General features: G+C 56.9%; 55 protein-coding genes and 3 tRNA genes (2 of these 58 only partly in view). 16 read left to right on the top strand and 42 right to left on the bottom strand.

Features of this window, described 5'->3' with window-relative positions:
• Positions 1 to 731: the 3' portion of a galactose-1-epimerase gene (gene galM, locus OXR04_RS16505; RefSeq protein ID WP_267371925.1), read on the top strand. It extends 304 nt beyond the left edge of the window; the window shows 731 of its 1,035 coding nt (coding positions 305-1,035); the start codon falls outside the window, past its left edge; the stop codon is at positions 729 to 731.
• Positions 732 to 882: 151 nt separating this feature from the next.
• Complete coding sequence (gene gpmA, locus OXR04_RS16500; RefSeq protein WP_009091367.1) at positions 883 to 1,635, top strand: 2,3-diphosphoglycerate-dependent phosphoglycerate mutase; 753 nt, start codon at positions 883 to 885, stop codon at positions 1,633 to 1,635.
• Positions 1,636 to 1,986: 351 nt separating this feature from the next.
• Here gpmA and aroG read toward each other — a convergent pair whose 3' ends face one another.
• Positions 1,987 to 3,039 carry a 3-deoxy-7-phosphoheptulonate synthase AroG gene (gene aroG / locus OXR04_RS16495; protein WP_009091369.1) on the bottom strand — a complete coding sequence of 351 codons (1,053 nt, stop codon included), beginning with the start codon at positions 3,037 to 3,039 and terminating at the stop codon, positions 1,987 to 1,989.
• Between the two features lie 287 nt (positions 3,040 to 3,326).
• Between aroG and OXR04_RS16490 the strand changes: the two genes are divergently transcribed.
• The 4 genes from OXR04_RS16490 (at position 3,327) to zitB (ending at position 8,390) form a co-directional block, all read left to right on the top strand.
• Positions 3,327 to 3,689 (top strand): YbgS-like family protein, encoded by a 363-nt coding sequence (locus OXR04_RS16490; RefSeq protein ID WP_033736370.1) that lies wholly within the window; start codon positions 3,327 to 3,329, stop codon positions 3,687 to 3,689.
• 99 nt (positions 3,690 to 3,788) lie between these two features.
• Positions 3,789 to 4,370 carry a response regulator transcription factor gene (locus tag OXR04_RS16485; RefSeq protein ID WP_009091372.1) on the top strand — a complete coding sequence of 194 codons (582 nt, stop codon included), beginning with the start codon at positions 3,789 to 3,791 and terminating at the stop codon, positions 4,368 to 4,370.
• Positions 4,352 to 7,429 carry an ATP-binding protein gene (locus OXR04_RS16480; protein ID WP_267372087.1) on the top strand — a complete coding sequence of 1,026 codons (3,078 nt, stop codon included), beginning with the start codon at positions 4,352 to 4,354 and terminating at the stop codon, positions 7,427 to 7,429. The genes OXR04_RS16485 and OXR04_RS16480 overlap by 19 nt, the downstream gene beginning before the upstream one ends.
• Positions 7,407 to 8,390: a CDF family zinc transporter ZitB gene (zitB, locus tag OXR04_RS16475; protein ID WP_009091376.1), complete on the top strand. Its 984-nt coding sequence runs from the start codon at positions 7,407 to 7,409 to the stop codon at positions 8,388 to 8,390. The genes OXR04_RS16480 and zitB overlap by 23 nt, the downstream gene beginning before the upstream one ends.
• Positions 8,391 to 8,435: 45 nt before the next feature.
• On the opposite strand, the gene pnuC is transcribed toward zitB, so the two are convergent.
• The 3 genes from pnuC to OXR04_RS16460 form a co-directional block, all read right to left on the bottom strand.
• Positions 8,436 to 9,170 (bottom strand): nicotinamide riboside transporter PnuC, encoded by a 735-nt coding sequence (gene pnuC, locus OXR04_RS16470; RefSeq protein WP_009091378.1) that lies wholly within the window; start codon positions 9,168 to 9,170, stop codon positions 8,436 to 8,438.
• Positions 9,171 to 9,194: 24 nt separating this feature from the next.
• On the bottom strand, positions 9,195 to 10,256 hold the full coding sequence (gene nadA, locus OXR04_RS16465) for a quinolinate synthase NadA (protein WP_140028231.1): 1,062 nt from the start codon (positions 10,254 to 10,256) through the stop codon (positions 9,195 to 9,197).
• 127 nt (positions 10,257 to 10,383) lie between these two features.
• Entirely contained in the window at positions 10,384 to 10,929 is a 546-nt protein-coding gene (locus tag OXR04_RS16460) for a methylated-DNA--[protein]-cysteine S-methyltransferase (RefSeq protein WP_140028230.1), read from the bottom strand.
• 158 nt (positions 10,930 to 11,087) lie between these two features.
• On the opposite strand from OXR04_RS16460, the gene OXR04_RS16455 reads away from it, so the two are divergent.
• Positions 11,088 to 12,563, top strand: coding sequence for an AlkA N-terminal domain-containing protein (locus OXR04_RS16455; RefSeq protein WP_267371931.1), 1,476 nt, complete (start codon positions 11,088 to 11,090; stop codon positions 12,561 to 12,563).
• A gap of 138 nt (positions 12,564 to 12,701) precedes the next feature.
• Here the strand turns inward: OXR04_RS16455 and OXR04_RS16450 are convergent.
• The 22 genes from OXR04_RS16450 to sdhC all read right to left on the bottom strand — a co-directional run bounded on the left by OXR04_RS16450 (position 12,702) and on the right by sdhC (position 32,370).
• Positions 12,702 to 12,777: transfer RNA gene (locus tag OXR04_RS16450), tRNA-Lys, on the bottom strand.
• 46 nt (positions 12,778 to 12,823) lie between these two features.
• Positions 12,824 to 12,899: transfer RNA gene (locus OXR04_RS16445), tRNA-Lys, on the bottom strand.
• A 67-nt stretch (positions 12,900 to 12,966) separates the two neighbouring features.
• Positions 12,967 to 13,042, bottom strand: a tRNA-Lys gene (locus tag OXR04_RS16440).
• A 164-nt stretch (positions 13,043 to 13,206) separates the two neighbouring features.
• Entirely contained in the window at positions 13,207 to 14,001 is a 795-nt protein-coding gene (gene cpoB / locus OXR04_RS16435) for a cell division protein CpoB (RefSeq protein WP_267371932.1), read from the bottom strand.
• A gap of 9 nt (positions 14,002 to 14,010) precedes the next feature.
• Positions 14,011 to 14,538, bottom strand: a complete 528-nt coding sequence (pal, locus tag OXR04_RS16430; RefSeq protein WP_009091388.1) for a peptidoglycan-associated lipoprotein Pal — start codon at positions 14,536 to 14,538, stop codon at positions 14,011 to 14,013.
• Between the two features lie 51 nt (positions 14,539 to 14,589).
• Positions 14,590 to 15,885: a Tol-Pal system beta propeller repeat protein TolB gene (tolB, locus tag OXR04_RS16425; RefSeq protein WP_046101431.1), complete on the bottom strand. Its 1,296-nt coding sequence runs from the start codon at positions 15,883 to 15,885 to the stop codon at positions 14,590 to 14,592.
• Positions 15,886 to 16,000: 115 nt separating this feature from the next.
• Positions 16,001 to 17,341 carry a cell envelope integrity protein TolA gene (gene tolA / locus OXR04_RS16420; protein WP_267371934.1) on the bottom strand — a complete coding sequence of 447 codons (1,341 nt, stop codon included), beginning with the start codon at positions 17,339 to 17,341 and terminating at the stop codon, positions 16,001 to 16,003.
• A 27-nt stretch (positions 17,342 to 17,368) separates the two neighbouring features.
• Entirely contained in the window at positions 17,369 to 17,797 is a 429-nt protein-coding gene (tolR, locus tag OXR04_RS16415; RefSeq protein WP_267372088.1) for a colicin uptake protein TolR, read from the bottom strand.
• Between the two features lie 13 nt (positions 17,798 to 17,810).
• Positions 17,811 to 18,497, bottom strand: a complete 687-nt coding sequence (gene tolQ, locus OXR04_RS16410; protein ID WP_009091396.1) for a Tol-Pal system protein TolQ — start codon at positions 18,495 to 18,497, stop codon at positions 17,811 to 17,813.
• Positions 18,494 to 18,898, bottom strand: coding sequence for a tol-pal system-associated acyl-CoA thioesterase (gene ybgC, locus OXR04_RS16405; protein ID WP_009091398.1), 405 nt, complete (start codon positions 18,896 to 18,898; stop codon positions 18,494 to 18,496). The genes tolQ and ybgC overlap by 4 nt, the downstream gene beginning before the upstream one ends.
• Before the next feature lie 177 nt (positions 18,899 to 19,075).
• Positions 19,076 to 19,369, bottom strand: a complete 294-nt coding sequence (gene ybgE / locus OXR04_RS16400; protein WP_167431122.1) for a cyd operon protein YbgE — start codon at positions 19,367 to 19,369, stop codon at positions 19,076 to 19,078.
• Entirely contained in the window at positions 19,369 to 19,473 is a 105-nt protein-coding gene (gene cydX / locus OXR04_RS16395) for a cytochrome bd-I oxidase subunit CydX (RefSeq protein ID WP_009091402.1), read from the bottom strand. Before cydX ends, ybgE begins: the two co-directional genes overlap by 1 nt.
• Positions 19,474 to 19,488: 15 nt before the next feature.
• Positions 19,489 to 20,628: a cytochrome d ubiquinol oxidase subunit II gene (gene cydB, locus OXR04_RS16390; protein WP_267371937.1), complete on the bottom strand. Its 1,140-nt coding sequence runs from the start codon at positions 20,626 to 20,628 to the stop codon at positions 19,489 to 19,491.
• 11 nt (positions 20,629 to 20,639) lie between these two features.
• Positions 20,640 to 22,211, bottom strand: a complete 1,572-nt coding sequence (gene cydA, locus OXR04_RS16385; protein ID WP_267371938.1) for a cytochrome ubiquinol oxidase subunit I — start codon at positions 22,209 to 22,211, stop codon at positions 20,640 to 20,642.
• Positions 22,212 to 22,782: 571 nt separating this feature from the next.
• Complete coding sequence (sucD, locus tag OXR04_RS16380; protein ID WP_009091407.1) at positions 22,783 to 23,658, bottom strand: succinate--CoA ligase subunit alpha; 876 nt, start codon at positions 23,656 to 23,658, stop codon at positions 22,783 to 22,785.
• Positions 23,658 to 24,824: an ADP-forming succinate--CoA ligase subunit beta gene (gene sucC, locus OXR04_RS16375; protein WP_009091408.1), complete on the bottom strand. Its 1,167-nt coding sequence runs from the start codon at positions 24,822 to 24,824 to the stop codon at positions 23,658 to 23,660. The genes sucD and sucC overlap by 1 nt, the downstream gene beginning before the upstream one ends.
• Before the next feature lie 70 nt (positions 24,825 to 24,894).
• Positions 24,895 to 26,118, bottom strand: a complete 1,224-nt coding sequence (gene odhB / locus OXR04_RS16370) for a 2-oxoglutarate dehydrogenase complex dihydrolipoyllysine-residue succinyltransferase (RefSeq protein WP_009091410.1) — start codon at positions 26,116 to 26,118, stop codon at positions 24,895 to 24,897.
• A gap of 15 nt (positions 26,119 to 26,133) precedes the next feature.
• Positions 26,134 to 28,941 (bottom strand): 2-oxoglutarate dehydrogenase E1 component, encoded by a 2,808-nt coding sequence (gene sucA / locus OXR04_RS16365; RefSeq protein ID WP_009091412.1) that lies wholly within the window; start codon positions 28,939 to 28,941, stop codon positions 26,134 to 26,136.
• A gap of 200 nt (positions 28,942 to 29,141) precedes the next feature.
• Positions 29,142 to 29,858, bottom strand: a complete 717-nt coding sequence (locus OXR04_RS16360; RefSeq protein ID WP_009091413.1) for a succinate dehydrogenase iron-sulfur subunit — start codon at positions 29,856 to 29,858, stop codon at positions 29,142 to 29,144.
• Between the two features lie 14 nt (positions 29,859 to 29,872).
• A complete protein-coding gene (gene sdhA, locus OXR04_RS16355; RefSeq protein ID WP_009091415.1) occupies positions 29,873 to 31,639 on the bottom strand; it encodes a succinate dehydrogenase flavoprotein subunit in 1,767 nt (588 codons plus the stop codon).
• Entirely contained in the window at positions 31,640 to 31,987 is a 348-nt protein-coding gene (gene sdhD, locus OXR04_RS16350; RefSeq protein ID WP_009091417.1) for a succinate dehydrogenase membrane anchor subunit, read from the bottom strand.
• Positions 31,981 to 32,370, bottom strand: a complete 390-nt coding sequence (sdhC, locus tag OXR04_RS16345) for a succinate dehydrogenase cytochrome b556 subunit (protein WP_009091418.1) — start codon at positions 32,368 to 32,370, stop codon at positions 31,981 to 31,983. The genes sdhD and sdhC overlap by 7 nt, the downstream gene beginning before the upstream one ends.
• A gap of 633 nt (positions 32,371 to 33,003) precedes the next feature.
• Between sdhC and OXR04_RS16340 the strand changes: the two genes are divergently transcribed.
• Positions 33,004 to 34,287, top strand: coding sequence for a citrate synthase (locus tag OXR04_RS16340; RefSeq protein WP_009091420.1), 1,284 nt, complete (start codon positions 33,004 to 33,006; stop codon positions 34,285 to 34,287).
• Positions 34,288 to 34,545: 258 nt separating this feature from the next.
• Here OXR04_RS16340 and nei read toward each other — a convergent pair whose 3' ends face one another.
• From nei to OXR04_RS16285, 11 genes are all read right to left on the bottom strand, one after another.
• Entirely contained in the window at positions 34,546 to 35,334 is a 789-nt protein-coding gene (gene nei / locus OXR04_RS16335) for an endonuclease VIII (RefSeq protein WP_267371945.1), read from the bottom strand.
• An 11-nt stretch (positions 35,335 to 35,345) separates the two neighbouring features.
• Positions 35,346 to 35,993 (bottom strand): pyroglutamyl-peptidase I, encoded by a 648-nt coding sequence (gene pcp, locus OXR04_RS16330; protein ID WP_009091423.1) that lies wholly within the window; start codon positions 35,991 to 35,993, stop codon positions 35,346 to 35,348.
• A gap of 6 nt (positions 35,994 to 35,999) precedes the next feature.
• On the bottom strand, positions 36,000 to 37,019 hold the full coding sequence (locus OXR04_RS16325; protein WP_111207731.1) for a DUF979 domain-containing protein: 1,020 nt from the start codon (positions 37,017 to 37,019) through the stop codon (positions 36,000 to 36,002).
• Positions 37,016 to 37,744 carry a DUF969 domain-containing protein gene (locus tag OXR04_RS16320; protein WP_150029418.1) on the bottom strand — a complete coding sequence of 243 codons (729 nt, stop codon included), beginning with the start codon at positions 37,742 to 37,744 and terminating at the stop codon, positions 37,016 to 37,018. Before OXR04_RS16320 ends, OXR04_RS16325 begins: the two co-directional genes overlap by 4 nt.
• A gap of 50 nt (positions 37,745 to 37,794) precedes the next feature.
• A complete protein-coding gene (gene pxpA, locus OXR04_RS16315; protein WP_058956306.1) occupies positions 37,795 to 38,532 on the bottom strand; it encodes a 5-oxoprolinase subunit PxpA in 738 nt (245 codons plus the stop codon).
• Complete coding sequence (gene pxpC, locus OXR04_RS16310) at positions 38,522 to 39,451, bottom strand: 5-oxoprolinase subunit PxpC (protein WP_140028224.1); 930 nt, start codon at positions 39,449 to 39,451, stop codon at positions 38,522 to 38,524. Before pxpC ends, pxpA begins: the two co-directional genes overlap by 11 nt.
• On the bottom strand, positions 39,445 to 40,101 hold the full coding sequence (pxpB, locus tag OXR04_RS16305; protein ID WP_111208935.1) for a 5-oxoprolinase subunit PxpB: 657 nt from the start codon (positions 40,099 to 40,101) through the stop codon (positions 39,445 to 39,447). Before pxpB ends, pxpC begins: the two co-directional genes overlap by 7 nt.
• 248 nt (positions 40,102 to 40,349) lie before the next feature.
• Positions 40,350 to 41,093, bottom strand: coding sequence for a type 2 GTP cyclohydrolase I (locus OXR04_RS16300; RefSeq protein ID WP_111208936.1), 744 nt, complete (start codon positions 41,091 to 41,093; stop codon positions 40,350 to 40,352).
• A gap of 18 nt (positions 41,094 to 41,111) precedes the next feature.
• A complete protein-coding gene (gene phrB, locus OXR04_RS16295; RefSeq protein ID WP_267371950.1) occupies positions 41,112 to 42,536 on the bottom strand; it encodes a deoxyribodipyrimidine photo-lyase in 1,425 nt (474 codons plus the stop codon).
• 12 nt (positions 42,537 to 42,548) lie between these two features.
• Complete coding sequence (locus tag OXR04_RS16290) at positions 42,549 to 43,505, bottom strand: 2-thiouracil desulfurase family protein (RefSeq protein WP_140028222.1); 957 nt, start codon at positions 43,503 to 43,505, stop codon at positions 42,549 to 42,551.
• A gap of 153 nt (positions 43,506 to 43,658) precedes the next feature.
• Entirely contained in the window at positions 43,659 to 43,859 is a 201-nt protein-coding gene (locus OXR04_RS16285; RefSeq protein WP_009091439.1) for a YbfA family protein, read from the bottom strand.
• Between the two features lie 258 nt (positions 43,860 to 44,117).
• Between OXR04_RS16285 and kdpE the strand changes: the two genes are divergently transcribed.
• A complete protein-coding gene (gene kdpE / locus OXR04_RS16280; protein ID WP_009091441.1) occupies positions 44,118 to 44,792 on the top strand; it encodes a two-component system response regulator KdpE in 675 nt (224 codons plus the stop codon).
• A gap of 268 nt (positions 44,793 to 45,060) precedes the next feature.
• Here the strand turns inward: kdpE and pgm are convergent, their stop codons facing one another.
• Both pgm and seqA read right to left on the bottom strand, forming a co-directional pair.
• The gene (gene pgm / locus OXR04_RS16275) at positions 45,061 to 46,701 is read right to left on the bottom strand and encodes a phosphoglucomutase (alpha-D-glucose-1,6-bisphosphate-dependent) (RefSeq protein WP_009091443.1); all 1,641 of its coding nucleotides are present in this window, start codon (positions 46,699 to 46,701) and stop codon (positions 45,061 to 45,063) included.
• A gap of 26 nt (positions 46,702 to 46,727) precedes the next feature.
• On the bottom strand, positions 46,728 to 47,276 hold the full coding sequence (seqA, locus tag OXR04_RS16270; RefSeq protein WP_009091446.1) for a replication initiation negative regulator SeqA: 549 nt from the start codon (positions 47,274 to 47,276) through the stop codon (positions 46,728 to 46,730).
• Positions 47,277 to 47,526: 250 nt separating this feature from the next.
• On the opposite strand from seqA, the gene ybfF reads away from it, so the two are divergent.
• From ybfF to fur, 4 genes are all read left to right on the top strand, one after another.
• Positions 47,527 to 48,291 (top strand): esterase, encoded by a 765-nt coding sequence (gene ybfF, locus OXR04_RS16265; protein ID WP_267371954.1) that lies wholly within the window; start codon positions 47,527 to 47,529, stop codon positions 48,289 to 48,291.
• Positions 48,292 to 48,459: 168 nt separating this feature from the next.
• Positions 48,460 to 48,735: a LexA regulated protein gene (gene ybfE, locus OXR04_RS16260; RefSeq protein WP_009091450.1), complete on the top strand. Its 276-nt coding sequence runs from the start codon at positions 48,460 to 48,462 to the stop codon at positions 48,733 to 48,735.
• A gap of 132 nt (positions 48,736 to 48,867) precedes the next feature.
• Positions 48,868 to 49,398, top strand: coding sequence for a flavodoxin FldA (gene fldA, locus OXR04_RS16255; protein ID WP_009091452.1), 531 nt, complete (start codon positions 48,868 to 48,870; stop codon positions 49,396 to 49,398).
• 345 nt (positions 49,399 to 49,743) lie between these two features.
• Positions 49,744 to 50,187, top strand: coding sequence for a ferric iron uptake transcriptional regulator (gene fur, locus OXR04_RS16250; RefSeq protein WP_009091454.1), 444 nt, complete (start codon positions 49,744 to 49,746; stop codon positions 50,185 to 50,187).
• A 68-nt stretch (positions 50,188 to 50,255) separates the two neighbouring features.
• Here the strand turns inward: fur and OXR04_RS16245 are convergent, their stop codons facing one another.
• From OXR04_RS16245 to nagE, 3 genes are all read right to left on the bottom strand, one after another.
• Positions 50,256 to 50,651: a hypothetical protein gene (locus OXR04_RS16245; protein WP_009091456.1), complete on the bottom strand. Its 396-nt coding sequence runs from the start codon at positions 50,649 to 50,651 to the stop codon at positions 50,256 to 50,258.
• Positions 50,652 to 50,885: 234 nt separating this feature from the next.
• Positions 50,886 to 52,553, bottom strand: a complete 1,668-nt coding sequence (gene glnS / locus OXR04_RS16240) for a glutamine--tRNA ligase (protein WP_009091458.1) — start codon at positions 52,551 to 52,553, stop codon at positions 50,886 to 50,888.
• 152 nt (positions 52,554 to 52,705) lie between these two features.
• Positions 52,706 to 54,736, bottom strand: coding sequence for an N-acetylglucosamine-specific PTS transporter subunit IIBC (gene nagE / locus OXR04_RS16235; protein WP_267371959.1), 2,031 nt, complete (start codon positions 54,734 to 54,736; stop codon positions 52,706 to 52,708).
• Between the two features lie 326 nt (positions 54,737 to 55,062).
• On the opposite strand from nagE, the gene nagB reads away from it, so the two are divergent.
• The 3 genes from nagB to OXR04_RS16220 form a co-directional block, all read left to right on the top strand.
• A complete protein-coding gene (gene nagB / locus OXR04_RS16230) occupies positions 55,063 to 55,863 on the top strand; it encodes a glucosamine-6-phosphate deaminase (RefSeq protein ID WP_267371961.1) in 801 nt (266 codons plus the stop codon).
• Between the two features lie 62 nt (positions 55,864 to 55,925).
• Positions 55,926 to 57,074 carry an N-acetylglucosamine-6-phosphate deacetylase gene (nagA, locus tag OXR04_RS16225; RefSeq protein ID WP_267371963.1) on the top strand — a complete coding sequence of 383 codons (1,149 nt, stop codon included), beginning with the start codon at positions 55,926 to 55,928 and terminating at the stop codon, positions 57,072 to 57,074.
• 7 nt (positions 57,075 to 57,081) lie between these two features.
• Positions 57,082 to 57,671: the start of an N-acetylglucosamine repressor gene (locus OXR04_RS16220; protein WP_267371965.1), read on the top strand. Its footprint extends 631 nt past the window's final position; only the first 590 of its 1,221 coding nucleotides appear in the window; it begins with the start codon at positions 57,082 to 57,084; its stop codon lies beyond the right edge, outside the window.

Below are 57,671 nucleotides of genomic sequence, written 5' to 3'. Positions count from 1 at the left end.
ATGGCGGCCCGGAAGGGTTTGATAAACGTCGCTGGCAGATTGTCAGCCAGTCAGACAGCGACGTGCACTACCGTCTGGATTCGCCGGATGGCGATCAGGGCTATTCCGGTAACCTGATTGCCGACCTGCACTATCATCTGGACGATCAGAACTGCCTGAGCATCCGCTATGAAGCACGCTGCGACCAGCCCTGTCCGGTCAACCTGACCAACCACGCTTACTTTAACCTTGATGCGCATCATGGCGACGCCCGCCAGCATCGCTTACAACTGCACGCAGATCACTATCTGCCGGTCGACAGCGAAGGGATTCCCAATGCGCCGCTGAAAGCCGTGGCCGGCACCAGCTTTGATTTCCGGCAGGCGAAAACGGTCGCGCAGGATTTCCTGACAGACGACGACCAGCGGGCGGTGAAGGGGTATGACCACGCGTTTCTGCTCAACAGCGCAGGCGACGACAGCCAGCCTGCCGCAGAACTCTGGTCAGAAGATGGCAGACTGCAGCTCAGCGTCACCACCTCCGCTCCGGCCCTGCAGTTCTACACTGCCAACTATCTGGCCGGGACCCGTGCCCGTGAGCAGGAGAGCTATACTGCATTTCAGGGCATTGCGCTGGAGAGTGAATTTTTACCGGATTCGCCCAATCATGCTGAGTGGCCTCAGCCCGATTGCTGGCTGCAACCGGGAGATCGCTGGGAATCGGTGACGCGCTATCGCTTCACGCCACGCTGATCTTCTGGCTGAAAAACGCGCAGTGCGTCACACACAGGCTTACGCGCTGCCCGCTTTTCCGCTATGGTATGGCGCAATCCGCTCGCGTGTCAGGCGGGCAGCAGCAGGTTTCCAATCTCACAGAAACATCACAGTATTAAGGAGTTAAGCTATGGCTGTAACTAAGCTGGTTCTGGTGCGACACGGCGAAAGCCAGTGGAACAACGAAAACCGCTTTACCGGTTGGTATGATGTTGACCTTTCTGAGAAAGGTCGTGGCGAAGCCAAATCAGCGGGTCAGTTGCTGAAAAAAGAGGGCTTTGTTTTCGATTTCGCTTACACCTCTGTACTGAAGCGCGCGATTCACACGCTGTGGAATGTGCTGGATGAGCTGGATCAGGCCTGGCTGCCGGTCGAGAAAACCTGGCGTCTGAACGAGCGTCACTACGGTGCGCTGCAGGGCCTGGATAAAGCGGAAACTGCGGCCAAATATGGCGATGAGCAGGTTAAGCAGTGGCGTCGCGGTTTTGCCGTTACCCCACCTGAGCTGGATCGTGCTGATGAGCGCTTCCCTGGCCATGACCCGCGTTACGCGAAACTGACCCCGGAGCAGCTGCCAACCACTGAAAGCCTGGCACTGACCATCGACCGCGTGATCCCTTACTGGAACGACACCATTCTGCCGCGCATCAAAAGCGGTGAGAAAGTGATCATTGCCGCACACGGCAACTCACTGCGCGCACTGGTTAAATATCTGGATAACCTGAGCGAAGATGAGATCCTCGAACTGAACATCCCAACCGGCGTGCCGCTGGTGTATGAGTTCGATGAAAACTTCAAACCGCTGAAACGCTACTACCTGGGCGACCAGGACGAGATTGCCGCGAAAGCCGCAGCCGTTGCGAATCAGGGTAAAGCGAAGTAATTTTTCGCTGAAAGGCAAAAAGGCCAGACAGAAGTCTGGCCTTTTTTGTTGGGCTGCGTCCGGCAATGCTGTGTGTCATCTTTAACTGTCAGAGTAAAAGCCTGAATGTCCGTTCGTCCCGGACGAATCACATCGTCAAAGCCGTCTGAGTATGGCAGCAATAAATCAGCCCAATCTGCAGGGAACATGGTCAGAAGAGGAAAGCGTCCCGCGCCAGGGATGGCGCGGGGAGAGCGTGCCATGGATGGCGGTTGTTGCGTCTTTCCGATCTGACTGTGTTCCCTCAGCAGGCTCACTCTCCACCGCGCATTCAGACAGATCCGGCCAGTTGTCACGCCAGATCGCCAGCACTCAACCGCGGCGCTGTTTAACCGCCGCCGCCAGCTGACGCAGCACCTTGTCGGTATCATCCCAGCCGATGCAGGCATCAGTGACACTCTTGCCATAGACCAGCGGCTCACCGCTCTCCAGGCTCTGATTGCCCTCTACCAGATGACTCTCGATCATCACGCCGACAATCGCCTGTTCACCGTTGATGATCTGCTGCGCGACATCATCCGCCACGACCATCTGACGCTGGAACTGCTTGCTGCTGTTGGCATGGCTGAAATCGATCATAACCTGCTGTGGCAGACCCGCTTTTGCCAGACCCTCTTTGACCTCAGCCACATGCTTCGCGCTGTAGTTCGGCTCTTTGCCGCCGCGCAGAATAATGTGACAGTCGCCATTGCCGCTGGTTTCAACAATCGCGGAGTGGCCATATTTGGTCACTGACAGGAAGCAGTGCGGCGAACCGGCAGCGTTGATGGCATCGATGGCCACCTTGATGGTGCCATCGGTGCCGTTTTTGAAACCGACCGGACAGGAGAGACCGGAGGCCAGCTCACGGTGCACCTGGGATTCGGTAGTGCGTGCGCCAATCGCGCCCCAGCTCATCAAATCCGCCACATACTGCGGGGTGATCATATCCAGAAACTCGCCCGCCGCCGGTAAACCGCTGTCATTGATCTCCAGCAGTAGTTTACGCGCCAGACGCAGACCATCATTGAGCTGGAAGCTGTTATCCATGTAGGGGTCGTTGATCAGCCCTTTCCAGCCTACGGTAGTGCGCGGCTTTTCAAAATAGACCCGCATGACTACTTCCAGTTCGCCTTTCAGCTCATCCCGCAGCGCCAGCAGACGGCCGGCATACTCTTTGGCGGCCTCAGGATCGTGGATTGAGCAGGGACCAATCACCACCAGCAGGCGGTCGTCCTTGCCCTGCAGGATCTGATGAATCGCCTGACGCGCCTGGGAAACGGTCTGTGCAGCACGATCGGTCGCCGGGAATTTTTCGAGCAGCGCAACCGGGGGTAACAGCTCTTTAATCTCTTTGATGCGTAAGTCATCGTTCTGGTAATTCATACTGATTCCATATTATTTCTGGCCCGGCGCCCGCCGGACACAACCTGCCCAATGTAGCCCGAAGCGCCAGGGGTGTAAATTCCCGCTGCGGGTTAAATGTGCGGGTCATATTTGCATTAATCAGGTTAGCGACTAGACTTTTTAATGGTAAGCACTGAGGAACGTCCCGCTTACATGATTAAATCACCCTGTTTAAGCCAACTGGCGAATTTTATTTCGTCCGGGACTTTTTTATCCCCAATTTCACCTCTGGGCTTAAAACGTCTTCATTTATTAATGGGAGTATAATGATGAAAAAGTTTGCCTTACTCTTTTTGACAGCAGCAATGACATTAGGCAGTGGCGCGGCGCTGGCGGAAGGCAGCAACAACGGCACAGCTAATCAGGCAGCCAGTGCAGGTGCGGTCGCACCCGGCGCAAAAGAGAACCTGCCACCGAATAATGTCGATAACAGCAAAATTAATAACACCGGCACCAATACTAATCCGGCCACTTCTGGCAGCACCACCAGCAGCGGAAATATGTCTGCTAACGAAATTGACCAGAACAGCCAGTGTAAAGATGGCAAATGTCCGAACATCAACAAAAAAGTTGAAACGAAAGTGGGCGGCGGTGACGTTAATACTAAAACCGACGGCACGACCCAGTAATTCTGTCTGACCCGGAGAGCATCCGTTCTCCGGGTTTTTCTCCCCTCTGCCCCACTCTTCCGCTATGCTCATCCTGTGAAATTTACAGGGAAACCGTTCATGGCCGTTTTGCTCTTGATTGACGATCATCCGCTGGTGGAAGTGGCACTTGAAGCCGCGCTCAGCCAGTCGCCCATTCCGGTTCAGCTCCTCTCTGCCAGCAGTGAACACGCCGCCCGTCCTTTTCTTCAGCAGCCGCTGGACATTATCGTGCTTGATATCGGGCTGCCGGAGAGCGACGGGCTGGAGATCCTGCGCCGCCTGAAAATCCATCGTCCCGACTGTCCGGTGCTGATCTATTCAGCCCAGCAGACCCGTCACTATATCCGGCGCGCTCAGGCGTTAGGGGCGTCCGGTTATGTGGTGAAAAGCCAGCGCATGACGCAGCTGCTCAGCGCCATTCTGGCCGTGCTCGGCGGACAGACCGCGTTTCCGGAAACCGAAGAGGAGCCTGAGCTGCCGCTAACGCACAAAGAGCGTCAGATTCTGGCGCTGCTCGCCAGCGGCCTCTCTAACCTGCAAATCGCCGCCCAGCTGCACATCAGCAACAAAACGGTCAGCACCCATAAAAAGAACATTCTGGAAAAAACCGGTGCCCGCTCTGTGGTTGAGCTGGCTGACCTCTGGAAGGCGCAGCAGTGAGATATGCGCTACTGATTCTGCTGTGGCTGTGGGGCAGCGCGCTGGCTGAGGTGCGCCCGGTCAGCAGCCTGAATCTGCCGATGATGCTGCCGGTCACGCACGCCGAAACCATGCAGGGAAAGAGCCTGCGCGTCGGGCTGCTGGAAGAGAACCACGCGCCCTGGACGATGCGGATCGGCAACGACCTGTATGGCATCAATGCCGACTATCTTGCTGCGCTGCGACAGCTGACCGGGGCGCAGTTTACCCTGCGCCTCTACAGCGACGCGCCGCAATTGATGCAGGCCCTGAACCACGGAGAGATCGATTTTGCGCTGGGCATGTGGAACACCCCCCTGCCTCAGGGCACGCTGAGCAGTGAAAGCTGGTTCAGCAGTCCGCTGCGGGTCTATCGCAATCAGCAGAACCAGCGTGCCGTGATGTTCAACAGCCAGAATGCGCAGCTTGCGATCAGCGACAGCACCCTGGCGCAGCTGCCACCCGCCCTGGCGGCCCGTCACCACTGGCGACGCTACAGCAGCGATCTGCAGGCGCTCTATACCCTGCTCAATCAGCAGAACGACTATGTGGTGGCGGACGAGACCAGCGCCGGTTTTCTGCTGAGTCAGCTGCAGCAGGGGCAGATTTATCAGATCGCCTCACATATTGAGGCGGGACAGCTCAACCTGCGCGCCCTCTCCCGCGATCCCGCGCTGATTGACTGGATAAACCAGAGCCTGCGTCAGTTACCGGCGGAACTGATGAACAGCCTGCAGGCGCGCTGGAGCAGCACGCTGCCGCGCTATCAGGATACGCAGACCCTGATGCTCAGCCCCGCTGAACGCGCGTGGATTGCCGACCACCCTCGCATTGTGTACACCGCCGAGCCCGACAACTATCCCTGGAGCTATCGCGACGCCAGCGGTACCGCCAGAGGCTATGGCGTGGATTTACTGAAAGCGGTCGCCCAGAGCACGGGCCTGCAGTTTGAACCCGTGTGGGTCAGCAATCCCCATCAGGCCAGTGCGCTGATTCAGCAGCAGCAGGCGATGCTGCAACTGATGCAGCCCCTTAATGGCGATGCGATGCAGAGCACCTCACTGCCGGTGTGGCGGGCGCTGTGGGGGATCTACAGCATTCACTCTGCCCCGCTGTCGCACTGGCAGGATCTGCGCGGCAGGCGGATCGGCGTATTGCAGGATGACCTGGCGCTGCGCCTGCTGCCGGAGGATCTGCATCCCGTGCCGTTTGCCGACCGGAACAGCCTCTATGATGCGCTGGCAAAGGGGCAGATTGATGCGCTGGTCGATAATGTGCTCTCCGCCCGCTGGCGCATCGCCAGCCGTGATGACGCGCGTATCCACCTCGCCTTTGCCGCCAGCGACATCGCCTGGCCGATCGCGCTGGGTGTCACGCCCGATCAGCCCCTGCTGCGCAGCCTGCTGGATCGGGCGCTGCAGCAGATCCCGGCGGATACCCAGGGCAAAATGCGCGACAGCTGGTCAACACCGCCTCAGCCCGGCAGCGTGATGGTGATGCGAACGCTGCCGATGATGGTGCTGGCGGTAGCCGGGGCCGCCATTGTGCTGCTGCTCCTGCTGCTGGCGCGCCGTTACTGGCAGCAGCGCCGCGAGCGTCAGCAGCGCGAACAGGCGGAGCGGGCCAACGCCATGAAGAGCCAGTTTCTGGCTACCGTCAGCCATGAGCTGCGTACGCCGATGCAGGCGATCCTCGGCCTGCTGGAGCTGGAGAAGCAGCAGCACAACAGCCAGAACCTGACCCTGCTGCACAGCAGCGCACACTCCCTGCTGACCCTGCTGAATGACCTGCAGGATCACGCACGTATCGAGAGCAACAGTTTTACTCTGGCGCCCCGCCCGCTGGCGCTGGAGCAGTGGCTCGAACAGCAGCAGCATTTTTATCATCCGTTAATGCGGGCGGACGGCCCGCGTCTGATCGTCGCGGCACAGACGCCGCTGCCTGACACGGTGATGATCGATGCCGACCGCCTGCAGCAGGTGGTCAATAACCTGATGACCAATGCGCTGAAATTTACCCGTCACGGCACCATCCGCCTCACCCTGGCGGCAGAGCAGCAGCAGCTGGTGCTGACGGTGACTGACAGCGGCAGCGGTATTCCGCCTGAGGAGCAGCCGAAGCTGTTTGATCCCTGGTATCAGGCGCCGTCGGGCAAAACCGTGTCGGTGCAGGGCAGCGGTCTGGGCCTGTTTATCTGCCGCGAGATAGTGCTGCGGATGGGGGGCGATATCCGGCTCACCTCGCAGCCCGGCCAGGGAACGCAGGTAACGGTGACCCTGCCTCTGCAGATCGAGGAGCCGGTCAGCAGCACCGATGAGTCTGGCCTGCCCGGCTTTCCCCATCTGCGGGTGGCGATTGTCGATGACCATCCGGCCAATCTGCTGGTGATGCAGCAGCAGCTGGCGCGCTTTGCCATTCAGGCCGACATCTTCGAAGAGGGACGTGCGCTGCTCAAGGCCGATGCGCAGCAGCCTTTTGACCTGCTGTTTATCGACCAGATGATGCCGCGTCCTGACGGCACGCTGCTGCTGCGACTGCTGCGACGCCGTGACCGGCAGCGGGGACGGCAGGCGATGCGGGTGCTCTGCTCCGCAGACGCCCAGCTGCTGTCACGACCGGCTGAGGCGCAGGAGCGGGTTCTGATTAAACCGGTGCAGCTGGCCGATCTCCGCGCACTGCTGGCGGAGTGGCAGCCCGACCCGCTGGCACCGCTGGATGAGAACCTGTGGCAGTTGGCACAGCAGAATGACAAATTTCTCAGCCGGCTGAGCCAGACGCTGCACAGCACGGTGACCCAGGATTTGGCCGTGATGCGTGAGGCGCGCGCACGCGCGGACTGGAACCAGTTTGCCGACGCGGCACACCGGATGAAAGGCAGCTGGTTGCTGGTGGGGCTGGAGCAGGGTGCACAGCTGAGTCAGCAACTCGCAGAGCAGGCAAAACAGCATCAGGACACGTCTGAGACGTGGCAATTACTGATATTATTAGCAAACAGGTTACTGAAAAAACTGGAATCTTATGGCACATACCCACACTCATAGCGGGCAGGATAGTAATCGCACGCGTCTGGCGGCCGCCTTTGGCGTGACCGTCCTCTTCATGGTTGCCGAGGTGATTGGCGGCTGGCTTTCAGGTTCACTGGCGCTGCTGGCAGATGCCGGACATATGCTCACCGATGCCGCCGCCCTGCTGATGGCGCTGCTGGCGGTCCACTTCTCGCGCCGTAAACCCAATGCGCGTCATACCTTTGGCCTGCTGCGCCTGACCACCGTAGCGGCCTTTGTCAATGCCATCGCCCTGCTGGGTATTACCGCGCTGATCGTCTGGGAGGCAGTGCGTCGCTTCAGCGATCCGCAGCCGGTGACCGGCGGCCTGATGCTGGGCATCGCGATTGGCGGCCTGCTGGCCAACCTGCTCTCATTCTGGCTGCTGCACCACGGCAGCGAAGAGAAGAACCTCAACGTGCGGGCAGCGGCACTGCACGTCATGGGTGACCTGCTCGGTTCGGTGGGGGCGATTGTGGCAGCAGCCATCATTATGCTGACCGGCTGGACGCCAATCGATCCGATTCTGTCGCTGCTGGTGTCACTGCTGGTGCTGCGCAGTGCCTGGGCGCTGCTGCGTGAGAGCCTGCAGGAATTACTTGAAGGGGCACCCCACTCCCTGGATGTGAACCGGCTGATGCGGGACCTCACCCTGAACATCGCTGAAGTGCGCAATGTTCATCATGTGCATCTGTGGCAGGTGGGTGAAAAGCCGCTGCTGACGCTGCATGTGCAGGTGATCCCGCCCTATGACCACGATGCGCTGCTGCACCGCATTCATGACTATCTGCGCCAGCACTATCAGATTGACCATGCGACCGTGCAGATGGAGTATCAGCCCTGTGCCGGTGCTGAGTGTGAGCTGAGCTTCAGCAGCGCGGCTGAGGCCGGCCACGGTCACAGCCATTCCCATTCCCACGACCATACTCACGCCAGAGGCGACGAGCACGCTCACTAAACGACAGCGCGCGGTAACCCGGTTACCGCGCGCTGTGACCGCCCCTTACTGGCCTGTCTGCTGCGCCGACAGTGCGCGCGCCCCCTGCTCCCGGGCACTGCGGATCCACATGCGTGAGCCATTAAGCGCAATCAGCGTCAGAATCACATACTCCAGCGACATCGCATAAACCCCCTGACGGGCAAAAATCATCACGCTGATGACGTTAATGATCACCCACAGCAGCCAGTTCTCAACATATTTGCGCGTCATCAGGATCATCGCCGCAATCGACAGCACCATCATGCAGGCGTCCCAGAACGGGAAAGCATCCGGCTGCAATGCCGGCATCGCCACCGACAGGCCAATCGCGTTCATCAGCGTCACCGCCGCGCGGGTCAGCATGGCAAACACCGGGTCAATGTAGAGCGTCATCAGCGCAATCGCGACGACGCAGCTCACCGCCCAGGCGATCGCTTTCGGCAGCGGCAGCCAGCGAATCTTCAGCGCCGCCTGGTGATCGCTGGTCTGCCGGCTCCAGGCGTACCAGCCGTAAATATTGGCGGCAAAAAAGAAGAGCTGCAGCAGCAGGCTGGCGTAGAGCTGAATCTGAAAGAAGATCACCGCAAACAGCGTGACGTTAATCAGGCCGAAGGGGTAGTTGATGATTTTTTCCAGGCTGGCAAACCAGATACAGAGTAAGCCCGCCAGGGTGCCAATAGCCTCAATCCATGAGAGATCGTAGCCGCCTGCACCCAGAGGAATGTGAACCAGAATATTATGCGTGCTGAAAAAGTCCATGCAGAGCACCTGTCAGGAAAACGGCTAGGCGTTTCCCTTCACGTTGAGTTTAAGTTCCGCTGCAAAGGATAGCATGCGATTCAGGGGCAGTAACGCCGCCTCTCGCAGCGTCTCGTCCACCTGAATCTCATGTTCCGCGCCGCCCGTCTCCAGCGCGTCTGCGATGGCTTTGAGACCGTTCATCGCCATCCACGGACAGTGCGCGCAGCTGCGGCAGGTGGCGCCCTCCCCGGCTGTCGGCGCTTCCAGCAGCTCTTTGTCCGGCACCGCCTGCTGCATTTTGTAGAAGATGCCGCGATCGGTCGCCACAATCATCTGCGGATGCGGCAGGGATTTGGCGGCCTGAATCAGCTGGCTGGTCGAACCCACCGCATCGGCCAGATCCACAATCGCCTGCGGCGACTCGGGATGAACCAGCACCGCCGCATCGGGATAGAGCACTTTCATGCGCTGCAGCGCCTGAGTCTTGAACTCATCATGGACAATGCAGGCACCCTGCCAGCACAGCACATCGGCGCCCGATTTCTGGGTGACGTAGCGGCCGAGGTGACGATCCGGTGCCCAGATAATTTTCTCGCCCAGGCTGTCGAGGTGCTCAATCAGCTCAACCGCAATGCTGGAGGTGACGACCCAGTCAGCGCGCGCTTTTACCGCCGCCGAGGTGTTGGCGTAGACCACCACGGTGCGATCGGGATGGGCGTCGCAGAAGGCGTTGAACTCTTCAATCGGACAGCCCAGATCCAGCGAGCACTCCGCCTGCAGTGTCGGCATCAGGACGGTTTTCTCAGGGCTGAGGATTTTGGCGGTCTCCCCCATAAAGCGCACGCCCGCCACCAGCAGCGTGGTTGCCGGATGGTTGCTGCCAAAACGGGCCATCTCCAGTGAGTCGGAGATACAGCCGCCGGTCTCTTCGGCCAGCGCCTGAATTTCCGGGTCGGTGTAGTAGTGCGCGACCATCACGGCATTTCGCGCCTTCAGCAGGGTTTTGATTTTCTCACGATAAAACGCCTTCTCGTCGTCACTCAGGCGGGCGGGCTTGGGGGGAAAGGGGTAAACGGTGCTTTCAGGATCGAACATCACACTCATGACACAGCTCTCGTTTTATCTAATTAACGAAAATCGCCAGAAGAGGCGAAATATGGCGTTGAATCCGCCGTCGTGTTTTATATGCTAAACACGATAGCGGAAAAGCCCGACTGTGTCGTGTGATTTTTTAATCGGCCTGCATGACCGCACCGCCAGCCCGACCCTGTGCGCCTTGTTCGCCCGGCTGCGGCAGGGGTTGTGATGTTTCCAGCGCCAGCAGAAACGCTTTAACCGTCAGCCCGCCGGCAAACCCGGTCAGCTTGCCGTTGGCCCCTATCACCCGGTGACACGGCGCGACAATCGAAAGCGGATTACGACCGTTGGCCGCGCCAACCGCACGCACCGCCAGCGGATGCCCGATCTCGCGGGCAATCTGGCTGTAGCTGCGCGTTTCACCAAACGGGATCGCCACCAGTGCCTGCCAGACTTTTTTCTGAAAGTCAGTGCCGGCAAAATCGAGCGGCAGTTCAAAGCCGCGTCGCGCACCGGCAAAGTACTCGCCGAGCTGACGTGCCGTTTCGACCAGAATGGGATGGTCGTCATCGCGCGTCTGCGGTAAAAAGCGGGTGCGATGAGGATCGTCGTTCTCCCACAAAATACCCGCCAGGCCGCGCTCGCTGGCCACCAGTTTCAGTTCGCCCACCGGGGTAACTGTCAATTTGAAGTAATACATGGTGATTCTCCCGTCACGGTTTCGACACGTATTATCGCACTTTTCCTCAGCCTGACTGGCTGTTTTCGGTCATGGCGATAAACTGATGTGTTGTCCGAAAACAGCCAGTCTGCCGGGAATCACCGGTGTAGGCTCCGCATATTTACCGGAGAAATACCATGCTTAATCCCGACATTGCCTATCAGGCGCTGACCTCCCGTGATACCCGTTTTGACGGCGTATTTTTTGTTGGGGTGACCTCAACCGGTATCTATTGTCGTCCGATCTGCCCGGTCAAAGCGCCGATGCAGAAGAACTGCCTCTTTTTCAGCAGCGCCGAAGCCGCCGAAAAAGCGCGCTTTCGTCCCTGCCTGCGCTGCCGGCCTGAACTGGCGCCGGGCAATGCGCCGGTGGATCAGCCGCACCGCGTGGCGGAACGGCTGATTCAGCGCATCGAAGAGGGAATGCTGGAGGAGCGCGAAGGGCTGGAGGCGATAGCCACTGAGTTCGGTTTAAGCCTGCGTCAGCTGCGGCGTATCGTGCAGCAGGAGCTGGGGGTCTCACCGCTTGAGCTGAGGCAGACGCGACGGATGCTGCTGGCGAAGCAGCTGCTGACGGAGACGCAACTGCCGATTACGGAGATCGCCTATGCCAGCGGTTTTGGCAGCCTGCGCCGCTTCAATGATGTGTTTCAGGCGCGCTATCGCATGACGCCAGGCGCCCTGCGCCGGAACGAGGCGGGTGACGGGCGCACGCAGCCCGGTGACCGCGTGACGCTGCGGCTCGCCTATCGCCCGCCCTACGACTGGGCAGCGATGCTCTGGTTTTTACAGACTCACCTGATGAAAGAGGTCGAAGCGGTGGAGGATGGCACCTGGCGACGCACGGTGGCGATGGGCCGCTATCGGGGCTGGGTCAGTGTCGCGCATCTGCCGCAGAAGAATGCGCTGCAGGTGACGCTCTCCACCTCGCTGACGCCGGTTCTGCCTCTGCTGCTGCGCCGCCTGCGCGACCTGTTCGATCTTGATGCTCAGCCGCAGCGTATCGCCGCCTGTCTGTCACAGGATCCGCTGCTGGCGCCCAGCCTGATCGCCCACCCGGGCCTGCGTGTTCCGGGGGCTTTTGACGCCTTTGAGCTGGGCGTGCGCGCGATCATCGGCCAGCAGGTGACGGTCAAAGCCGCCACCACCGTCAGCAGCCGCTTTGCCGCCGCCTTTGGCGAGCCCTGTGAAACGCCGTTTGCCGACCTGACCCGATACGCTGCGCCGCCGGCACGTATCGCTGGCCTGACGGTCGACGAGGTTGCGCCGATGGGTATTGTCAGCGCCGCGCGCTCACGCGCCATCATCGCCTTCGCTGAAGCCTGCGCCAGCGGGGATCTGCGCCTCAGTGCCGCTCAGCCGCCTGACGAGGTGATCAAAAAGCTGATCAGCCTGCCTGGCATCGGTCCCTGGACCGCCCACTACATCGCGATGCGTGCCCTGCGCTGGCCGGATGCCTTTCCCAAAGAGGATATCGCCATCCGGAATAACCTGGGCGGTATGTCATCCAAAGAAGCAGAGGCACGCTCGCAATCCTGGCGTCCCTGGCGCAGCTATGCGGTGATGCATATCTGGGAGAGCCTGGCAGTGGCGAAAGCGAAGAAAAAGGCGTAACGGCGGAGACAGGCCTGCTCTCCTCATCATGCAGAAGCAGCCCGCGCCAGTAGCGCGTTCAGAGAAGGAAAGCGTCCCGCACCGTAAAGTCCGTGCCCTGGAAACGAAAAAAGCGCCCTGAGGGCGCTTTTTCTTAATTGGTGGGTCGTGCAGGATTCGAACCTGCGACCAATTGATTAAAAGTCAACTGCTCTACCAACTGAGCTAACGACCCGCTGGGGGCTTACAACCGTTCAGCTCGCCAGGCGGCTGAAGTAAGATGGTGGGTCGTGCAGGATTCGAACCTGCGACCAATTGATTAAAAGTCAACTGCTCTACCAACTGAGCTAACGACCCATCTTAGGTTGTGAAGCAATCCTGAACTCTTCTTCGCGCGTCGCACTGATGCGCGACTGAGAGAAGATGGTGGGTCGTGCAGGATTCGAACCTGCGACCAATTGATTAAAAGTCAACTGCTCTACCAACTGAGCTAACGACCCATCTTCAGGCTTGCCAGACACTTTGCATTGTGTCCCGGCAACGGCGGCATATATTACTGATTTAGCGGGGTAGCGCAACTCTTATTTCTGCTAAATGCTTCAGTTGCTTACCTTTCATACGGCAAGACCAGAAATCACACGATATCTGGCCTGAACCGTACCGATTACAGACCTGACAGACGTTTTTGCGCCTGTTTTGCAGATTCGCTATCAGGATAAAGTTTGATCACCTGCTGGAAGACCGCTTTGGCTTTCGCCGTGTCTTTCTTCTCCTGCATGATCATACCCACCTTCAGCAACGCCTCTGCGGCTTTTGGCGACTTCGGATAGTTTTTCACCACCGTGGCGTAATAATAAGCCGCGTCGTCCTTTTTGCCTTTGTTGTAGTTCAGCTGCCCCAGCCAGTAATTGGCGTTGGGCTGATAGGTCGAATCGGGGTAACGCTTGACCCACGCCTGAAGCGCACTGATCGCCTGATCATACTGTTTCTTTTCCAGAATCAGCGCCACAGCCGCATTGTAATCGCTGTTGGCGTCACCGGTCTGCGCAGGTGCGCTCTCCGTTGATGCCGCTGCGCCTGTGCTGGCTGCTGCACCGGTATCGGCTGCGGCATCACCGCCCGCCGCCTGCTGGCCGCCGCTGCTGCTGGCGCTGCTCAGGCTGTCGATCTGCTGGTAGAGCTGCTTCTGGCGCTCAACCACCTGATTCAACTGATACGTATTTTGCTGGATTTGCCCACGCAGCGCGTCGATATCACGCTGATTGTCGCTCATCTGCTGCTGCAATTGCTGCATCAGCTGCGCCTGGGCATTAGAGATTCGTTCGAGAGTGGTGACACGGTCTTCGACCGAGCCGGAGCCAACGCTACTGATTGACGCTTGGGCATTAGCGGCCCAGGGGGCCGCTACGCCAATCAGTAACGACAGACTCAACAGATGACGTCTGAAGTTACTAACCATGTGATTCTCTTAGTAGACCAGTACGGCACGACGGTTTTTAGCATACGCTGCTTCGTCATGACCCAGAACGGCTGGCTTCTCTTTACCGTAAGAAACGATAGACATCTGATCAGCTGACACGCCTTTGCCCTGCAGGTACATTTTAACCGCGTTAGCACGACGTTCGCCCAGGGCGATGTTGTATTCCGGCGTACCGCGCTCATCCGCGTGACCTTCGATGGTCACTTTGTAGGATGGGTTGCTGCGCAGGAAGGAAGCGTGCTGATCCAGCATCTGTGCGTAATCAGACTGAACGTCATACTTGTCCAGACCGAAGTACACGATGTTGTTCTGCTGCAGCTGCTGCATCTGCAGACGCGCCTGCTCGTCAGAAGACATGTTGCCGCCGTTGCCGTTCATGCCAGAGTTTGCACCGTAAGCGCCATCAGCGCCCATGCCAGTCTGGTCATTGTTGTTGTTTTTGTGTGAGCTACAAGCCGCTACTGCCAGAACCGGCAGAGCCAGCATCAAACCCTTCAGCATTTTGTTCAGTTGCATTTCAAAAATCCCATTATTGTTTATTGTTTGCGATGTCTGATCGATCAGACATTACAGATACGGCGACCAGGCAGGAAATTTGACCTGTCCATCGGTTGCCGGAAGACGCGCTTTGAAACGGCCGTCGGTTGAAACCAACTGCAGCACGGAACCCATCCCCTGAGTAGAGCTATAGATTACCATTGTGCCGTTTGGTGCCAGGCTCGGCGTTTCATCCAGGAACGTGTCCGTTAACGTTTGAACGGCTCCCGTTTCCAGATCCTGTTTGGCGACGTGCTGTGATCCACCGCTGGTGCTGATCATCACCATGGATTTGCCATCGGTTGCAACATCCGCATCCTGGTTCTGACCGCCTTCCCAGGTAATACGTTGTGGCGCGCCGCCATTAATGCCTACTTTATAAATCTGAGGTGCACCCGCCTGATCCGAGGTATAAGCCAGCGTCTGGCTGTCCGGGAACCAGGTTGGTTCTGTACTGTTATAACGGCCATCGGTGACCTGACGCGTCTGACCTGAAGCCAGATCCATCACATAGAGGTTCAGGCTGCCGGTTTTAGAGAGCGCGAAAGCCAGCTTAGAGCCATCCGGTGAGAACGCCGGGGCACCGTTGTGGCGCGGGTACGAGGCGACCTGACGGATAGCCCCGTTCGACAGCGTCTGAACCACCAGCGCAGACTTGCCGCTTTCAAAGGTCACGTAAGCCACTTTGCTGCCATCCGGAGACCAGGCTGGCGACATCAGAGGCTGTGGTGAACGATGAACCACAAACTGGTTGTAACCATCATAATCCGCTACGCGCAGCTCATACGGGAACTGGCCGCCGTTGGTCTGCACGACATAGGCGATACGGGTACGGAAAGCGCCCTTGATGCCGGTCAGTTTCTCGAAAGTTTCATCACTGGCGGTGTGACCGGCATAACGCAGCCACTGTTTGGTGACTTTATAGGTATTCTGCGCCAGCACGGTTCCCGGTGCACCACCGGTATCGACCAGCTGATAAGAAACCTGATAGCTGCCATCCGGGTTAGCGGCGACCTGACCGACCACAACTGCGTCGATGCCCAGGGCGCTCCAGGCCGCAGGCTGAACTTCCTGTGCGCTGCCAGGCTGCTGAGGCAGACGTGAGCGATCCAGCGGATTAAATTTGCCGCTGTTGCGCAGGTCAGCGGCCACGATGCCGCCGATATCTTCCGGCGCGGCACCTGCACCCGTCCACTTAAATGGCACAACGCCAATCGGGCGTGCGGTGTTGACGCCCTGGGTAATCTCAATTCGAACTTCTGCATGCAGCATGGCTGCCCACAGCAGGATAAAAAAGCCTAACGTAACGCGAAGAGCTTGCTTCATTTTATCTCCCTTATCTGAACCTCAGTCCACGATAATTGGCACTGTTCCTGGAAACCACGAGTAGAACTTAAGTACGGCAAGCTAAACATAGATCAACTTGCCGCCCGTTACTGCATTATTGCGGTTTAAAACGCATAGGGGCGTTCTTAAACACTTCGTAGACCGCCTGGGAAGGCGGCTTCGGAATACGTGCCTGTCGGGCGGCGGTAATCGCGGCCTGACAGAGCGCGGGGTCCCCACCTTCTGACTTAACATCAATCAACAGGCCATCCGGCGCAAGTTTAATCCGCAAATCACAGGTTTTTCCGCGATACAGATCGGCATCATAGAAGCGGCTTTGAATCGCACTGACCACCTGCCCCATGTAGGAGTTGATTTCCGCGCCTGACGCACCCGCTTTCTTCTGGTTTCCCTGCCCTGCTGCGCCGCCGCCAGCGGCCCCGCTTTTCGGTGCATTTTTACCGGAAGCCAGTCCACCCAGCAGATCGTCGACATCGCTGTCGTTGGCCGCATCGGCGGCGGCTTTCGCTTTCGCGTCGGCTTTGGCCTTCGCGGCGGCATCGGCTTTCGCTTTGGCAGCCGCGTCCGCTTTGGCTTTCGCTGCCGCATCGGCTTTCGCTTTGGCCGCGGCTTCCGCTTTCTCTTTCGCCGCTTCTTTAGCCGCCTCTTTCGCGGCTTCCGCTTTGGCTTTTGCGGCTTCTGCCGCTTTCTCTTTCGCTGCCTCTGCGGCTTTTTCTTTGGCTTCTGCGGCTTTCTCTTTCGCCTCTTCAGCCGCTTTCGCTTTGGCCTCAGCGGCCGCTTTCACTTTAGCTTCCGCTGCCGCTTTGGCCTCCGCATCAGACTTTGCCTTCGCTTCGGCGACGGCTTTCTCTTTTGCCGCCACAGCAGCAGCGGCTTTCGCCTGCTGATCAGCCTGCTTCTTTGCTTCGGCAGCAGCCTGTTTCGCCTGCTCAGCCGCGGCTTTCGCCTGGGCATCCGCCTGCGCTTTAGCTTCAGCCTTCGCTTTTGCGGCTGCCGCTTCAGCGGTTTTCTGTTGCTCAGCCGCCTGTTTAGCGGCCTGTTCGGCCGCTTTCTGCTGCTCAGCCTGCTGTTTAGCCTCTTCTTTTGCCGCTTCCTGCGCTGCTAAGCGCTCTTTTTCCAGCGCTTTCAGACGCTGCTGTTCGGCGGCCTGCTTCTCCTGCAGCTCTTCAGCCTGCTGCTGCGCCTGCTTTTTACGCTGCTGCTCAGCACGCTGGCTGTCGCTCTGCTGGTTCTGCTGACGGTTATACTGGCTGACGACGGCGCCGGGATCGACCATCACCGCATCGATATCACTGCCGCCGCCACCCGCACTGCTGGGGTCAACATGCTCATTAAACGAGCTCCATACCAGCAGCGCGATCAGCACGATATGCAGAATCACCGAAATGATTATCGCGCGCTTTAACTTCTCGTTTTGCTCGGTTGCCTTCGACACACTCGGTTCCCAAAAAACGGTTCGATTTTAAATCGGCTGCGTCATCAAACCGACAGATTTAACACCCGCCTGGTGCAGCAGGTTGAGCGCTTTAATAATTTCATCGTAAGGCACCTCTTTCGCGCCCCCGATCAAAAAGACCGTCTTAGGATTCGCTTCCAGTCGACGCTGCGCTTCGCTGATCACCTGCTCGGGCGGAAGCTGATCCATGCGATCGTGATCCACCACCAGGCTGTACTGACCCACGCCCGCCACCTCAACAATCACCGGCGGATTGTCGTCGCTGGAAACGGTATTGGAGTCGGTCGCATCCGGCAGATCCACTTCCACGCTCTGGGTAATAATGGGTGCGGTTGCCATGAAGATCAGCAACAGCACCAGCAGGACGTCCAGCAGCGGAACGATGTTGATTTCCGACTTCAGGTCGCGGTGTTTGCGACCACGTACTCTGGCCATCATTAACCTCTGTTTACTTAGCGTTATCGCTGGAGAAAGCCTGGCGATGCAGGATGGCCGTGAACTCTTCCATAAAGTTGTCGTAGCCCTGCTCCAGTTTGTTGACGCGCTGGTTCAGGCGGTTGTACGCCATCACCGCCGGAATCGCGGCAAACAGACCGATCGCGGTCGCAATCAGTGCTTCAGCAATACCTGGCGCCACCATCTGCAGCGTCGCCTGCTTCACCGCGCCCAACGCGATAAAGGCGTGCATGATCCCCCAGACGGTGCCGAACAGCCCGATGTAGGGGCTGATGGAACCGACGGTGCCGAGGAAAGGAATGTGGTTTTCCAGCGTTTCCAGCTCGCGGTTCAGCGAGATGCGCATCGCACGGCTGGCGCCATCGATGACCGCTTCCGGCGCATGATTATTGGCGCGATGCAGACGGGCAAACTCTTTAAAGCCGGCGTAGAAAATCTGCTCAGAACCGGCCAGTTCGTCCCGACGCTCCTGACTCTCCTGATAGAGACGCGAAAGTTCGATACCCGACCAGAACTTGTCTTCAAACGCCTCCGCTTCTCTTCCGGCCGCATTCAGAATACGTGTGCGCTGAATAATGATGGCCCAGGAGGCAATAGAAAAGCCGATCAAAATCAACATGATAAGTTTGACCAGAAGGCTCGCCTTCAGGAACAAATCAAGAATGTTCATGTCAGTCACTGCTTGAACTCCGCGACAATAGACTTGGGAAGCGCAATCGGCTTCATCAGATGTGGGTTAATGCAGGCAATCAGGACTTCTGCCTCATTGAGCACTTTGCCTTCAGTATTCACGATACGCTGCGTGAACGTCATCGTGGCCCGTGTCATTGATGTCACTTCACTCTGGATCTCCAGAAGGTCATCAAGACGCGCCGCCGACAGGTAGTCCACCGTCATACGCCGTACCACAAAAGCGACCTGCTGCTCTAACAGCGTCTGCTGATTGAAATGGTGCTGTCGCAACATCTCGGTACGTGCTCGTTCATAAAAAGCGATATAGCTGGCGTGATAAACCACACCACCGGCATCAGTGTCTTCGTAGTAGACCCGAACCGGCCAGCGAAACAGCGTTGTACTCACTCTACATCCCGGCCTCGTTTTAAACGATGCTACTATACGCAAGAGAATTGGGGTTGGGAATGGGTCGCCAGAGCCAGGCGAAAATAATTATCGCTCCGTAACAAACGGAACGATTTCAGGGAGATTTATTGACCGTACGCTGACAAATATTCACTGACAGCGCCGGTAAGGCGGGGGCTAAACGTAAAAACGGTAAAGGGCAATCATTAACACCAGTATGGCGGGTAACGGCGTAAACAGCGCCTGCCATCGGGTTTTTCGTGGCCGGAAACCCACGCCGTGGATCACCCCGCAGCAGACCGCCCAGATCAGCACCAGCGCCTGCAGCGCAGGTAACTCCCCTGCCTGATTGGCAAAGCGTGCAGGATCCCACATCACCCCGCCCGCCGTCAGCAGTGCCAGCAGCAGAGAGAGGGCCCGTAACGGGCCCTTATCCATCAGATCATACAGCATCCGAATCAGCGTTCGCATCAGTGAGACTCATCCTGCGCTTCAATGTGCTCAATCGCCAGCGCGGTGATGATACCAAAGGCACAGGCCAGCAGAGTGCCGAGAATCCAGGCAAAATACCACATGCGACATCTCCTTAATCAGTAGAGTGAGTGACTGTTGCTTTCAATATGCTCTTTGGTGATACGACCAAACATCTTCCAGTAGCACCAGGTGGTGTAGGCGAGAATGATCGGCACAAAGATAACGGCGGCAATGGTCATGGTTTGCAGCGTCAGCAGGCTGGACGTGGCGTCCCACATCGTCAGGCTGGTGCCCGGCACGGTGCTGGACGGCATGATGAACGGGAACATCGCAATACCCGCCGTCATGATGACGCAGGCCAGCGTCAGCGAGGAGAACAGGAACGCCCAGGCCCCCTTCTCCACCCGTGAGCAGAAGATGGTCAGCAGCGGCAGAAGCACACCCAGCAGCGGGAACAGCCACAGCACAGGATGCTGCTGGAAATTCACAAGCCAGGCTCCCGCTTCGCGCACCACGGTTTTACCCAGCGGGTTGGAGGCGGCGAAGTGATCCAGAGGGCTGGTCACTACATAGCCATCAATGCCATATTTCACCCAGACACCCGCCAGGATGAAGCAGACCATCATCACCAGCGCGGCAAGCTGTGCGGCGGTGCGTGAACGCAGATGCAGTTCACCGGTGGTGCGCATCTGCAGATAGGTCGCACCCTGCGCCAGAATCATCGCCACACTGACCACACCCGCCAGCAGACCAAATGGATTCAGCAGCTGGAAGAAGTTACCGGTGTAGAACAGACGCAGATACTCGTCGGCATGGAACGGCACGCCCTGTAACAGGTTGCCAAACGCCACGCCAATCACCAGCGGCGGGACAAAACTGCCAATGAAAATGCCCCAGTCCCAGGCACCGCGCCAGCGGTTGTCTTCAATCTTTGAGCGGTAGTCGAAACCGACCGGACGGAAGAAGAGCGACGCGAGCACGAGGATCATCGCCACATAGAAGCCCGAAAAGGCGGCTGCGTAGACCATCGGCCAGGCGGCAAACAGCGCCCCGCCGGCGGTGATCAGCCAGACCTGGTTGCCGTCCCAGTGCGGGGCGATGGTGTTAATCATGATGCGGCGTTCGGTATCGGAGCGTCCCAGAATGCGTGTCAGCATACCGACGCCCATATCGAAACCATCGGCGACGGCAAAGCCGATCAGCAGCACGCCAATCAACAGCCACCAGACAAAGCGCAGAACTGCGTAATCAAACATGGTCGCTCTCCTTATCCCTGTACCGGCTGAGGGGTTGCCGTGATCTGCTCGTGGTGATAACGCCCGGTTTTCAGACTGCTCGGCCCGAGCCGGGCGAATTTGAACATCAGGTACATTTCAGCCACCAGGAACAGGGTATAGAGGCCACAGATCAGAATCATTGAGAACAGCAGATCGCCTGTGGTCAGGGAGGAGTTAGCCACCGCCGTCGGCAGAATTTCACCGATGGCCCAGGGCTGACGGCCATACTCCGCGACAAACCAGCCTGATTCCACCGCAATCCACGGCAGCGGAATCCCCAGCAGTGCCGCTTTCAGCAACCCACGGTTCTTACCGATGCGATTACGTATCACGCTCCAGAAGGAAAGCGTGATGATGGCCAGCAGCAGCACGCCGCAGAGCACCATGATGCGAAACGCGAAGTAAAGTGGCGCCACACGCGGGATAGAATCCTGCGTCGCCTGCCTGATCTGCGCGTCCGTCGCATCCGCCACGTTGTCGGTATAGCGTTTCAGCAGCAGACCGTAGCCGAGATCCTGTTTGTGACTGTTAAAGGCGTCACGTACTGCCGGATCCTGGCTGCCGCTGCGCAGCTCATTCAGCAGGGTGTAGGCCTTTATGCCGTTGCGGATGCGTACCTCATGCTGTGCCATCAGATCTTTCAGGCCGGTGACGGGCGTATCGGTGGATCGGGTGGCGATCAGGCCCAGCAGCCAGGGGATCTGAATCGCATAGCGGTTCTCCTGAGTCGCCTGATCCGGCAGACCAAACAGCGTAAATGAAGCCGGTGCCGGCTGGGTCTCCCACTCGGCTTCAATCGCGGCGAGTTTGGTTTTCTGCACGTCACCCATTTCATAGCCGGACTCATCGCCCAGCAGGATCACTGACAGCACCGCCGCCATACCAAAGCTGGCGGCAATGGCGAACGAGCGTTTTGCAAAGGCGAGATCACGCCCTTTCAGCATGTACCACGCGCTGATGCCGAGAATAAACATCGCACCGGTGGTATAACCCGCCGCCACGGTGTGTACGAATTTGACCTGCGCGACCGGGTTCAGCACCAGCTGCGAGAAGCTGACCATCTCCATACGCATGGTTTCGAAGTTGAATTCAGAGGCGATCGGGTTCTGCATCCAGCCGTTGGCGACCAGAATCCAGAGCGCCGACATGTTCGATCCCAGCGCCACCAGCCAGGTGACCGCCATGTGCTGCACTTTACCCAGCCGATCCCAGCCAAAGAAGAACAGGCCGACAAAGGTCGATTCCAGGAAGAACGCCATCAGACCTTCAATGGCGAGCGGCGCACCGAAGATATCGCCGACGTAGTGAGAGTAATAGGACCAGTTAGTGCCGAACTGAAATTCCATCGTCAGTCCGGTGGCCACACCCAGCGCAAAGTTAATACCAAATAACTTGCCCCAGAACTTCGTCATATCTTTATAAATCTGTTTGCCGCTCAGCACATAGACCGTTTCCATAATCGCCAGCAGAAACGCCATACCCAGCGTTAAAGGGACGAACAGAAAATGGTACATCGCCGTTAAGGCAAACTGTAATCGCGACAGCTCGACGATATCTAACATAAGGACTCCTTGCTCCTCGCTTTCTCTCAATTGCGCGCGCGAATCGCGAACGTAATCGGGGTCAGGAACGACTGTTTATTGATTCCAGTTTTTTTATTACCCGCAGACCCGGCCTGTAAGCTGCCGGGACAGGTCAGTCACGCATGCAGCAGCTCTGAATTGTCAATCCGCGCTTTCATTAACGCGTGCTTTAACAGGAGAAAAGCGGGTGTCATCCCGGGTTGAGCAGACGTTTGAAAATGTGTGTAAAAGGCTGGATTGATGCAGCGCAATTTACGCCCTTAGCGTTGCGCTTTGCCAGAGAAATAGTTGGATATAAATCGCGATTAATTGATCTGGAATAACGCAATAAGTTTCCAGATATGGTCAGGTAGGATTCTTGTTAATAAGATGTCATTACTTAAATCAGGAGTGAGAAAATAGATCACGTTTGCCATTATTTATTAACCTGGCAGGCGCCCGGACGACATGATCATGCAGCCTCTTTCCCTTCCCGCTGACGGTCCTCTCCCCCGGGTTAATCGCAAAAAAAAAGCCACCCGAAGGTGGCTGAGTCTCAGATGACGCTGGCTTATTTAGCCGGTAATACTGCTTTCACGGCGTCACCGATGTCCGCCAGACTGCGAACGGTCTTCACGCCTGCCGCTTCCAGCGCCGCAAACTTCTCATCAGCGGTGCCTTTACCACCGGCAATGATGGCGCCCGCATGGCCCATACGTTTGCCTTTAGGCGCCGTCACACCCGCGATGTAACCCACGACAGGTTTGGTCACGTGCTCTTTGATGAAGGCTGCCGCTTCTTCTTCTGCGCTGCCGCCGATCTCGCCGATCATCACGATCGCTTCCGTCTGCGGGTCATCCTGGAACAGTTTCAGGATGTCGATGAAGTTAGATCCCGGGATCGGGTCGCCGCCGATACCCACACAGGTCGACTGGCCGTAACCGATATCGGTGGTCTGCTTAACCGCTTCATAGGTCAGCGTACCGGAACGTGAGACGATACCCACGCGGCCCGGCTGGTGAATGTGGCCCGGCATGATGCCGATTTTGCATTCGCCTGGGGTGATGACACCCGGGCAGTTTGGACCGATCATCCGCACGCCCGCTTCATCCAGCTTCACCTTCACGGTCAGCATATCCAGCGTCGGGATACCTTCGGTGATGGTGATGATCAGTTTGATGCCCGCTTCAATCGCTTCCAGGATGCCATCTTTGCAGAACGGTGCCGGAACGTAGATCACGGTTGCCGTTGCGCCGGTCGCTTCTACCGCTTCACGCACGGTGTTGAACACCGGCAGGCCGAGGTGAGTCGTGCCGCCTTTGCCTGGCGTGACGCCGCCAACCAGTTGGGTACCATAGGCCAGTGCCTGTTCAGAATGGAAAGTCCCCTGGCCACCGGTGAAACCCTGGCAAATGACTTTGGTGTTTTTGTCGATCAGAATGGACATTATTTACCCTCCGCGGCAGCAACAACACGCTGTGCGGCGTCTGTCAGGCTGGTTGCTGCAATGATGTTCAGACCGCTGTCCGCCAGTTTCTGGGCGCCCAGCTCGGCGTTGTTACCTTCCAGACGTACCACCACTGGCACGTTCACACCCACTTCAGCGACTGCGCCGATGATGCCGTCGGCAATCAGGTCACAGCGTACGATACCGCCGAAGATGTTAACGAAGACGGCTTTCACCGCATCGTCAGAGAGGATGATTTTGAAGGCTTCGGTTACGCGCTCTTTGGTTGCGCCGCCGCCGACATCAAGGAAGTTTGCTGGCTGGCCGCCGTGGTGCTTAACGATGTCCATGGTGCCCATCGCCAGACCTGCGCCGTTAACCATACAGCCGATGTTGCCTTCCAGCGCAACATAGTTCAGTTCCCACTGTGTCGCGTGCGCTTCACGGGGATCTTCCTGGCTTGGATCGCGCATTTCGCGCAGCTCTGGCTGGCGGAACAGGGCATTGCCATCGGCACCCAGTTTGCCATCCAGGCAGATCAGGTCGCCCTGCTTGGTGATCACCAGCGGGTTGATCTCAACCATCGCCAGATCGCGCTCCAGGAACAGTGTCGCCAGACCCATAAAGATCTTGGTGAACTGGCCGACCAGCTTACCGGTCAGACCGAGTTTGAATGCCAGCTCGCGGCCCTGGTACGGCTGCGGACCGGTCAGCGGATCCAGCGCCATTTTGTGGATCAGATGCGGGGTCTCTTCCGCTACTTTTTCGATTTCCACGCCGCCTTCGGTTGAGGCCATGAAAATCACACGACGGGTAGCACGATCCACCACCGCGCCCAGGTAGAGTTCCTGGTCGATGTCGGTCGCGGCTTCAACCAGAATCTGGTTAACCGGCTGGCCGTTCGCATCTGTCTGATAGGTCACCAGGCGTTTGCCCAGCCAGTTTTCAGCAAAAGCACGGATATCTTCTTTGCTGTTAACCACTTTCACACCGCCCGCTTTACCGCGGCCACCGGCATGAACCTGACATTTAACTACCCACGGGCCTGCGCCAATTTTAGAGGCTGCTTCTTCCGCTTCACGTGGTGTAGTACAGGCGTAACCCGTTGGTGCCGGCATGCCATACCGTGCAAACAGCTGTTTCGCCTGGTATTCGTGTAAGTTCATGATGTTCTATCCATTCAGGTCTGAAAAGAGTAATGAGGTTGGGCGCACGCGAAGGTGCGCCCGGTGAAAATCAGACATCCAGCAGCAGACGTGCTGGATCTTCCAGCATCTCTTTCACTGCAACCAGATAACCCACAGATTCACGGCCATCGATCAGGCGGTGGTCGTAGGAGAGCGCCAGATACATCATTGGCAGCACCACAACCTGACCATTGACCGCCATCGGGCGATCTTTGATAGCGTGCATGCCCAGAATGGCGCTCTGCGGTGGGTTGATGATCGGCGTAGACATGAGTGAACCAAAGACGCCGCCGTTGGTGATGGTAAAGTTACCGCCGGTCAGATCCTCAACCGTCAGCTTACCGTCACGGCCTTTCACAGCCAGCTCTTTAATTTTCTTCTCGATGTCCGCCATGCTCAGCGCATCGACGTCACGCAGCACTGGCGTCACCAGACCGCGCGGCGTGGAGACCGCAATGCTGACGTCGAAGTAGTTGTGGTAAACCACATCTTCGCCATCGATAGAGGCGTTCACTTCCGGATAGCGTTTCAGCGCTTCAACGACCGCTTTCAGGTAGAAGGACATGAAGCCCAGACGCACACCGTGACGCTTCTCAAAAGCCTCACCATACTGCTTGCGCAGATCCATGATGGGCTTCATGTTGATTTCGTTGAAGGTGGTCAGCATCGCGGTGCTGTTTTTCGCTTCCAGCAGACGCTCAGCAACACGCTTACGCAGACGGGTCATCGGCACGCGTTTTTCGCTGCGATTCGCGATCGGCTGCGGCGCGGCAGCGGCTTCAGCGGCCGGTGCGGCAGCTTTGGTATCCTGCGGCTTGCTGGCAAGATGTTTTTCAACATCTTCACGGGTCAGACGTCCGCCCACACCGCTGCCTTTGATCTGCGAGGCATCCAGGTTGTGCTCAGCAATCAGACGGCGGATAGCCGGGCTGAGCGCATCGTTGCTCTCTTCTTCCAGCGACGCGGTCTGACGCTGAGCCGGAGTCGACTCTTTGCTTTCAGACTTCGCGCTGGTCTCTTTACCGGCGCTGTTGCCCTCTTTCAGGCGGCCCAGGATCTGGCGTGAAGTGACGGTGGCGCCCTCTTCTTCCAGCACGGCTTCCAGGATACCGTCAGCCGCCGCAGGCACTTCCAGCACCACTTTGTCGGTTTCGATTTCAACCAGCACTTCATCGCGAGTGACGGCATCGCCTGGTTTTTTGTGCCAGGTTGCCACTGAGGCATCGGCAACCGATTCAGGCAGGTCGGGAACGAGAATATCTACGCTACTCATTATCTTTCCTTTTAATTAATTAACGTTCAGCGCGTCATTAACCAGGTCTTGCTGCTGTTGTTGGTGTACGGACATGTAACCCACGGCCGGTGAGGCGGATGCCGGGCGGCCTGCATAACGTAAGGTCGCGCCAAACGGCACAACTTCACGGAAGTGATGCTGGCTGCAATACCAGGCGCCCTGATTCAGCGGCTCTTCCTGACACCAGACAAAATCCTGCACGTGAGAATACGCTTTTAATGCTTCCTGTACCGCCTGATGCGGGAAAGGATAGAGCTGCTCGATGCGCACGATGGCCACATCGGTCTGCTCGTTTTTACGACGCTGCTCCAGCAGGTCGTAATAGACTTTACCGGAACAGAGCACGACGCGTTTCACGCCCTGCGGATCGAGATCGTCAATTTCACCGATCGCCGGCTGGAAACTGCCGTTTGCCAGTTCATCCAGCGTTGAGATCGCCAGCGGATGACGCAGCAGTGATTTCGGTGACATCACAATCAGCGGACGACGCATACCGCGCAGCGCCTGACGACGCAGCATGTGGTAAACCTGCGCCGGGGTTGAAGGCACGCAGACCTGCATGTTCTGCTCAGCGCAGAGTTGCAGATAACGCTCCAGACGCGCAGAGGAGTGCTCCGGCCCCTGACCTTCATAGCCGTGCGGCAGCAGCATCACCAGACCACACATGCGGCCCCATTTCTGCTCACCGGAGCTGATGAACTGATCGATAACCACCTGTGCGCCGTTGGCGAAGTCACCAAACTGCGCTTCCCAGATGGTCAGGATGCGGGGTTCAGCCGTCGCGTAGCCATATTCAAAGGCCAGCACCGCCTCTTCGGACAGCACGGAGTCCCAGACTTTAAACTGGCCCTGACCACTGTGCACATGGTGCAGCGGGGTGTAGGTGGAGCCGTTCGCCTGGTTATGAATAACAGCGTGACGGTGGAAGAAGGTGCCGCGACCGGTATCTTCGCCCGACAGGCGCACCGGAATGCCTTCATCGACCAGTGTGGCGTAGGCCAGGTTCTCTGCCCCGCCCCAGTCGAAGGCTTTTTCACCTTCGGCCATCAGGCGACGATCGTTGTAGATCTTGGCGACACGCGACTGAACTTCCACCTCTTCAGGCACCTGGCTGATACGCAACGCCAGCTCCTTCAGACGTTTCAGCTCAACCTGCGCCGGATAAGGCTCATCCCACTCATGGTTCAGGTAAGGTGACCAGGTAAAGGAGTGCAGGCTCATCGGACGCCATTCCGGCACCACACACTCGCCCGCATCCAGCGCGTCACGGTAAAGATTGACCATCTCGGTCGCATCTTCCTGCGTGGCAACGGCTTCACCTTCCAGACGGTCGGCGTAGATTTTGCGTGGCGTCGGGTGTTTTTTGATTTTCTGGTACATCAGCGGCTGGGTCGCGCTTGGCTCATCCGCCTCGTTGTGACCATGACGGCGATAGCAGACCAGATCGATAAACACATCACGCTTAAAGGTGTTGCGGTAATCGAGTGCCAGACGGGTAACAAAGGCCACCGCTTCCGGGTCATCAGCGTTGACGTGGAAGATCGGCGCCAGCACCATTTTGCCGATGTCGGTGCAGTATGGCGTAGAGCGCGCATCTTTCGGGTTAGAGGTGGTAAAGCCCACCTGGTTGTTGATCACGATGCGAACCGTGCCACCCACTTCATAACCGCGCGCCTGAGACATGTTCAGGGTTTCCTGAACCACGCCCTGACCAATGACGGCCGCATCACCGTGAATGGTGATCGGTAAAACTTTATTGCTGGCGGGCTCATCGAGACGATCGAGACGGGCGCGAACCGAGCCCATCACCACCGGGCTGACGATCTCCAGATGCGACGGGTTAAACGCCAGCGCCAGATGCACCAGGCCGCCTTCCGTTTCCACGTCAGAGGAGAAGCCCATGTGGTACTTCACGTCACCGGTGCCCAGATGCTCTTTGTGTTTACCGGCGAACTCGTCGAACAGATCCTGCGGCTTTTTACCCAGCACGTTGATCAGCACGTTGAGACGGCCGCGGTGCGCCATACCCAGCACCACTTCACGGGTTCCGCTCTTACCGGCATGACGGATCATTTCGCGCAGCATCGGAATCAGCGCGTCGCCACCTTCCAGCGAGAAGCGTTTCGCACCCGGGAATTTCGCTCCCAGATATTTCTCCAGCCCTTCTGCGGCGGTCAGCTCTTTCAGGAAACCTTTTTTCTCTTCGTTGCTGAAAGCTGCACGGCCCGCCACGGACTCAAGACGCTGCTGGATCCAGCGTTTCTCATCGGTGTTGTTGATGTGCATATATTCCGCACCAATCGAGCCGCAGTAAGTCTGGGTCAGCGCCTCGAAGAGATCGGCCAGCTTCATGGTCTCTTTGCCGATGGCAAAAGAGCCGACGTTAAAGCTTTCCTGAAAATCGGCCTCGGTCAGATCGTGAAAAGCGGGATCAAGATCGGCCACCCGGTCCTGTTTCCACAGGCCAAGCGGATCGAGGTTGGCGTGCTGATGACCGCGAAAACGGAACGCGTTAATCAGCTGCAACACTTTCACTTGCTTGGAGTTGGTTTCCGGATCGGAGAGAGATGAGGTGTAACGAGATGCGTCTTTCGCCAGGCGACGGAAGTACTCACGTGTGGTGGAGTGAAACTGCTCAGGTTTCATTCCGGTGCCCGGTAACTGCTGGAACATCGAGCGCCACACTGCATCGACAGAGTCAGGATCGGTCAGGAAATCCTCATAGAGCTGCTCTATGTAAGACTGATTCGCGCCGGCCAGCCAGGAAGAGTCCAGCCAGGGTTTCATCGCGCTGTTCTGCATTGTGATCCCTTAAGCATTGCTATGCTTTTTTGAGGTTTCATTTGTTGCCGCTTTCGCGGTTTGCCGTAGTGAGTTCAGCGATACGAGCACTCTGCGCAGCGCGCGTGGCCCGTAAGGGAACCTTTGTAAACGTGGTCATCACCGCGCTTACAGAGGCTTCCGTAAAACACCGGGAACCTGAGGTTCCCGGCAAGTACACATCATGCACCGCGCTGCAGCAGCATCGACTTGATATGGCCGATGGCGCGCGTCGGGTTCAGCCCTTTCGGGCATACGCTCACACAGTTCATAATGCTGTGACAGCGGAATACGCTGAAAGCATCATTCAGATTGTCGAGGCGCGACTCGGTTTCGGTGTCGCGGCTGTCAATCAGGAAGCGGTATGCGGCCAGCAGACCGGCTGGACCAATGAACTTCTCCGGATTCCACCAGAATGACGGGCAGGAGGTTGAGCAGCAGGCACAGAGAATACATTCGTACAGGCCATCCAGATGTTCACGCTCATCCGGTGACTGCAGATGTTCACGTGCTGGCGGATTTTCCCCATTATTCAACAGGAAAGGCTTAATTTTCTCATATTGTGCATAAAACTGGCTCATGTCTACTACCAGGTCACGCACGACCGGTAAGCCCGGCAGCGGACGGATAACAATTTTCTGTTTTCCGTTGCCCAGTGCCGATACCGGCGTGATGCAGGCCAGACCGTTTTTACCGTTCATGTTGAGGCCGTCAGAGCCGCAGACACCTTCACGGCAGGAGCGACGGAACGCCAGGGTCGGATCTTTCTCTTTCAGGCGGATCAGCGCATCCAGCAGCATCATGTCACGACCATCTTCCGATTCCAGCGTGTAATCCTGCATACGCGGTTTGTCGTCGACGTCTGGATTGTAGCGATAAATTGAAAACTCGAGTCTCATCGTCGTCTCCGGAATTAGTAGGTGCGCACTTTCGGCGGGAAGGCCGCGCGCAGTTTCGGCTGCATGTTCACCTCACGGCGCGTCATGCTTTCGGTTTCCGGGACATAAAGACTGTGGCACAGCCAGTTTTCATCATCACGATCCGGGAAGTCGAAGCGACTGTGCGCACCGCGGCTCTCGGTGCGGTAGTTAGCCGCGACCGCCGTGGCAAAGGCCGTCTCCATCAGGTTATCCAGCTCCAGGCACTCAATACGCTGGGTGTTGAAATCGGGTGAGCGGTCATCCAGACGCGCTGACTTCAGGCGCTGGCGAATCTCTTTCAGCTCTTCCAGACCCTGCGCCATCGCATCACCTTCACGGAAGACCGAGAAGTTGTTCTGCATGCAGCGTTGCAGCGCTTTGCGAATCTCAACCGGGTCTTCTCCGGTGGTGTTGTTTTCCCAGCGGTTGAAACGCTCCATCGCCACGGCGATTTCATCTTCGGTCGCATCACGCAGGTCGCCCTGCTCCTGGATGCTCTCCAGCAGATGCAGACCCGCCGCGCGGCCAAAGACCACCAGGTCCAGCAGGGAGTTACCACCCAGACGGTTGGCTCCGTGCACCGAAACACAGGCGATTTCGCCGACGGCGAACAGGCCAGGAATCACCACATCTTCGCCCTGCTCGTTCACGCGCAGCGCCTGACCGGTTACTTTGGTCGGAATGCCGCCCATCATGTAGTGGCAGGTCGGAATAACCGGGATAGGCTCTTTAATCGGATCGGCGTGAGCAAAGGTGCGCGACAGCTCCAGGATACCCGGCAGACGCGATTCCAGTACCTCTTTACCCAGATGATCGAGTTTCAGTTTGATGTGCGGGCCCCACGGACCGTCACAGCCGCGACCTTCACGGATTTCAATCATCATCGAACGCGCAACCACGTCGCGGCCCGCCAGGTCTTTGGCGTTTGGCGCATAACGCTCCATGAAGCGCTCGCCATGTTTGTTCAGCAGGTAGCCACCTTCACCACGGCAGCCTTCCGTGACCAGCACACCCGCACCCGCGATGCCGGTTGGGTGGAACTGCCACATCTCCATATCCTGCACCGGCACGCCTGCGCGCAGCGCCATACCGACACCGTCACCGGTGTTGATGTGGGCGTTGGTGGTGGACTGATAGATACGGCCTGCACCGCCGGTCGCCAGAATGGTCGCCTTCGCTTTGAAGTAGACGGTTTCGCCGGTTTCGATGCAGATAGCGGTACAACCCACTACCGCGCCATCGGCGTTTTTCACCAGATCCAGCGCGTACCACTCCGAGAAGATGGTGGTTTTGTTTTTCAGGTTCTGCTGATAGAGCGTATGCAGCAGGGCGTGACCGGTACGGTCAGCGGCCGCCGCCGTACGTGCCGCCTGCTCGCCGCCGAAGTTTTTCGACTGACCACCAAACGGACGCTGATAAACACGGCCATCTTCCAGACGGGAGAATGGCAGGCCCATATGCTCCAGCTCCAGAATCGCTTCCGGGCCGGTTTTGCACATATATTCAATCGCGTCCTGGTCACCGATATAGTCGGAACCTTTGACGGTGTCGTACATATGCCATTCCCAGTTATCTTCGTGGGTATTACCCAGCGCAACGGTGATACCGCCCTGCGCAGATACCGTGTGGGAACGGGTCGGGAAAACTTTGGATAACAGGGCACAGCTCTGGCCGCCCTGGGAGATTTGCAGTGCGGCGCGCATTCCTGCGCCACCTGCGCCGATCACCACGGCATCAAATTCTCTGATTGGCAAACTCATTTACACACCCCACACCACAACAAAGCCATAAATCGCATACCACAACAGCGCCACGACAATCACAAACTGCAGCAACAAACGGGTTGGCAGCGATTTAACGTAGTCTGTTAACACCTGCCACATCCCGATCCAGCCGTGGATCAGAATGGAGAAGAGCGTCAGCAGCGTGAACACTTTGGTGAAGGCGGAGGCGAAGAAGCCACGCCACAGGTCATACGTCAGCGTGTCTGTCATCACCACGAAACCGAGGATGTAGACGATGTAGAGCGTAATGAGAATTGCAGTTGCGCGCAGCAGCAGCCAGTCCTGAATGCCGTTGCGACCCAATGCGGATGCATTGCTTACCATACGAGGACTCCCGCCAGAATTGCCAGCACGACAGTGATCACAAAAGTTATATGTGCTGAGCGCTTACCGACCTGCAGCGTTTCAGCCAGATAACCAAAATCCATCAACATATGACGAATCCCGCTCACCGCGTGATAGGCCAGCGCCGTTAAGATGCCCCACATGATGAACTTCGCGAAGAAGCCATCCATAATGGACGCAGCGTGCTGGAAACCTTCAGGAGAGGAGAGAGAGAGACCGAGTAGCCACAGCAGGATGCCAATGGCAACCAGGGTGATTACGCCGGAGACGCGGTGAAGAATGGATGATATTGCAGTAACGGGAAACCGGATCGTCGAGAGATCCAAGTTGACAGGTCTTTGTTTTTTCACGGTTTTGCCCACACAGCTCTTTTTTATTTTGCTTCCTCCGGACCTGAGGCGGAGTCTAATCACAACGCGTGGCAGACTTTAACCGTCACCAAACAAGCAACATCCAGTGTTAATTGACGCGGTAGTAAACGCTGGGTGGCTCCTGGTGTCAGGGTGTTCCGGAGACCTGCCTGGAGTATAGGAGGATCACATTCTGATTACAATTCCCCTACAAACTCTTTGGTATATTTTAGGTAGAACAGTGATCATACTCACGATTTTCACAATTGATACAATTTTAATTATCTGATTTGACAATAGTTCAACAATTCAGTTACAAACTAAGCCTGTAAATTCCTATGATGCACAAAAGTTATGGGGATACACTTTCCCCTAAGCGCAAGTTATGTAACATTGCGATAATGAGCATTAAAAAGCATCAGGTTATTGGTTACCAAGAAGTTATGTCCTGACCGGATCTTTAACAACCGCGATATGCAGCATGTCCATGGCTCACAGGTTCCCGCTGGGAACGCGCCGCTCACTCTGTACCCTGCACCGGCCTGATCGCCGCAGAGTGATACTGTGTTGTTTTGCCAACCGCAACATGAACGCGTTTCAGGTGTCTAAAGATCCTTACCTACATAAGGCGCTATGGAGACGAAAATGACAGATAAAAAAGTAACGCTAACCCTGCAAGATGGAACATCTATTGAACTGGACGTGCTGAAAGGCTCGCTGGGCCAGGATGTGGTTGATGTCCGCTCTCTGGGTGCAAGTGGCCTGTTCACCTTCGATCCCGGTTTCACTTCTACAGCGTCCTGCGAATCGCAAATCACCTTTATTGATGGTGACGAAGGTATCCTGCTGCACCGTGGTTTCCCTATTTCTGAGCTGGCGACCCACTCTAACTATCTGGAAGTGTGCTACATCCTGCTGAATGGCGAAGCGCCGGATCAGAAGCAGTTTGATGAGTTCCGCACCACCGTTACCCGTCATACGATGATTCATGAGCAGATTACCCGTCTGTTCCACGGCTTCCGTCGTGACTCGCATCCGATGGCGGTGATGTGCGGTGTGACCGGTGCACTGGCGGCGTTTTACCACGATTCGCTGGATGTAAACATTGAGCGCCACCGCGAAATCGCAGCATTCCGTCTGCTCTCCAAGATGCCGACCATGGCAGCGATGTGTTACAAATATTCCATCGGCCAGCCATTTGTTTATCCGCGCAACGACCTCTCTTATGCCGGTAACTTCCTGCACATGATGTTCGCTACGCCATGCGAAGAGTACAAAGTTAACCCGGTGCTGGAACGCGCCATGGACCGTATTCTGATTCTGCATGCTGACCATGAGCAGAACGCCTCTACCTCAACAGTGCGTACCGCCGGTTCAAGTGGTGCGAACCCGTTTGCCTGTATCGCCGCCGGGATCGCCTCCCTGTGGGGACCGGCGCACGGCGGTGCAAACGAAGCGACACTGCGTATGCTGGAAGAGATCAGCAGCGTTGAGCACATTCCTGAGTTCGTTAAACGTGCCAAGGATAAGAATGACTCCTTCCGCTTGATGGGCTTTGGTCATCGCGTTTACAAAAACTACGATCCACGCGCGACCGTGATGCGTGATACCTGCCATGAAGTCCTGAATGAGCTGGGTATGAAAGATGACCTGCTGGAAGTGGCGATGGAGCTGGAACACATCGCGCTGAACGACCCGTACTTCATCGAGCGTAAGCTCTATCCTAACGTCGACTTCTACTCCGGTATTATTCTGAAAGCGATGGGGATTCCTTCCTCCATGTTTACGGTGATCTTCGCGATGGCCCGTACCGTTGGCTGGATTGCACACTGGAAAGAGATGCACGACGAAGGCATGAAGATTGCCCGTCCGCGTCAGCTCTACACCGGTTACACTGAGCGTGAATTCAGCTCTAAGCTGGAGAAGTAAGTTCGTGATGGCGGGGAGCGATCCCCGCCCCGGCCAGTTGAGAAGCCTGAATAGAGGTGAGTCTGGCCGCCACGAATAAGTTCAATGCGCAGGTAACACGGTCAGAAGAGGAAAGCGTCCCGCGCCAGGGATGGCGCGGGCCGAGCATGTCAGGGATGACGGCTTTTGCGTCTTTCCGATCTGACCGTGTTTCCTGAGCAGGCTCGATCTTATAGCAGCCTGTTTCTGCCCTCGCCTGCTTTTCACTTGCTCCTCTCTCTACCTCTGACAGCCCGGACACCAGTAAAAAGGCCGCGATGAGAGCGTGCCCTTCTCAATGGTTGTGCCACAGCGCCGGCACGTCTTGCCCTGCCGGTGAAACACCTCAAACTGAAAGGCCGCTTCCTCATGATATTTCTTCATGGTTCCGCGCATCCGGTAGGCGTGACGCGGTACTGACAGCAGTGCTTCGCTGAAAGCAGTCAGCTGATTGTCGCTCAGCTCCTGAGCCTTATGGTGAGGCAGCAGCTGTGCCAGCCAGAGAATTTCAGCGCGCAGGTAGTTGCCCAGCCCGGCCAGAAACGCCTGATCCAGCAGCAGACCGCTGAACTGGCGTCGCCGGAAGCGGGGTGAGAGCAACCGTTCCCTGACCTCATCCACCGTCACACCGCTACTCAGCACATCCGGCCCGATACGATTCAGGAACGGGTGGGCCGCCAGCGTATCCGCGTTGAGCAGTTCAATGTCGGAGGCGCTGTAGAGCAGAATCGCTTTGCCCGCCGTCGCCAGCCGTACCCGCAGCTGACGTGTGGTGTTAAGTTCGGTGTCGGGTTTGACGATGCGCCAGACGCCGTAGAGCTGGTTGTGGCTGTAGAGCGTCAGGCCATTGCTGAAGTGCGTCAGCAACGCCTTTCCGCGCGTCTCAATCGCCTGCACCTGCTCGCCAATCAGGGCCGGTTCGTAGGTTTTCAGCTGAGGAAATGCAAACCACGCCTCTGTCAGCGGCTGCCCCACAATCGCGACTTCAAGTTTATCCGCCACACGGCGGATTTCCGGTCCTTCAGGCATCCTTCATCCTCTTAATGGGTGGCTCCGCCCACCTGTTTTATGTCGTCGCCGGTTTCCAGCGTCACCTGCACTGCAATTTCCAGCGCCCTGATAATCGTTGCGACCGCCATGCTTGGCACACCGGGATGCTGCGCCGCCTGCTCGGGCAGATAAGGGATATGGATAAAACCACCCCGCGCCGGGCGCTCCTGCTGCGCCAGCCAGTGCAGCAGGCCATACATCACCCGGTTGCAGGTAAAGGTGCCGGCGGTTTGTGAAACCGAGGCGGGAATGCCCGCTTCGCGCACGGCCGCAACGATCGCTTTGATTGGCAGACGGGAAAAGTAGGCTGCCGGGCCGCCCGCGACCACGGGCTCATCCACCGGCTGATGACCGGCGTTGTCCGGGATACGGGCGTCATCCACATTAATGCCGATGCGTTCAACACTGATATCGCTGCGGCCCCCTGCCTGCCCCACGGACAGAATGAGATCCGGTTTAACCTCATCCAGTGCCTGATAGAGCACCGTCAGCACATCGCGGAAGACGACAGGTAACTGGCGGATAACGATGGTGGCGTCACCGATCTGTTTGCCCTCCAGTGCGCGGACCGCTTCCCATGACGGGTTAATCGTTTCACCGCCAAAGGGTTCAAAGGCGGTCATCAGAACAGTTTTCATGCGGCCTCACAGAAACATCAGGAAATAGAGCAGGAAAATGTTAACAATTAACAGTAGCACACCGGTTGGAATCTGAGCCCTGATCACCGCGTTACGGTCCGGCAGTTCCAGCAGCGCGGCCGGGACGATATTGAAGTTCGCCGCCATCGGCGTCATCAGGGTGCCGCAGTAGCCGGAGAACATGCCAATCGCGGCCATCACCGCCGGATTACCGCCGTGCTGCAGCACTAAGATCGGGATGCCGACGCCTGCGGTAATAATCGGAAACGCGGCAAAAGCGTTACCCATGATCATGGTCAACAGCGCCATTCCGACGGCATAAACGGTGACCGCGACAAAGCGGTTGTCTACCGCCAGCCAGGTCTCAGTCAGATGCGAAATCGCACCGCCCACGCCCGCGCTGGTAAAGAGCAGTCCCAGGGTGGCGAGAATTTGCGGCAGAATAAAGGCCCAGCCAACCGAATCCAGCAGACGGCGGGTCTCCTGCATCGACTGCACCGGTTTTTCATGAGTCAGTTTTAACGCCACCAGCCAGCCGATCAGACAGCCCACCATCATGGAGAAGAGCGTCACCAGCGTGGCGTGGTTGCCGGGTCCGAAAACCGCATCCTGCAGACCGGGAATATGGTTAAACGCCAGCACACCGATCACGGTCACGACCGGGATCGCCAGCGCGGGCAGAAACAGTTTATTGCCCAGACGCCCTGCGCTGGCCTGCTTCTCTTCATCACTGCGCTGATGATAACGACCCAGCCGGACACCCCCGAAACCGGCGATCAATGCCATCACGACCACAATGACACCGATGGTGATGTGCAGCATTCGGGTGCCCGCAGCATCCGAGCCCATCAGGCTGCTCATCATCTGCGTCGTCCAGTCCCCCACCAGAAATACCAGGCCATACAACGCCCAGAAGAGTCCGGTGGTAAAACGGCGCGGATTCGCGCTGTCACGCCAGGAGAGGATCGCGACCACCAGCAGGATAATGCCCGCCAGCCACATCAGATATTGTTGCTGGAACATTATTCACCTCCCCGGGCTTTCAGCGCCTGGTGGTTCAGCTGCTGAAGTTCCCGCGCCAGCTGACGATCCAGACGCATCAGACGCGCCGAGTGGATCAGAAAGGCGGCAAGCGCGGTCGGAATGCCCCATAACGCAATGTGCAGCGGTTCGGTCTGAATCCCGGCTGACTCCTGCATAAAGTTATGCATAAAGATAATCGCGCCAAATGCCACGAAGATATCCTCACCAAAGAAGAGGCCGACATTATCGGTGGCCGCAGACATGGCGCGCAGCCGGTAGCGCAGTTCAGGTGTGATCTCACCATAGCGGTTTTCCGTTGCCCCCTCTGCCATCGGGGCCAGCAACGGACGTACCATCTGCGGATGGCCACCCAGGCTGGTTAATCCCAGCGCGGCGGTGATTTCACGGACAAACAGATAGACGATCAGCAGACGTCCGGCGGTGGCCGTTTTTATCTGTGCGATCCACGCCTGTGCCCGCTCCTTCAGCCCGTGACGCTCCAGCAGGCCAATGACCGCCAGCGGCAGCAGCAGAATCAGCGGCAGATTACGGGTGTTCAGAAAACCCGCGCCGAGCTTTTCCAGAATGTCCGCCAGCGGCATCATCGCCGCCAGACCGGTGACGAATCCGGCGACGATCACGACCAGCACCGGATTGAAACGTAACACGAAGCCGATAACGATGGCGGCAATGCCCAGTAACGGCCAGAGATTGACTGCACTTTCCATGGTTTTCCCTCAGAGTTTAAAAACCCGGCATAAGCCGGGCTAAATGTTATTCAGGCGCTGGTAACCGCAATCTGCTGAGCGGCGAAGGCATCACGCAACCGCCGGGCAAACTGCAGCGCGTGTGCGCCGTCGCCATGTAAGCAGACGGTCTGCGCATTCACCGCGACCCATTCACCACTGATACTCCTGACTTTGCCCTGCCGGACCATCGTCAGCGTCTGATCAATGGCCTGCTGTTCATCCTCAATCAGTGCGCCCGGTTCGCTGCGCGGTACCAGTGCCCCGCTGCTCAGGTAACCCCGGTCAGCAAAAACCTCTTCCCGGGTGCGTAAGCCGTAGTGCGCCGCGGCGCGGATCGATTCGCTGCCAGCCAGCCCTGTCACGATCAGCTGGCTGTCAACCGCCCTGATGGCGCGGGCGATGGTGTCAGCCAGCACCGGATCGGCTGCGGCCTGGTTGTAGAGCATGCCGTGCGGTTTGACATGGACCAGCCGCGCCCCTTCACTTTCCGCCAGGCTTTTCAGCGCGCCAATCTGGTAGATCATCTGGGCGTAAAGCGTCTCCGGCGGCAGCTGCATGGCGCGACGGCCAAAGTTTTCCCGGTCGGGAAACGAGGGATGCGCGCCGATGGCCACGCCCGATGCCTGCGCCCAGCGCACCGACTGCAGCATGGTCTGCGCGTCACCCGCATGGAAGCCACAGGCGATGTTGGCAGAACTGACCAGTTGCAGCAGTGCCTCATCGCTGGCGCAGCCCTCGCCGAGATCGGCATTTAAATCAATCTTCATTAAGCCCCCACATCATCTGATCCAGTGCGCGTTGCTGATGCTGGCGCGCCAGCATCGCCTCCGGCAGGGTGCAGTGAATAAAGTGAACAGGTTCACCCAGACGGATTTGCGCCAGGTGATAGAGATCGGCTTCGATAACCGAGGCGATGCGTGGATAGCCACCGGTGGTCTGGGCATCCGCCATCAGCACGATGGGCTGTCCGCTGGGTGGCACCTGAATCACGCCAGGCATGACGCCGTGTGACAGCAGTTCACGCGGATTTTCACGACTGAGTTGCCGCCCCTCCAGCCGGTAGCCCATCCGGTTACTTTGCGGGCTGAGTTTCCAGGCGGTGCGCCAGAATGCCTGCTGCGCGTCGCGGCTGAATTCGTGGTACTCCGGGCCGGGCAGCGCACGAATCCGGTTGCCCCACAGCAGTTGCCGCACCCCGACTTTGCGGTCGAACGTCCGGGTCGGTTTGCCCAGCGGCAGGCGATCGCCATCCTGCAAGATTCGCCCTTTGAAGCCGCCAAAACCCGCTTTGAGATCGGTGCTGAGCGAGCCGAGCATCTCCGGCAGATCAAAACCGCCCTGCACCGCCAGATAGCTGCGCATGCCGCGCTTCGGCATTGCCAGCGAGAGCACCTGCCCTTTTTTTACTGCGGTGCGCCAGCCTGTCCAGACCGGCTGACCATCCAGCTCCGCCTGACAGCCCGCCCCCGTCAGCGCAAACCAGCCATTACGGGTAAACTCCGCTTTAAACTGGCCCAGCACGATCTCCAGCACCGCGCTGTGGGGCGCATTGCCCACCAGCACGTTGGCGGTAAACATAGCGGGATAGTCGAGCACGCCGCCGGGGCTGATGCCATACTGCCGCCAGCCAGCACGACCGGCATCCTGAATGGTGGTGGCCAGTCCGGCTCGCAGAATGTTTAACATACGCCCTCCTGTTGCGGCACAAAGCGCACGCGGTCGCCGGGACGCAGCAACACAGGCGGTTGCTGGCGCGGATCGAACAGTGCGGTGGATGTATGTCCGATCAGCTGCCAGCCACCGGGCGAGGCCAGCGGATAGATGCCGGTCTGGCTGCCACCGATGCCGACCGATCCGGCGGGCACCGCGACTCTGGGTTCAGCACGGCGAGGCGTGTGCAGACGGGAATCAAGTCCGCCGAGATAGGGGAAACCGGGCTGGAAGCCGATAAAGAACACCACATATTCGCTGCTGCTGTGCAGCTCAACCACCTGACGGGGCGTCAGTCCGGCATGTTCCGCCACTACGGTCAGATCGGGACCAGAGGAGCCGCCATAGATCACCGGGATCGACACCTCCCGCGACGCGGGAAATTCCGCCTCACTCTCCTCCCACCAGCGCTGAAGACGCTCTATCGCATCCAGCGCATTCTGCTGGGGATCGCGCAGGATCAGGGTGATGTTGTTCATGCCGGGGATCACTTCCTGCACGCTCTCGTGATCGCGCAGCCGCTGATTGAGTCCCCAGATGCGTTGCTGGCTCTCCAGTGAAACCGGCGGTTCCAGCTCCAGCACGACAGCGCGTTCCCCTGATAAATAACACCGTGCTCGTTGCAACCGCTACCTCCCGCTCAGTTGAGATCGCGCCTGACCGTGCCGCCAAAAGCAGCGGCTCGGCCAGTGCCTTATCTACATAAAGCAAACAGTTATGCGAAAGTGACAGGAAGATGTCAATCAATAAGCTCCGCTGCAGTCACGCAGCAGCGTGGGTTCTCATCGAGAATAAGGACCTGCGCAGGCGCGCAGCAGCAGGAATAGCGTCAGGAAATAAGGCCCTGCGCAGGTGCGCAGGACCGGGAAGGGCATCAGGCAGGGTTAGGAATATCGATGAAGGTTACGTCGAGATTGTGGTGCTGCGCCAGCCACTCGCCCAGCGCTTTTGCGCCGCCCCGCTCGGTAGCATGGTGCCCTGCGGCAAAGAAGTGCAGCCCCTGCTCACGCGCACTGTGGATGGTCTGTTCAGAAACTTCACCGGTAATATAGGCATCGACGCCTGCGGCCGCAGCCTGGTCGATAAAGCCCTGCCCGCCTCCGCTGCACCAGGCAATGCGGCGAATCAGAGCCGGCGCGTTGTCACCGCAATGCAGCGGCTGACGTCCCAGCCGCTCCCCGATGCGGCTGGCCAGCTGTTCGCCGGAGAGCGGCTCTGCCAGTTCCCCATGGAAAACGAGCGGCATCACTTCACCCCGGATTTCAATATCCAGCAGCTTTGCCAGCTGCGCGTTGTTGCCCAGTTCCGGGTGCGCATCAAGCGGCAGGTGCCAGCCGTAGAGATTGATATCATTCGCCAGCAGGGTCCGCAGACGGCGGCGCTTCATCCCTTTAATCGCGGCCGGTTCGCTTTTCCAGAAATAACCGTGATGGACGATTATCGCATCCGCCTCGCGGGCGACCGCCTCATCCAGCAATGCCTGACAGGCAGTGACACCGGTGATAACCCGCTTAACCTCACTGCGTCCCTCAACCTGTAAACCGTTGGGGGCATAATCGCTGAAGGTGTGGCTGTTGAGATGCTGATTAATCAGCGCCTCCAGTTCGTAATGATTCATTCAGGCTCCTGCGAGGCCTCAGGCGGCGCTTTTGGCGCGCTCAAAGGCGTCTAATGTCTTTTTACGTGCGGCCTTATGATCCACGATTGGTGCCGGATAATCGAGTTTCTTATGATGCTTCTCCGCCCAGCGGTGCGGCTGGTGAATATCGCTGTCGGGGACATCGGCCAGTTCCGGCAGATAGTGGCGGATAAAATCGCCCTGCGGATCGAAGCGCTCGCCCTGGGTCGTCGGGTTAAAGATTCGGAAATAGGGTGCGGCGTCCGTCCCGGTTGATGCGGCCCACTGCCAGCCACCATTGTTTGCCGCCAGATCGCCATCAATCAGCTGCTGCATAAAATAGCGCTCTCCTTCGCGCCAGTCGATCAGCAGATCCTTCACCAGAAAGCTGGCGGTGATCATGCGTAACCGGTTATGCATCCAGCCTATCTCCTTCATCTGCCTCATCGCAGCATCAACGATCGGAAAGCCCGTTTTCCCCGCTTTCCAGGCGTCGAAATGGGCCTCATTGCGCTGCCATTCCACCCGGTGCGTCCAGTCAACAAAAGGCTTATGGCGGCACAGGGAGGGATAGGCGACCAGCAGATGCCGGTAAAATTCACGCCAGATGAGTTCATTCAGCCAGGTAAATGCGCGGCTGTTATCCAGCGCATCGGGATGTTCATGCAGGACACGATGCAGACACTGGCGGGGCGACAGCACGCCTGTTGCCAGATAAACCGACAGACGGCTGGTCGCATCCAGCGCAGGCAGATCGCGTTTGCTGAGATAGTCCAGCACCGGCTGTTTGGCGAAGTGGCGCAGACGCTTCAGCGCCGCGGTTTCGCCTGGCGGAAAAAGATCATGGTCAAACTCGCCTTTGGGGTAGTCAAATGCAGGAATTGCCTGAGTCTTCAGCGGTGCGCCTTCACGCGCTTTTGGCGCAGGGACGCACTCCGGCAATCCCTGCTGGAGACGTCGGACAAAGGCTTTGCTGAAGGGTGTGAACACCTTGTACATGGAGCGGTCGCCGCTCTGTACGCTACCGGGTGCCAGCAGCAGGCTGTCATCAAATCCCTGACAGATAACGCCCGCCTTGTCGAGACGCTTTTCAGCTTCTGCATCACGCTGACGCTCATTGACCTCATACTGATAGTTATAGAAAAGCTGGTCGACCTTCTGCTTTTCACAAAACTCCGCCAGAGCATCAATGCTGTCACTGAAGGTGCTACACGCCTGGTAGTGCAGCCTGATGCCCCGCTCTGCCAGCGCATCCTGCACTTCCAGCAGGCTGGCGTGGATAAAGGCAGCCTGTTTAGGTGACATCTCATGCTGTTGCCACTGTTCCGGCGTCGCCATGAAGAGCGCAATGACGTTCGCCTTGCTGTCGCGACAGGCGGCGTGCAGCGCCAGATTATCGTTGATGCGTAAGTCGTTACGCAGCCAGACCAGATGGGTGGTCATACGCCTCCTGAATTACTGTCCGTAGCGTAAGCACAAGGCTTCGGGATAGGGGTCAAAATAACGTTGCTGAGCCAGCCACGGATGCGGGAACTCCGCCATGTAGTGCTTAAGGATGGTGATTGGCACCAGCAGCGGCTGCGTCCCCTGGCGATAGCGATCAATCAGCGTGGCCAGCTCCTGACGCTGTGGCGAGCTGAGCTGACGGCGGAAATAGCCCTGCACGTGCATCAGGACATTGGTGTGATTGCGGCGTGACGCGGGACGAGACATCAGCGCCATCATGCGGTTGCGGTATTCAAACGCAAAGGCGTCCAGCGAATCCCACTGACTCATGGAAGCGACAAAAGGTCCCAGCTCGCGATATTTCTCCTGCGAGTGCGCCAGCATCATCAGCTTGTAACGGCTGTGGAAGGCGATCAGCCCGTGGCGGGTCAGTCCCTGTTGCCACATCTGATTAAACTCATGCAGTGCACAGATGCGGCCGATGAAGTTTTCACGCAGCGCCGGATCATGCAGGCGACCATCTTCTTCCAGCGGCAGCCAGGGCATTTCGCGCTGCAGAAATTCAGCGAAGATGCCGGTGCCGACTTTGCGGTTGTTGTTGGTGTCAGGTTCATAGACCCGCACACGCTCCATGCCACAGCTGGGGGATTTGGCACACAGGATGTAGCCCGAAAGATGATGCAGCGATTTTACCCGCTCTGCTGACCAGTCACGCATCTGGCGGGTGACTTCTTCCCCGCCATCTTTGCTGAAGCAGAGATGCAGCTCATCATCGCCCTGCTTCACCAGCCGTAATGCCGGACGCGGTGTAGGCAGGCCAATCGCCATTTCAGGACAGATCGGCTCAAAACGGACAAAGGGCGTAAGATCCTGGGTCGCAAAAGTAAGACGCTTATGGCCACCATCAAACCTGACGCTATCGCCGAGCAGGCATGCACTGATTCCAACGGGGATTTTATTGCTCATACTTGTACAACCTCTGAAATCTTGTAGAGGTTTAAGTGTAGCGTAAAATGGTCAGGAAGACAGCGTTAAAGCAACAGGTTGCTCTTATTATTGTAGAAAAAAAGTAAAAAAAAGCCCGGTCTGCTGACCGGGCCTGTTTACTGACAGGAGGCTTTACCAGAAGACACCGCCTGCCGCTTCTGACTGCGCCAGCCAGACCGGTTTGGCGCTGGTTTTACACCAGATGCGGTGCAGATAGCTGTAGAAACGGGCGCGATCCTGGCGAAAAAGCATGACAGGAAGCGCCATAACGCCGAGAAGAACCACCAGCGTGCGGCGTGCAATAATTTTGTAGCGTGGATAAGCCTGATACATGGTTTTTCCTCCCGGCGAGCGAAACGGTGCGAATGTGATCTGTGTCTGACTTTACGCCAGATTGTGTAGTTTTACTACTCGTCTGACCACTTAATTACCGCTATTTTTGCTGTTTAAGAATCAGCCTGTAATTAAGTTACACAAAGGTTATCGCAAGGTTATTGAAGAGTTGAAAGTGGCCGACCGATGAAGCCGCCGGACGGCAGCCAGAAATATTGATAAAGTAGCGCTTCGGCACCCCGTTAAGGCAGGTATTGCGTGACCACGGTTTTGATCGTTGAAGATGAAAAAGAGATCCGTCGCTTTGTCCGGCTCGCACTGGAGAGTGAAGCCCTTAAAGTTTTTGATGCAGATACGCTGCAGCGCGGACTGATTGAGGCGGCGACCCGTAAACCCGATCTGGTTATCCTGGATCTGGGCCTGCCGGATGGGGATGGCACCGATTTTATCCGCGATCTGCGCCAGTGGAGCGCCATGCCGGTGATTGTGTTATCCGCGCGCAGTGATGAGCAGGATAAGATCGCGGCACTGGATGCCGGTGCGGATGACTATCTGACCAAACCCTTTGGCATCGGCGAACTGATGGCGCGCGTGCGGGTTGCGCTGCGCCGTCATAGCAGTCAGCAGCCCGACGCCCGGGTTCATTTTGCCGATGTCAGTGTCGATTTTGCCGCACGACGGGTGCAGCGCGGCGACAGTGAGGTTCACCTCACTCCTATTGAATTTCGCCTGCTGAGTATTCTGCTGAACAATGCCGGGAAGGTGCTGACACAGCGGCAACTGCTGAGCCAGGTCTGGGGACCGAATGCGGTGGAGCACAGCCACTATCTGCGCATCTATATGGGACATCTGCGTCAGAAGCTGGAAGCCAACCCGACACAGCCTGCGCATCTGCTGACAGAAACTGGCATCGGCTACCGTTTTATGCCATGAAAAAAGGCGCCAGAGGCGCCTTCTGATACTGACAGAATCGGGTAGCTATCGCTGTAAGACGGAGCCTGCTCAGGGAACAGGGTCAGATCGGAAAGACGCAAAACCGTCATCCCTGACTGCTCGGCCCGCGCCTTCCCTGGCGCGGGACGCTTTCCTCTTCTGACCCTGTCCCCTGCGCATCAGGCTAATCCGCTGCGGCAGGATATGCCCTGATGCGAGTAAGGGAGCAGTCTGAGGCACCCACGGCGCCTTTTCATTGCCCGACGGATCAGGCGTTTTTCAGCACTTCGCTGACAATCTCTACTGCTTCTTTCTCGATCTGCGCGCGGTGTTCTGCGCCCAGGAAGCTTTCACAGTAAATCTTGTAGGCGTCTTCAGTGCCTGACGGACGGGCCGCAAACCAGCCATTCTCCGTCATCACTTTCAGACCGCCAATGGATGCGCCATTGCCCGGTGCTGCCGTCAGGCGAGCGGTGATCGGGTCACCTGCCAGCGTATCCGCGCTGACCATCTCAGGAGAGAGCTTCGACAGCGCCGCTTTCTGCGCGGAAGTCGCTGATGCCTGCAGACGGTTGTAGCTCGGCGCACCAAAGCGTGCAGCCAGCTCATCGTAATGCTGCTGAGGGTTTTTACCGGTCACGGCAGTAATCTCAGCCGCCAGCAGACACATGATGATGCCATCTTTGTCCGTTGACCACGGCGTACCATCGAAACGCAGGAATGAGGCACCCGCGCTCTCTTCGCCACCGAAGCCGAAGCTGCCGTCATACAGACCATCAACAAACCACTTGAAGCCGACCGGCACTTCCACCAGCTTGCGACCAATGTCATTAACCACACGGTCAATCATGGCGCTGGAAACCAGCGTTTTGCCGACGGCAACGTCCTGGCCCCACTGCGGACGATGCTGGAACAGGTAGTTAATCGCCACAGCCAGATAGTGGTTTGGATTCATCAGACCCGCCGGGGTCACAATGCCGTGACGGTCATAATCGGGATCGTTACCGAATGCCAGATCAAACTTGTCGCGGTAAGCCAGCAGGCCTGCCATGGCGCTTTCAGACGAGCAGTCCATGCGCACCACGCCATCTTTATCCAGATGCATAAAGCGGAAAGTCTGATCGACCGCGTCATTGACCAGCGTCAGATCCAGTTTGTAGTGTTCCGCAATGCGCTGCCAGTAGGCGATACCTGAACCACCAAGCGGATCAACGCCCAGCTTCAGGCCCGCTTTCTGGATAGCCGGGAAATCGATAATTTCGGCCAGGCCTTCAACGTAAGGCTGAATCAAATCTTTCTCGACCACATGACCGCTGGCCAGTGCCTGCTCCAGTGGCAGACGCTTAACCTCTTTCAGGCCATCTTTGATCAGCTGATTAGCGCGATCTTCCACCACTTTGGTGACGTTGGTATCAGCCGGTCCGCCATTAGGTGGGTTGTACTTGATGCCGCCATCTTCCGGTGGGTTATGGGACGGCGTAATCACGATGCCGTCAGCCAGCGGGCCACCCGATTTGTTGTGCTCAAGGATCGCATTTGAGATGGCAGGGGTCGGCGTATAGCCATTGTCCTGCTGCACAATCACGTCAACGCCATTCGCTGCCAGCACTTCCAGCACCGACAGGATTGCCGGCTCAGAGAGCGCGTGCGTATCTTTGCCGACGTAGCAAGGCCCGGTGATGCCGTTCTTTTTACGCTCTTCCGCAATCGCCTGTGCAATCGCCAGAATGTGCATCTCGTTGAAGCTTTGACGCCCTGCACTGCCGCGATGGCCAGAGGTGCCAAATTTCACCGCATGTTCCGGGTTCGCCACATCGGGCTGCAGGACATAATATTGTGACGTTAATTGTGCAACGTTAATCAAATCGCTCTGCTGGGCGGGTTGCCCGGCACGTGGGTGATTGGCCATCGGCGCTGCTCCCTGACGCTTAAGTTTTAGATGGTGCCGCAAACTTTTTCGGTGAGTTCCGCAGGGAACTGCATCGACAGCATGATGTGTTCGATCATGCTGCATTTACGGCCGGTATTGGTGTTGGTGATCACCCAGTACGGCGTGCCGGGCACATGCTTCGGCTTAGTATGGGTGCCATTCTGCAACAGCGTATGCTCATCACCTGCAAAGTAGACGCGGGTGCGGCCCTGCAGCGATGCAGTGGCCTCAGCAAAGGCTGCGGTATCAAGACGATAGAGCGTTGACAAAACGAGCATAAAGCGATTGACCGCCCGCTTCTGCTCCGCATATTCATCGGAGAGCAGCAGCTCACGCATCGCGCGCACACGATCCTGCGGGCGCGAACCCACAGGCGCAGACGGCGCCTCTTTCGCTGCATCTTTTGAGGCAGGCTGAGCCGGCGAAGCGGGTGCCGTCTGACCGGCCGTAAACTTCAGCATACGACGCAGAATGTCAGATGCGCTTTCACCAATGTGCTGCGTGTGGCTGGCAATATAACGGTAGAGCTCTTCGTCAACTTCGATCGTTTTCATCTTATTCCGTACGGTTCTTTCTCATGACAGAACCACCTCTTTCCTGAAAAGCCCTGAGTATAGTCAGACAATTCAACGGATGTGCGGGTTCTAACATGAGGATTATAAAGTTAAATTCAGGCGGGCTGTTAGCAATCAAACGGTTTACGGGCAAAAGTCAGAATATGTCCTAATGCCGCCGGAACCGGCGCGCCTGAAAAGGTGAAACCATGATAACCTAAGCTCAGGTCTCAAACTTAAGAACTTTGCTATGATTTTGAACGCCCGTCTGCAAACTGAACAATCCCCTGCTGATTCTCTGCCCATCCTGCTTATTCACGGTCTGTTTGGCAGTCTGGATAACCTCGGCGTGCTGGCCCGTGGCCTGAAAGATGGCGGGCCGCTGCTGCAGGTGGATGTCCGTAACCATGGACTCTCGCCGCGATCGGAGGAGATGAACTACGCTGTAATGGCACAGGATATGGTCGATACGCTGGATGCGCACGGCATCGATCGCGTCGCGGTCATCGGTCATTCGATGGGCGGTAAAATCGCCATGACCATGAGTGCGCTGGTGCCGGATCGCATTGAGCGGCTGGTGATGATCGATATCGCGCCGGTCGATTATCAGACCCGGCGTCACGACCTGATCTTTGCCGGTATTCGCGCCGTCTCAGAGGCGGGCGTGACGCTGCGCAGCGAGGCGGCCCGCATTATGCGGCCGGTGATTGAAGAAGAAGGGGTCATTCAGTTCCTGCTGAAGTCATTTCATGACGGCCAATGGCGCTTTAACGTGCCGGTGCTGTGGGATAACTACCCTACCCTTTCTGGCTGGCAGCCTGTTCCCGCCTGGCCTCATCCGGCTCTCTTTATCCGCGGCGGCGACTCCAGTTACCTGGATAACCGCTATCGCGATGCGTTACTTCAGCAGTTCCCGGCGGCGCAGGCCCACGTGATCGGCGGTGCGGGCCACTGGGTGCATGCCGAGAAGCCCGATGCCGTTTTGCGCAGTGTGCGGCGCTTTTTTGCGCTTTAAAAGCAAATAGATGGCAGTAAGGGTTTAGGATTGGCGTCCGGAGTAAGCGTGCAGTATGATGGCGCGCTAAAATTTTGCCGCAGGTCGATTTTTCTGCGGCAACGGCCAATAATTTATAATCTGCGCGGTGAGCGTCTGGCGCCCGCACCCATTCAGTTTTACTAAGCCATGGCAAAAGAACACACTGACCGCACGACGCTCGATCTGTTTGCTGATGAGCGCCGCCCGGGTCGCCCCAAAACCAGTCCGCTTTCGCGTGATGAACAGCTGCGCATCAATAAGCGCAATCAACTGAAACGTGACAAAGGGCGCGGACTGCGTCGTGTCGAACTGAAAATGAACAGTGAGGCCGTCGATGCACTCAATTCGCTGGCCGCGCAGCGTAATCTCAGCCGCAGCGAACTGATTGAACAGATGCTGCTGGCGCAGCTCAAACTGGATTGATGCGGGCAAATCGCACGCAGGAGCAAATGTCGAGGCTTTAACCGTTCCGCGGGTTTGTCTCGTCTGCTATTATTCGCAGAAATGTGCTGCGGCACACATCTCATTATCAGGATTTAAGAGGTTATTTTACTCATGGCACTCGTAGGCATCTTCTTTGGCAGCGATACCGGCAACACCGAAAACATTGCAAAAATGATCCAGAAACAGCTGGGTAAAGATGTTGCAGAAGTGCATGACATCGCGAAAAGTACAAAAGAAGACCTGGAAGCGTTTGATATCCTGCTGCTGGGCATCCCGACCTGGTACTACGGTGAAGCGCAGTGCGACTGGGATGACTTCTTCCCGACGCTGGAAGAGATCGATTTCAACGGCAAGCTGGTTGCCCTGTTTGGCTGTGGCGACCAGGAAGATTACGCTGAATATTTCTGTGATGCGATGGGCACAATCCGCGACATTATCGAGCCGCACGGCGCCGTTATCGTGGGTCACTGGCCAACAGAAGGCTACCATTTCGAAGCCTCAAAAGGTCTGGCTGATGAGACGCACTTTCTGGGCCTGGCCATTGACGAAGATCGTCAGCCTGAGCTGACCAGCCAGCGCGTCGATCAGTGGGTTAAGCAGATTTTTGATGAACTGCAGCTGAAAGAGATCATCGAAGCCTGATGCACCCCGCCTCAATGTGAGCGCCAGCTCACATTGAGGCAATGGAATTTCCTATAGAAATAATAGCCACATTTTTTTAACTTTCTTCGTTTAATCTGTAGAATACCCGCATCGATCTTCCGCGTATTAGCTCAGGCGGTATGACGCAGTGATGTGCTGAAAGACCTCTGCCAGAATCCTCCCCGGCCCGGTGAAGCTTCCCCCATCGCCCATGATGATTCACGGCCCTCAGGTTTTCATTTCATCCCCTGAGCTCTATAATGAGACGCAAATGCGAATGAGCACAGATCGACATTCAAGGCGACAAGCCACAAAAGTGAATATTAGTAACAGGACAAAATCCGCATGACTGACAACAACACCGCATTAAAGAAGGCTGGCCTGAAAGTGACACTGCCCAGACTGAAAATTCTGGAAGTGCTTCAGGAACCTGAGTGCCATCACGTCAGCGCGGAAGATTTGTATAAACGCCTGATCGACATCGGCGAAGAGATTGGCCTGGCCACCGTTTACCGCGTGCTGAACCAGTTCGACGACGCCGGTATTGTGACCCGTCACAACTTTGAAGGCGGCAAATCCGTTTTCGAACTGACGCAGCAGCATCACCACGATCACCTGATCTGCCTGGACTGCGGCAAGGTTATTGAGTTCAGCGATGAATCCATTGAAACGCGCCAGCGTGAAATCGCGACCCGTCATGGCATCAAGCTGACCAACCACAGCCTCTATCTGTACGGACACTGTACGCTGGGCGACTGCCGCGAAGATGAGACCCTGCACGACCAGTAATCTGGCGGACGGAAATAAAAAAACCGGTTACGTGACCGGTTTTTTTTCGTCTGTGCTCAGCTGAACCCTCAGGCCACCAGCGTCTCCTGCAGATAACGCCAGCGTGGATTCGAGCTGCTGCAATCCAGAATCGCTAGCGAAATACGGCTCTGGTTATTGCCATTCAGCATCTGCATTTCACGATACTGCACGGTGATCTCATTTTCGTGATGAGAGAGTATGACGTGCTCACAGGTCGCAATTCGCATCCCTTCCCGCTGCCCCTGCAGCTGTCGGAACAGCTCTTCGACCGCGTTAAGATCGTACTCTTTACCTTTTGGCGTCACCATGCGGAAATCAGGATGGAAAAAGGACATCATCAGCTCAAAGCTGTCATCCGATCCGGCAGGCTGATTAAAAATACGTTCAATGAGCTGATGTAAAACGACGACACTGTGTTTGGCTTCCTGAGCGAGGACTGGCATTTTTTTTCCTTATATAACCCGCTTTGCTACCTCTTAGAGCGCATAGCCTACCTGAAAGCGGACAATTCACATCCTGAAATTGATTAATTTTTTTAAACTCAGATTTCTCTCACAAGGCAGTCTGAGCAGAATTTGCGTTAATCCAGAATAAACGTCGGCAATTCTCAATACAGGGGCAATAAAAAAGGGCGATTAATCGCCCTTTTGTCATTTTATGAGGTCAGCCCTAAACGATTATTCGCCCGTTTTAGCCCAGGTGTCGCGAAGCCCCACGGTGCGGTTAAACACCAGCTGCGTCGGTTTAGAGTAAACGCTGTCGGCGCAGAAATAGCCCTCACGCTCAAACTGGAACGGGGTGGCCGCTTCCACATCGCGCAGGCTCGGTTCGACGAAGCCATTTTTGATGCTCAGTGAATCAGGGTTGATCACCGCCAGGAAATCTTCAGCTGCCGCTGGATTCGGTACGCTGAACAGTCGGTCATAGAGGCGGAACTCGGCAGGCTGCGCATGATCCGCAGACACCCAGTGAATCACCCCCTTCACCTTGCGGCCATCGGCCGGATCTTTGCTCAGGGTATCCACGTCGCTGGTGCAGTAGATGCAGGTAATGTTGCCCGCTTCATCTTTGGCCACCCGCTCTGCACGGATCACATAGGCGTTGCGCAGACGGACTTCTTTGCCCAGAACCAGACGCTTATATTGTTTGTTCGCCTCTTCGCGGAAATCTGCACGGTCAATCCAGATCTCACGGCTGAACGGCACTTCACGCGTACCCATTTCCGGTTTACCCGGATGGTTAGGCATGGTGATGACCTCGTTGTGACCGGCGGGCAGGTTTTCGATCACCACTTTCAGGGGATCGAGTACTGCCATCGCGCGTGGCGCATTTTCGTTCAGATCATCACGGATGCAGGATTCCAGTGACGCCATCTCGACGATGTTATCCTGCTTGGTCACGCCAATACGACGGCAGAACTCACGGATAGAAGCCGCGGTGTAACCACGACGGCGCAGACCTGAAACGGTCAGCATGCGCGGATCGTCCCACCCTTCTACGTGCTTCTCGGTCACCAGCTGAGTGAGTTTGCGTTTTGACATCACCGCATACTCCAGATTCAGGCGCGAGAACTCATACTGGCGCGGATGAACCGGAATCGTGATGTTGTCCAGCACCCAGTCATAAAGACGGCGGTTGTCCTGGAACTCCAGCGTACAGAGCGAGTGTGTAATGCCTTCCAGCGCATCGGAAATGCAGTGGGTAAAGTCATACATCGGGTAGATGCACCACTTGTTGCCGGTCTGGTGATGTTCCGCAAACTTGATGCGGTAAAGCACCGGATCGCGCATAACGATGAAGTTCGAAGCCATATCGATTTTGGCGCGCAGACAGGCCGTGCCTTCCGCAAAGCCACCGTTTCGCATTTTTTCAAACAGCGCCAGGTTCTCTTCCACGCTGCGATCGCGATACGGGCTGTTTTTGCCCGGCTCTTTCAGGGTGCCACGATATTCGCGAATCTGATCCGGGCTCAGCTCATCAACGTAAGCCAGCCCTTTGGTAATCAGCTCAACGGCATAGTTGTAGAGCTGATCGAAATAGTCTGATGAGTAGCAGACTTCACCGCTCCACTCAAAACCCAGCCACTGGACGTCACGCTTGATGGATTCAACGAATTCCATATCCTCTTTAACCGGATTGGTATCGTCGAAACGCAGGTTGCATTGCCCCTGATAATCCTGGGCGATGCCAAAATTCAGACAGATCGATTTCGCATGACCAATGTGCAGATAGCCATTGGGCTCCGGCGGAAAACGGGTATGCACGCTGCTGTGCTTACCGCTCGCCAAATCTTCGTCAATGATCTGACGAATAAAGTTAGTTGGGCGGGCTTCAGCCTCACTCATCTCAAAAATCCTCAATACGAATAACGGGTGATTTGTACCACGAAGTAACGGAGTATGATCCACAAAGCGTCTGAGGGAAACAACCGTTTGTTAAGCCTTTAAAACAAAAAAGGCAGGAATCGCTTCCTGCCTGTGGGGTTCTGTTGCGGGGATTAGCCTTTCACTTCATACAGCGGGGTTTCACCTGCGACGACCGGACCGTGGGCCAGGAGTGTCAGACCCGCGAAATCTTCACTGTTGCTGACCACCACCGGACTCACCATCGAGCGGGCATTCGCGTTCAGGAATTCAAGATCCATCTCCAGCACCGGCTGACCGGCTACCACGCTGGCTCCCTCTTCCGCCAGCCGCGTGAAGCCTTTTCCGTCCAGCGCCACAGTATCGAGTCCCATGTGAACCACGATCTCGACACCGTTGTCGGTTTCCAGACAGAACGCATGATTGGTATTGAAGATTTTCACCAGCGTTCCGGCAATCGGTGCCACAACCCATTTGTCGCTGGGTTTGATGGCCAGCCCGTCGCCTACCGCTTTGCTGGCAAAGGCTTCATCCGGAACCGCATCCAGTGCCACGACCTCTCCCGTTACCGGTGCCAGCAGCGTCGCAATAACGCGCTTCTCGCTGTTCAGCACGGCCTGCGGTTTAACCTCCGGCTCTGCCGCTGGCGTCGTGCCGGATGCAGCTGCCGCGACCGGGCCTTTAGCCAGCACTTTTTTCATGGCGGAGGCAATGCCTTCGGCCTGGGTGCCGACAATGATCTGCACGCTCTGTTTATTCAGACGGATAACGCCGGACGCGCCCAGACGCTTCGCCACGCTCTCATTAACCTGAGCGGAATCGTTCACGTTCAGACGCAGACGGGTGATGCAGGCGTCAATGCTGGTCAGGTTAGCGGAGCCACCGACCGCACCGATGTAGCGACGTGCCAGGGATTCCGTGGCGCTTTCGCCGTTATCGCTGTTGTCCACGTTGACGTCATACCCATCGCTTTCATCACCGGCCACCGCCAGCTCGCGGCCAGGGGTCAACAGATTGAATTTTTTGATGGTGAAGCGGAAGACCACGTAATAGATAACGAAGAACACCAGCCCCTGCGGGATCAGCATGTACCAGTGGGTCGCCAGCGGGTTACGGGTGGAGAGGAACATATCCACCAGCCCGGCGCTGAAACCAAATCCGGCGATCCAGTGCATGCTGGCGGCGATGAAGACAGAAATACCGGTCAGTACAGCGTGGATCAGATAGAGCACCGGTGCCACGAACATGAAGGAGAACTCCAGCGGTTCGGTGATCCCGGTAAAGAAGGCGGCAAACGCAGCGGCCAGCATGATACTGCCCACTTTGACGCGATTCTCAGGACGCGCGCAGTGATAGATAGCCAGCGCAGCACCAGGCAGACCAAACATCATGATCGGGAAGAAGCCCGCCTGATAGCGACCGGTAATGCCCACGGTGGCCGACCCATCCGCCAGTGACTGTGCACCGCCGAGGAATTTAGGAATGTCATTAATTCCGGCCACATCGAACCAGAACACGGAGTTCAGCGCGTGATGCAGACCGACCGGGATCAGCAGACGGTTAAAGAAGGCGTAAATACCGGCTCCGACCGAGCCAAGCTTCTGGATATGCTCGCCAAAGCCTACCAGACCATTGAACACCACCGGCCAGATATACATCAGGATAAAGGCGACGAAGATCATCAGGAACGAAACGAGAATCGGCACCAGCCGGCGTCCGCTGAAGAAAGAGAGCGCCTTAGGCAGTTCGACGTGGCTGAAGCGGTTATAGACTTCTGCCGAGAGAATCCCGACCAGAATGCCGACAAACTGGTTTTCGATTTTGCCAAAGGCAGCAGGCACCTGAGCCAAAGGAATTTTCTGAATCATTGAGACAGCGGCTTGTGAGCAGAGCGTGGTGACCACCAGGAAGCCGACAAAGCCGGTGAGGGCCGCCGCGCCATCTTTATCTTTCGACATGCCGTAGGCGATACCGATCGCAAACAGGACTGACATGTGCTCAATAATCGCCGCACCGGACTTAATCAGCAACGCTGCCAGCGCGTTATCTGCACCCCAGCTGACGGGATCGAGGTAGTACCCTACCCCCATAAGTATCGCTGCCGCTGGCAGGGTGGCAACCGGCACCATCAGTGCCCGCCCTACCTTCTGTAAATAACTTAACATGGACCTTCCCCCTATGAGCCTGACTTGTCGCTTTGCGCCGCTTAATGTTGTTATGTCAGCTGCAAAGATTGTGAATACACTGCATGTCACGCAGCGAAGTGTAATGACAAATTAATTCGCCTCGCAAATTAAAACCCCGACATATGTGACTTTTATCACTAAAAAACATCGGGTCACACTGCAACATCTGGCTATGATTGCAAACTTATTTTATGATCCGAAATATTGAATTGCGCTCCGGCCGTGGCGAGAATAGAAAATCTGTTCAGGCTGATGATTTACGCAACGGTTCAGCGATCCCCTTTCCATTTCAAATGAGGTGAAACATGAGACTGATTCCTTTAGCGACGCCAACCCAGGTCGGCAAATGGGCCGCCCGACATATCGTTAACCGCATTAACGCGTTTAACCCGACGGCGGAAAAACCTTTCGTCCTGGGTCTGCCTACCGGCGGCACGCCACTGGAGGCATACAAACACCTGATTGATATGCACAAAGCGGGCCAGGTCAGTTTTAAGCATGTTGTGACGTTCAATATGGATGAATATGTGGGCCTGCCAAAAGAGCATCCGGAGAGCTATCACAGCTTCATGTATCGTAATTTCTTCGATCACGTTGATATTCAAACGGAAAATATCAACCTGCTGAATGGTAATGCACCCGATATTGACGCAGAATGTCGTCAGTACGAAGAGAAAATTCGCGCGCTGGGTAAAATTCACCTGTTTATGGGGGGTGTCGGAAACGACGGCCATATCGCCTTTAACGAACCGGCTTCGTCGCTGGCTTCGCGAACCCGCATTAAAACCCTGACCCATGATACCCGCGTAGCGAACTCTCGCTTCTTCAACGGCGACGTTGACCAGGTGCCTAAATACGCGCTGACGGTCGGCGTCGGCACGCTGCTGGATGCAGAGGAAGTGATGATTCTGGTTACCGGCCATGTTAAAGCGCAGGCCCTGCAGGCGGCAGTTGAAGGCAACGTCAACCATATGTGGACCATCAGCTGCCTGCAGCTGCACGCAAAATCGGTGGTGGTGTGTGATGAGCCGGCCACCATGGAACTGAAAGTGAAAACCGTGAAATATTTCCGCGAAATGGAAGCGGAAAATATGAAAGGCGTGTAACAGAACATTGTCATGCCCTGCTGTTACGCTGCGTGACAGCAGGCCAGGACGGGAGAAGAGAGATGTACGCATTAGTCAACGGTCGCATCTACAGCGGTCATGAGATTCTGGATAACTACGCGGTCGTGGTTGACGGGACGCAGATTGCGCACGTCTGCCCGCGTGAAGCGGTTGCGGCGGATGTTGAATTGCGGGATGTGGCGGGTGCCATCATTGCGCCAGGCTTTATCGATCTCCAGCTTAACGGCTGTGGTGGCGTGCAGTTTAATGACGACATTGATGCGCTCAGCGTTGAAACGCTGGAGATCATGCAGCGCGCCAATGAGAAATCGGGCTGCACCAGCTTTTTACCGACGCTGATCACCAGCAGCGATGCCCTGATGAAGCGGGCCATCGAAACCATGCGCGCCTATCTGCAGAAACATCAGCATCAGGCGCTGGGTCTGCATCTGGAAGGCCCGTGGCTCAGCAAGGCGAAGAAAGGCACCCACGATCCGGCGCTGATTCGCCTGCCGGATGCGGCGATGGTGCGATATCTGTGTGACAACGCCGATGTCATCACCAAAGTGACGCTGGCGCCGGAAAATGCCGGTCGCGAGGTGATTCGACAGCTGACTGACGCCGGGATCATTGTGTCTGCCGGTCACTCCAGTGCAACGTATGAAGAGGCGAAAGCGGGCTTCTCGGCTGGCGTGAGTTTTGCGACACACCTCTACAACGCGATGCCCGCCTTTGCCGGTCGTGAACCGGGGCTTATCGGTGCGCTGTTTGATTCGCCTGATGTATACTGCGGCATTATTGCGGATGGTTTACATGTACATTACGCTAACGTGCGCAATGCTAAACGCATAAAAGGCGACAAGCTGGTGCTGGTAACGGATGCCACCGCACCAGCGGGCGCGGCAATCAGTGAGTTTATTTTTGCTGGCAAAACAATCTATTATCGTGACGGGCTCTGTGTTGACGAAAACGGCACACTCAGTGGTTCAGCCCTGACGATGATTGAAGCGGTACGGAACAGCGTCGAGCATGTGGGTATCGCACTGGACGAAGCATTGCGCATGGCATCACTCTACCCGGCACGGGCGATGGGCGTGGAAAAACAGTTAGGCTCGATCGAAGCAGGAAAAATCGCGAACCTGACTGTGTTTACGCGCGACTTTAAAATCATTAAGACGTTTGTCAACGGAGACGACGTCCTGAGCGAGTAAGCACTGAATGACCACTGGCGGCCAGTCACAAATAGGAAATGTCGATCTTGTTAAGCAACTTAATAGCGCAGCGGTTTACCGGCTGATTGATCAACAGGGGCCGATATCGCGCATTCAGATTGCCGAACTCAGCCAGCTCGCCCCCGCCAGCGTCACGAAAATTACCCGCCAGTTGATTGAGCGCGGCCTGATCAAAGAGGTAGACCAGCAGGCGTCTACCGGTGGTCGCCGCGCTATCTCGATTATCACTGAAACCCGCCACTTCCAGACCATCGGCGTCCGGCTCGGCCGTCACGATGCCACCCTTACGCTGTTTGACCTCAGCGGCAAATCGCTGGCGCAGGAGGATTATGCGCTGCCGGAACGCACCCAGGAGACGCTGGAGCATGCGCTGTTTAATGCCATCAGCGGCTTCATCGAGCAGCACCAGCGTAAAATTCGCGAGCTGATCGCCATTTCCGTGATTCTGCCCGGCCTGGTCGACCCGATTAACGGCGTGATTCGCTATATGCCGCACATCGCTGTCAGCCACTGGCCGCTGGTCGCCAGCCTGAAGAAACGCTTTAACGTCACCAGTTTTGTGGGTCACGATATCCG

This window comes from Pantoea sp. GM_Pan_3, from assembly GCF_026541045.1.
Classification (GTDB): domain Bacteria; phylum Pseudomonadota; class Gammaproteobacteria; order Enterobacterales; family Enterobacteriaceae; genus Pantoea; species Pantoea anthophila.
Note: the sequence above shows the minus strand (reverse complement) of the source record. Positions and strands in the feature narration are given on the sequence as shown.

Coding starts and splice junctions, on each gene's coding strand:
- gpmA (WP_009091367.1), top strand. CDS start 883: ATGGCTGTAACTAAGCTGGTTCTGGTGCGACACGGCGAAAGCCAGTGG.
- aroG (WP_009091369.1), bottom strand. CDS start 3,039: ATGAATTACCAGAACGATGACTTACGCATCAAAGAGATTAAAGAGCTG.
- OXR04_RS16490 (WP_033736370.1), top strand. CDS start 3,327: ATGATGAAAAAGTTTGCCTTACTCTTTTTGACAGCAGCAATGACATTA.
- OXR04_RS16485 (WP_009091372.1), top strand. CDS start 3,789: ATGGCCGTTTTGCTCTTGATTGACGATCATCCGCTGGTGGAAGTGGCA.
- zitB (WP_009091376.1), top strand. CDS start 7,407: ATGGCACATACCCACACTCATAGCGGGCAGGATAGTAATCGCACGCGT.
- pnuC (WP_009091378.1), bottom strand. CDS start 9,170: ATGGACTTTTTCAGCACGCATAATATTCTGGTTCACATTCCTCTGGGT.
- nadA (WP_140028231.1), bottom strand. CDS start 10,256: ATGAGTGTGATGTTCGATCCTGAAAGCACCGTTTACCCCTTTCCCCCC.
- OXR04_RS16460 (WP_140028230.1), bottom strand. CDS start 10,929: ATGTATTACTTCAAATTGACAGTTACCCCGGTGGGCGAACTGAAACTG.
- OXR04_RS16455 (WP_267371931.1), top strand. CDS start 11,088: ATGCTTAATCCCGACATTGCCTATCAGGCGCTGACCTCCCGTGATACC.
- cpoB (WP_267371932.1), bottom strand. CDS start 14,001: ATGGTTAGTAACTTCAGACGTCATCTGTTGAGTCTGTCGTTACTGATT.
- pal (WP_009091388.1), bottom strand. CDS start 14,538: ATGCAACTGAACAAAATGCTGAAGGGTTTGATGCTGGCTCTGCCGGTT.
- tolB (WP_046101431.1), bottom strand. CDS start 15,885: ATGAAGCAAGCTCTTCGCGTTACGTTAGGCTTTTTTATCCTGCTGTGG.
- tolR (WP_267372088.1), bottom strand. CDS start 17,797: ATGGCCAGAGTACGTGGTCGCAAACACCGCGACCTGAAGTCGGAAATC.
- ybgE (WP_167431122.1), bottom strand. CDS start 19,369: ATGCGAACGCTGATTCGGATGCTGTATGATCTGATGGATAAGGGCCCG.
- cydX (WP_009091402.1), bottom strand. CDS start 19,473: ATGTGGTATTTTGCCTGGATTCTCGGCACTCTGCTGGCCTGTGCCTTT.
- cydB (WP_267371937.1), bottom strand. CDS start 20,628: ATGTTTGATTACGCAGTTCTGCGCTTTGTCTGGTGGCTGTTGATTGGC.
- cydA (WP_267371938.1), bottom strand. CDS start 22,211: ATGTTAGATATCGTCGAGCTGTCGCGATTACAGTTTGCCTTAACGGCG.
- sucD (WP_009091407.1), bottom strand. CDS start 23,658: ATGTCCATTCTGATCGACAAAAACACCAAAGTCATTTGCCAGGGTTTC.
- sucC (WP_009091408.1), bottom strand. CDS start 24,824: ATGAACTTACACGAATACCAGGCGAAACAGCTGTTTGCACGGTATGGC.
- odhB (WP_009091410.1), bottom strand. CDS start 26,118: ATGAGTAGCGTAGATATTCTCGTTCCCGACCTGCCTGAATCGGTTGCC.
- sucA (WP_009091412.1), bottom strand. CDS start 28,941: ATGCAGAACAGCGCGATGAAACCCTGGCTGGACTCTTCCTGGCTGGCC.
- OXR04_RS16360 (WP_009091413.1), bottom strand. CDS start 29,858: ATGAGACTCGAGTTTTCAATTTATCGCTACAATCCAGACGTCGACGAC.
- sdhA (WP_009091415.1), bottom strand. CDS start 31,639: ATGAGTTTGCCAATCAGAGAATTTGATGCCGTGGTGATCGGCGCAGGT.
- sdhD (WP_009091417.1), bottom strand. CDS start 31,987: ATGGTAAGCAATGCATCCGCATTGGGTCGCAACGGCATTCAGGACTGG.
- OXR04_RS16340 (WP_009091420.1), top strand. CDS start 33,004: ATGACAGATAAAAAAGTAACGCTAACCCTGCAAGATGGAACATCTATT.
- nei (WP_267371945.1), bottom strand. CDS start 35,334: ATGCCTGAAGGACCGGAAATCCGCCGTGTGGCGGATAAACTTGAAGTC.
- pcp (WP_009091423.1), bottom strand. CDS start 35,993: ATGAAAACTGTTCTGATGACCGCCTTTGAACCCTTTGGCGGTGAAACG.
- OXR04_RS16320 (WP_150029418.1), bottom strand. CDS start 37,744: ATGGAAAGTGCAGTCAATCTCTGGCCGTTACTGGGCATTGCCGCCATC.
- pxpA (WP_058956306.1), bottom strand. CDS start 38,532: ATGAAGATTGATTTAAATGCCGATCTCGGCGAGGGCTGCGCCAGCGAT.
- pxpC (WP_140028224.1), bottom strand. CDS start 39,451: ATGTTAAACATTCTGCGAGCCGGACTGGCCACCACCATTCAGGATGCC.
- OXR04_RS16300 (WP_111208936.1), bottom strand. CDS start 41,093: ATGAATCATTACGAACTGGAGGCGCTGATTAATCAGCATCTCAACAGC.
- phrB (WP_267371950.1), bottom strand. CDS start 42,536: ATGACCACCCATCTGGTCTGGCTGCGTAACGACTTACGCATCAACGAT.
- OXR04_RS16290 (WP_140028222.1), bottom strand. CDS start 43,505: ATGAGCAATAAAATCCCCGTTGGAATCAGTGCATGCCTGCTCGGCGAT.
- OXR04_RS16285 (WP_009091439.1), bottom strand. CDS start 43,859: ATGTATCAGGCTTATCCACGCTACAAAATTATTGCACGCCGCACGCTG.
- pgm (WP_009091443.1), bottom strand. CDS start 46,701: ATGGCCAATCACCCACGTGCCGGGCAACCCGCCCAGCAGAGCGATTTG.
- seqA (WP_009091446.1), bottom strand. CDS start 47,276: ATGAAAACGATCGAAGTTGACGAAGAGCTCTACCGTTATATTGCCAGC.
- ybfF (WP_267371954.1), top strand. CDS start 47,527: ATGATTTTGAACGCCCGTCTGCAAACTGAACAATCCCCTGCTGATTCT.
- ybfE (WP_009091450.1), top strand. CDS start 48,460: ATGGCAAAAGAACACACTGACCGCACGACGCTCGATCTGTTTGCTGAT.
- fldA (WP_009091452.1), top strand. CDS start 48,868: ATGGCACTCGTAGGCATCTTCTTTGGCAGCGATACCGGCAACACCGAA.
- fur (WP_009091454.1), top strand. CDS start 49,744: ATGACTGACAACAACACCGCATTAAAGAAGGCTGGCCTGAAAGTGACA.
- OXR04_RS16245 (WP_009091456.1), bottom strand. CDS start 50,651: ATGCCAGTCCTCGCTCAGGAAGCCAAACACAGTGTCGTCGTTTTACAT.
- glnS (WP_009091458.1), bottom strand. CDS start 52,553: ATGAGTGAGGCTGAAGCCCGCCCAACTAACTTTATTCGTCAGATCATT.
- nagE (WP_267371959.1), bottom strand. CDS start 54,736: ATGTTAAGTTATTTACAGAAGGTAGGGCGGGCACTGATGGTGCCGGTT.
- nagB (WP_267371961.1), top strand. CDS start 55,063: ATGAGACTGATTCCTTTAGCGACGCCAACCCAGGTCGGCAAATGGGCC.
- nagA (WP_267371963.1), top strand. CDS start 55,926: ATGTACGCATTAGTCAACGGTCGCATCTACAGCGGTCATGAGATTCTG.